Source organism: Barnesiella sp. (assembly GCF_022723415.1).
In the GTDB taxonomy this organism is placed as follows: Bacteria; Bacteroidota; Bacteroidia; order Bacteroidales; family Barnesiellaceae; genus Barnesiella; species Barnesiella intestinihominis.
The window spans coordinates 1-47,845 of sequence record NZ_JAIJHU010000019.1 but is presented as its reverse complement, the minus strand read 5'-3'; the positions used below and the strand labels follow the sequence as shown (position 1 = coordinate 47,845).

Annotated in this window: 33 protein-coding genes and 2 tRNA genes; 15 read left to right on the top strand and 20 right to left on the bottom strand. The window is 43.5% G+C overall.

All coding sequences use genetic code 11. The annotated features are described in order from the left end of the window. Positions 1-44: 44 nt before the first annotated feature. Positions 45-392 (bottom strand): 50S ribosomal protein L19, encoded by a 348-nt coding sequence (rplS, locus tag QVD32_RS05660; protein ID WP_008862602.1) that lies wholly within the window; start codon positions 390-392, stop codon positions 45-47. A gap of 251 nt (positions 393-643) precedes the next feature. On the opposite strand from rplS, the gene QVD32_RS05655 reads away from it, so the two are divergent. From QVD32_RS05655 to QVD32_RS05645, 3 genes are read left to right on the top strand one after another with little or no spacing between them, the layout of a single operon-like run. Then, positions 644-1,519, top strand: coding sequence for a bifunctional metallophosphatase/5'-nucleotidase (locus QVD32_RS05655; protein WP_118686926.1), 876 nt, complete (start codon positions 644-646; stop codon positions 1,517-1,519). Positions 1,520-1,532: 13 nt separating this feature from the next. Continuing rightward, on the top strand, positions 1,533-2,306 hold the full coding sequence (locus QVD32_RS05650) for a 5'-nucleotidase C-terminal domain-containing protein (RefSeq protein ID WP_021891148.1): 774 nt from the start codon (positions 1,533-1,535) through the stop codon (positions 2,304-2,306). Between the two features lie 6 nt (positions 2,307-2,312). After that, positions 2,313-5,291 (top strand): serine hydrolase domain-containing protein, encoded by a 2,979-nt coding sequence (locus QVD32_RS05645; RefSeq protein WP_021891149.1) that lies wholly within the window; start codon positions 2,313-2,315, stop codon positions 5,289-5,291. Here QVD32_RS05645 and porT read toward each other — a convergent pair. Next, entirely contained in the window at positions 5,279-6,046 is a 768-nt protein-coding gene (gene porT, locus QVD32_RS05640; protein WP_229033608.1) for a type IX secretion/gliding motility protein PorT/SprT, read from the bottom strand. The two genes, QVD32_RS05645 and porT, sit on opposite strands and share 13 nt — an antisense overlap. A 163-nt stretch (positions 6,047-6,209) precedes the next feature. Between porT and fdxA the strand changes: the two genes are divergently transcribed. Next, on the top strand, positions 6,210-6,377 hold the full coding sequence (fdxA, locus tag QVD32_RS05635) for a 4Fe-4S ferredoxin (RefSeq protein WP_008862607.1): 168 nt from the start codon (positions 6,210-6,212) through the stop codon (positions 6,375-6,377). Positions 6,378-6,935: 558 nt separating this feature from the next. On the opposite strand, the gene rpmA is transcribed toward fdxA, so the two are convergent. From rpmA to QVD32_RS05615, 4 genes are all read right to left on the bottom strand, one after another. After that, positions 6,936-7,199 (bottom strand): 50S ribosomal protein L27, encoded by a 264-nt coding sequence (gene rpmA / locus QVD32_RS05630; RefSeq protein WP_008862608.1) that lies wholly within the window; start codon positions 7,197-7,199, stop codon positions 6,936-6,938. Between the two features lie 21 nt (positions 7,200-7,220). Further along, a complete protein-coding gene (rplU, locus tag QVD32_RS05625) occupies positions 7,221-7,556 on the bottom strand; it encodes a 50S ribosomal protein L21 (protein WP_008862609.1) in 336 nt (111 codons plus the stop codon). Positions 7,557-7,721: 165 nt separating this feature from the next. Further along, positions 7,722-8,603, bottom strand: a complete 882-nt coding sequence (locus QVD32_RS05620; protein WP_021891151.1) for an AraC family transcriptional regulator — start codon at positions 8,601-8,603, stop codon at positions 7,722-7,724. A 351-nt stretch (positions 8,604-8,954) separates the two neighbouring features. Continuing rightward, a tRNA-Pro gene (locus QVD32_RS05615) sits at positions 8,955-9,028 on the bottom strand. A gap of 163 nt (positions 9,029-9,191) precedes the next feature. On the opposite strand from QVD32_RS05615, the gene QVD32_RS05610 reads away from it, so the two are divergent. Further along, positions 9,192-9,264 (top strand) — tRNA-Phe (locus QVD32_RS05610). A gap of 135 nt (positions 9,265-9,399) precedes the next feature. Here the strand turns inward: QVD32_RS05610 and QVD32_RS05605 are convergent. The 3 genes from QVD32_RS05605 to QVD32_RS05595 are packed head-to-tail and all read right to left on the bottom strand — an operon-like array spanning position 9,400 to position 15,032. Further along, the gene (locus tag QVD32_RS05605; RefSeq protein WP_021891152.1) at positions 9,400-10,929 is read right to left on the bottom strand and encodes a DUF6850 family outer membrane beta-barrel protein; all 1,530 of its coding nucleotides are present in this window, start codon (positions 10,927-10,929) and stop codon (positions 9,400-9,402) included. Positions 10,930-10,943: 14 nt separating this feature from the next. Then, positions 10,944-12,233: a DUF4876 domain-containing protein gene (locus QVD32_RS05600; RefSeq protein WP_021891153.1), complete on the bottom strand. Its 1,290-nt coding sequence runs from the start codon at positions 12,231-12,233 to the stop codon at positions 10,944-10,946. An 18-nt stretch (positions 12,234-12,251) separates the two neighbouring features. Continuing rightward, positions 12,252-15,032 (bottom strand): TonB-dependent receptor, encoded by a 2,781-nt coding sequence (locus tag QVD32_RS05595; RefSeq protein ID WP_118687105.1) that lies wholly within the window; start codon positions 15,030-15,032, stop codon positions 12,252-12,254. Positions 15,033-15,224: 192 nt separating this feature from the next. Between QVD32_RS05595 and QVD32_RS05590 the strand changes: the two genes are divergently transcribed. Then, positions 15,225-17,009: a T9SS type A sorting domain-containing protein gene (locus QVD32_RS05590; RefSeq protein ID WP_021891155.1), complete on the top strand. Its 1,785-nt coding sequence runs from the start codon at positions 15,225-15,227 to the stop codon at positions 17,007-17,009. Positions 17,010-17,151: 142 nt separating this feature from the next. On the opposite strand, the gene QVD32_RS05585 is transcribed toward QVD32_RS05590, so the two are convergent. The 5 genes from QVD32_RS05585 to QVD32_RS05565 all read right to left on the bottom strand — a co-directional run bounded on the left by QVD32_RS05585 (position 17,152) and on the right by QVD32_RS05565 (position 24,768). Further along, entirely contained in the window at positions 17,152-18,354 is a 1,203-nt protein-coding gene (locus tag QVD32_RS05585; protein WP_021891156.1) for a glycoside hydrolase family 76 protein, read from the bottom strand. Between the two features lie 121 nt (positions 18,355-18,475). Continuing rightward, entirely contained in the window at positions 18,476-19,840 is a 1,365-nt protein-coding gene (locus tag QVD32_RS05580) for a T9SS type A sorting domain-containing protein (protein WP_021891158.1), read from the bottom strand. A 36-nt stretch (positions 19,841-19,876) separates the two neighbouring features. Next, entirely contained in the window at positions 19,877-22,375 is a 2,499-nt protein-coding gene (locus QVD32_RS05575) for a glycoside hydrolase family 97 N-terminal domain-containing protein (protein WP_021891159.1), read from the bottom strand. Positions 22,376-22,408: 33 nt separating this feature from the next. Further along, on the bottom strand, positions 22,409-23,992 hold the full coding sequence (locus QVD32_RS05570; protein ID WP_118686928.1) for a T9SS type A sorting domain-containing protein: 1,584 nt from the start codon (positions 23,990-23,992) through the stop codon (positions 22,409-22,411). Between the two features lie 224 nt (positions 23,993-24,216). Continuing rightward, positions 24,217-24,768 (bottom strand): RNA polymerase sigma-70 factor, encoded by a 552-nt coding sequence (locus tag QVD32_RS05565; RefSeq protein ID WP_118686929.1) that lies wholly within the window; start codon positions 24,766-24,768, stop codon positions 24,217-24,219. Between the two features lie 235 nt (positions 24,769-25,003). Here QVD32_RS05565 and QVD32_RS05560 point away from each other — a divergent pair, with 235 nt between their 5' ends. From QVD32_RS05560 to QVD32_RS05525, 8 genes are all read left to right on the top strand, one after another. Continuing rightward, positions 25,004-26,029, top strand: coding sequence for a FecR family protein (locus QVD32_RS05560; RefSeq protein ID WP_021891437.1), 1,026 nt, complete (start codon positions 25,004-25,006; stop codon positions 26,027-26,029). A 136-nt stretch (positions 26,030-26,165) separates the two neighbouring features. Then, entirely contained in the window at positions 26,166-29,498 is a 3,333-nt protein-coding gene (locus QVD32_RS05555; RefSeq protein ID WP_021891438.1) for a TonB-dependent receptor, read from the top strand. Between the two features lie 19 nt (positions 29,499-29,517). Then, positions 29,518-31,470, top strand: a complete 1,953-nt coding sequence (locus QVD32_RS05550) for a RagB/SusD family nutrient uptake outer membrane protein (protein ID WP_021891439.1) — start codon at positions 29,518-29,520, stop codon at positions 31,468-31,470. A 31-nt stretch (positions 31,471-31,501) separates the two neighbouring features. Then, the gene (locus QVD32_RS05545) at positions 31,502-32,602 is read left to right on the top strand and encodes a SusE domain-containing protein (protein WP_021891440.1); all 1,101 of its coding nucleotides are present in this window, start codon (positions 31,502-31,504) and stop codon (positions 32,600-32,602) included. Positions 32,603-32,691: 89 nt separating this feature from the next. Beyond that, positions 32,692-33,894, top strand: a complete 1,203-nt coding sequence (locus QVD32_RS05540; protein WP_021891441.1) for a glycoside hydrolase family 76 protein — start codon at positions 32,692-32,694, stop codon at positions 33,892-33,894. Between the two features lie 18 nt (positions 33,895-33,912). Continuing rightward, positions 33,913-36,072, top strand: a complete 2,160-nt coding sequence (locus QVD32_RS05535; protein ID WP_021891442.1) for a TIM-barrel domain-containing protein — start codon at positions 33,913-33,915, stop codon at positions 36,070-36,072. A 56-nt stretch (positions 36,073-36,128) separates the two neighbouring features. Beyond that, positions 36,129-38,192, top strand: a complete 2,064-nt coding sequence (locus tag QVD32_RS05530) for a T9SS type A sorting domain-containing protein (protein ID WP_021891443.1) — start codon at positions 36,129-36,131, stop codon at positions 38,190-38,192. Positions 38,193-38,202: 10 nt separating this feature from the next. After that, positions 38,203-40,935 (top strand): glycoside hydrolase family 3 C-terminal domain-containing protein, encoded by a 2,733-nt coding sequence (locus QVD32_RS05525; protein WP_021891444.1) that lies wholly within the window; start codon positions 38,203-38,205, stop codon positions 40,933-40,935. Positions 40,936-41,043: 108 nt separating this feature from the next. Here QVD32_RS05525 and purT read toward each other — a convergent pair whose 3' ends face one another. The 5 genes from purT to rpsA all read right to left on the bottom strand — a co-directional run bounded on the left by purT (position 41,044) and on the right by rpsA (position 45,998). After that, positions 41,044-42,234, bottom strand: coding sequence for a formate-dependent phosphoribosylglycinamide formyltransferase (purT, locus tag QVD32_RS05520; protein ID WP_008862628.1), 1,191 nt, complete (start codon positions 42,232-42,234; stop codon positions 41,044-41,046). Between the two features lie 219 nt (positions 42,235-42,453). Then, the gene (locus QVD32_RS05515) at positions 42,454-42,648 is read right to left on the bottom strand and encodes a CDGSH iron-sulfur domain-containing protein (RefSeq protein ID WP_021891445.1); all 195 of its coding nucleotides are present in this window, start codon (positions 42,646-42,648) and stop codon (positions 42,454-42,456) included. Positions 42,649-42,778: 130 nt separating this feature from the next. Continuing rightward, on the bottom strand, positions 42,779-42,979 hold the full coding sequence (locus QVD32_RS05510) for a winged helix-turn-helix domain-containing protein (protein WP_008862630.1): 201 nt from the start codon (positions 42,977-42,979) through the stop codon (positions 42,779-42,781). Between the two features lie 180 nt (positions 42,980-43,159). Further along, positions 43,160-44,080 (bottom strand): ribonuclease Z, encoded by a 921-nt coding sequence (locus QVD32_RS05505; protein ID WP_008862631.1) that lies wholly within the window; start codon positions 44,078-44,080, stop codon positions 43,160-43,162. A gap of 124 nt (positions 44,081-44,204) precedes the next feature. Further along, on the bottom strand, positions 44,205-45,998 hold the full coding sequence (gene rpsA / locus QVD32_RS05500; protein WP_008862632.1) for a 30S ribosomal protein S1: 1,794 nt from the start codon (positions 45,996-45,998) through the stop codon (positions 44,205-44,207). 221 nt (positions 45,999-46,219) lie between these two features. On the opposite strand from rpsA, the gene QVD32_RS05495 reads away from it, so the two are divergent. Next, positions 46,220-47,203, top strand: coding sequence for an acyltransferase family protein (locus QVD32_RS05495; protein ID WP_021891446.1), 984 nt, complete (start codon positions 46,220-46,222; stop codon positions 47,201-47,203). Positions 47,204-47,205: 2 nt separating this feature from the next. On the opposite strand, the gene QVD32_RS05490 is transcribed toward QVD32_RS05495, so the two are convergent. Then, a complete protein-coding gene (locus tag QVD32_RS05490; RefSeq protein WP_046411613.1) occupies positions 47,206-47,649 on the bottom strand; it encodes a nucleoside deaminase in 444 nt (147 codons plus the stop codon). Positions 47,650-47,845: the final 196 nt, after the last annotated feature.

The window sequence follows — 47,845 nt, the reverse complement described above, 5'->3', positions numbered from 1 at the left end:
GCACCGAATATTCGGTGCGGTTTTTATATGCCTTGTAAGAAAGATTAAACTCTTCTTTCTTTAATACGGGCTTTTTTACCGGTCAACGCACGCAGATAATAAAGTTTAGCGCGACGTACTTTACCGCGACGGTTCACTACAATCTCTTCGATGAAAGGCGACTCGATGGGGAAAATTCTTTCCACACCTACATTACCCGACATTTTACGAACCGTGAAACGCTTTTTGTTACCGTGACCCGAGATACGGATAACATCTCCGCGGAATTGCTGGATACGCTCTTTGTTACCCTCTTTGATACGGTAAGATACGGTAACGGTGTCACCACTACGAAACTCGGGGTGCTCTTTACCGCATGCGAATGCTTCTTCTGCAATCTTTACTAAATCCATTTTTAATAGCTATTTAAAATGTTCATACTGAAACGTAATTTAACAGGCCACTTCTCCTGCCAGAGATTACGAAAAGCGGGGCAAAGTAACGACTTTTTCGCCACATAAACAAATATGCCGTCGATTTTTTCGGACAAACCGCTCTTGCAAGGTTAACAAAATTCAATCTTGGGAGCAATTTTTTGATATATTATCTTCAAATTTGTAATTTCGTCCAAGAGAAAAAACGACATACTAACATTCTTCACATCATGATAAGAAAACTCATAGGAATAACGGCCATATATTTGTCCGTTTCTTTGTGCGGACTGGCACAAACCGAACGCATCGTCATTCTGCACACCAACGACACCCACAGCCAAATGGAACCTTTCGCAGCCACCCACAAAAAATACGGAGGTTTGGGAGGGGCAACGCGACGCATGGCTATCATAGACAGTATCCGCAATGCCGAACCTAACGTATTATTAGTCGATGCCGGCGACGCTATCCAAGGGACACCCTATTTCAACCTTTTCAAAGGCGATGCCGAATTCGAAGCGATGAACGCCATGCGTTACGATATTCGCACTATCGGGAACCATGAATTCGATGCGGGTATGACCAAACTGGCTCAACTGATAAAAAACTCGACAGCCGATTTTATCTCTTCCAACTACGACGTATCCCACACACCTTTGCACGGAACCTTGCAACCGTGGGTCATTAAAAAAGTCGGGAAATATAAAATAGGATTTTTAGCCTTGAACGTCAATCCCGATAATCTCATTCCTTCGGAATCGTGTAAAGGGGTGATATTCCACGATCCTATCCAAGCAGCCAATGAAACCGCTGCTTTGCTTAAACAAAAAGGTGCGGATATCGTCGTGGCCGTATCGCATTTAGGATACACGGCACAAGACAAAAAAGACGTTACCGACCCACAAATAGCAGCAGCAAGCAGCGACATAGACATCATCATCGGGGGACATTCACATACGGTCATCAACCCCGACAGTATAGACAATAATCCTCTCTCTACCCTACAATACCAAGTTAAAAACAAAGATGGGAAAAACGTACTCATCACTCAAACCGGAATGAGCGGAGCTTACTTAGGCTGCATTACCATAGAACCTCGAAACTAACTACTAAACCGTTATGAAGAAATTAAATACATACTGTTCTATCGGCTGTCTTTCGGTCGTTTTGTCAATCCTCTCGTCCTGCTCCACGTCCCGACAGGAATTCGACATTTCTTACAAACTCATTCCCGTCGATGCCCGTTGGGACAAGACTCCCGAACCGCTAATGGAACAAATAGTCGATAAATACAAGACAAGTGTCGACAGCATAATGAGTATCGTCATCGGGAAATCGAGCCAATACATGGCTCCGGGCAGACCTGAAACCTCATTGACCAATCTTTCGGCCGACATCATAAAAACCGAAGTTCAACGAGATTTCGGTCAACCGGTCGATTTTGCGATTATCAATACAGGGGGGATACGCAATCCACTCATGCAGGGAGATATTACATTGGGCGAAATATATTCTATCTTCCCTTTCGATAATACATTATGTCTCATAAAACTAAAAGGTTCCGATGTACGCGAGTTACTCAATATCGTAGCTTCCCGGAACGGAGAGGCCGTGAGCAAAGATGTACACATGACCATTGCCGACGAAAAAGCCATCGAACCGACCGTCAACGGCAGACCTATCGACGACGATCGTATCTATTCCATCGCCACGATAGACTATGTAGCCAATGGCGGAGATCACATGACCCCGTTCCTGAATGCAATAGAACGGAAAAACAGCAACACTTTCATGAGAGATGCCGTTATAAATTTCATCGAGAGAGAAAACCGGGAGGGACACACCATCGCACCTCCCAAAGGGGGACGCATAATCTCATCGAATAACAAGTAACCGGACATGAAAAAGATAATTGCCTGTATCGGGACGTTTTTTGCTTTGGTAGCCCTATCTACGCAAGCTAAAAACCCGTATCTACTTCAAACGGCCGATCAGTCGGCTATGGAACACTGGGTCGACTCGGTGTTCGAATCGCTTTCTCCCAAAGAGCGAATTGCACAACTGTTAGTTATTACAGTGCGCAACAGCGATACCCCGCAAAACCGTAAAACGTTACAAAGACTCATACAAGGACAAAAAATCGGTGGACTGCTTTTCGACTCAGGAACAGCAAAAGACCAAGCCAACTTAACAAACTACTGTCAGTCCTTATCCAAAGTTCCCCTGATGATCACTCTTGACGGAGAATGGGGGCTCGCCATGCGTTTGTCCGATACTCCGCGCTTTCCGGTCAACATGATGTTAGGAGCCGTTCAAAACGATTCTCTCCTCTACGAATACGGCCGTGCCGTAGGGAAGCAATGCAGGCGCATGGGCATACATGTCAATTTCGCTCCGGTTCTCGACATCAACAGCAACCCGCGTAATCCGGTAATCGGCAAACGTTCTTTCGGAGAGTCTTTAAAAAATGTCTCGTCCAAAGCTATTGCATACGCCAAAGGATTAGAATCCGTAGGAGTCATGGCCGTTGCCAAACATTTCCCGGGACACGGAGATACCTCGGAAGACTCGCATAAGACACTCCCCCTTGTTCCTCATAGCAAGGAAAGGCTCATGAGTACCGAAATACCTCCATTCAAAGCATATATCGACAGCGGACTATCGGGCATAATGGTGGGGCATCTGAATATTCCTGCATGGGATGCCACCAATACCCCCTCTTCCTTATCGCCGATTATCACCCGCGAACTTTTATGCGACTCCTTAAATTTCGAGGGGTTAATATTCACCGATGCTTTAAAAATGAAGGGAGCATCGAAATTCGGCAATACGGCACTACAAGCCATACTCGCCGGGAACGACATCGCTCTGAACCCATCGAAACCCGAAGAACAGTTGAACAGCATTTTATCGGCTATCGAGCAAGGAAAGATAACTCAACAGGCCATCGATGAAAAATGTAAAAAAGTGCTACGCTACAAATACGTTTTCGGATTAGCGAACTATACACCCATAAAAACCAAAAACCTTATCGAAGATTTGAACGCTCCCGAATACGATGCCCTTAACCGAAAGCTCAACAGCGAGGCCATGACCTTGCTACGTAACAGTCAAAATCTAATTCCTATCACACATTTGAACAAGGGCAGAATCGCCGTTGTATCCGTGGGGAACGACACGGAATCGGTTTTCCAGAAAACAATAACGCTATACGCCGACAACGTAGGCCGCTTCGACGACAGCAATCCTCTGCCTTCACTGCTGGACACACTGAAACATTATGATAAAATCATACTGGCTGTACATAGCGGCAATGCCGAACATAGGGCCAGAATCGGCCGTATATGCCAAACCGGGAAAGCAATAGTCGCATGCTTTCTCTCCCCTTATCAGATGAATCGATTAAGTCACGAATTGACTCATTGCAAAACGCTTTTATTAGCCTACGAAAATACCTCGTTGGCACAAGAATATGCAGCACAAGCCCTATTCGGAGGATATGCCATAAAGGGAAAATTACCCGTAAGTTTAGAAGGTTCGTTCAAACTGGAAGAAGGCATATATATTCCAAAGTGCCGATTGGGATATGCGATTCCCGAATCGGTCGACATGGACAGCCGGATATTGTCTGCTGTCGATTCCATTATAGCACAAGGGATTAAAGAAGAAGCATTCCCGGGCTGTCAATTATTGGTTGCCCGACAAGGAACAGTAGTCTGGAACAAGGCTTACGGATACTTCGACTACGAAACTCACCGCCATGCAGTCGCCACAAACGACCTCTATGACTTGGCATCCGTCTCGAAAGCGACTGGGACTTTACCGGCTATCATGAAGGCTTATGACAACGGACGTATAGATTTGAACAAACCGATGAGCAAATACTTTGCTCCACTGCGAAATACCGATAAAAAAAGTCTGACGATCAAGGAAGCTCTTTTACATGAAACCGGTATGCCTGCCTCATTGCAAATGACTTCGGTCATTATCGACCCCAACAGCTTCACGAAACCATTAATCAAGCGTAGGAAAAGTAGCATCTACTCCATACAAATAGGGAATAACACTTTTGCTAACCGCAATGCCCAACTACGCAAAGACCTATTATCCTCTCGGAAATCGGATCGATTTCCCATGAGAATCGCCCAGAATTTATATGGTTCGAAATCTTTGCCCGACACCCTTATCAACCGTATCATCGAGTGCAAATTACGCCCCTCCAAACGATACTTATATAGCTGCCTGAATTTCGTCTTATTGAAAGAGACTGTCGAAAGCGCCACCGGCATTGCGATGGACAAATATTTGCAGCAAAACATCTACGGACCCTTAGGCATGCAAACGACCGGATATCGCCCTCTCGACCGATTTCCAACCGAAAGAATCGCACCGACAGAATGCGACAACTTTTACCGGAAGCAACAACTGATAGGGTATGTCCATGACGAAACAGCATGTTTTTTCGGAGGCGTACAAGGCAATGCCGGACTCTTTTCCAACGCCAACGATTTGGCTAAACTATGCCAAATGTGGCTAAACAAAGGGACATATGGAAACGAAAGAATTTTATCCCCGAAAACCGTAGAACTGTTTCTGACAGAAAAAAGCTCGACCAGCCGCAGGGGGCTAGGATTCGACAAGCCCGATATGGACAACCCGGAAAAGAGCCCTACGGCCATCGAAGCATCGGCCTCGACCATCGGTCATTTAGGCTTCACCGGCACTTGCTTTTGGATAGATCCCGGACAAGAACTCATCTATATATTTTTATGCAACCGGGTATATCCCTCCCGCACGCATGGCGCGTTATCTCAATTGAATATACGTCCCGAATTATTCTCGACCATTTACAGGTCCATAAAAAATCATTCGAAATAGAATGACAATATCACCATATTCGATGTCGCTTTCTTCAAGGACTGAGTAAATTTAATATCGGCCGGATCCCTCAAATCATTTCGTTTCCGGTTAATGACGTCTGTAAGTCCGAAACAGAATTTCAATTCGGGAATCAATTTAAAATATGGTAAATAAAAGTCACAACCGAGGCCGATAGTCAAATAACCGTCGAATGTATTCAGTTTAAGCAAATCGTTTCTCTTTTTCGATACGTCGGCCGTTCCCATGACTCCCCCGATCAGGTATGGACGAAAATTATTACAACGCAAAGCACTGAATTTCAATTCGAGAGGAACGACGATATAATTCGATTTAATGTCTTGTGTCCGATATTCCTGCGTCGCCGTCTCTCTAAACTTCACCACTTTATTCCCGAAAAATATACCCGGCGAAAATCTCAAATTCAAATGGGGGCACAAATAAAGGTCGGCCATCAAATTCACATTGAACCCGGGTGAAAAATCGGGAATATCCATGTACCAACTTTCTCCACCATCGGTAACGAAACCCGAATGTACAAACTTCATATCTTGCACATGCGTACCAATAGAAAATCCCAAATGCAAGAGTTTATGATCTACATACGGTAAATTCTGTACTTTACGAGGTTGAGCACATACACATACCGGCCACAACAACGCTATGCACGCCACGAAAACGTACAATCGCCCCACGTATCTACGGACCGTAAATCCATGTAATACTTTCCCTTGTATATCACTACCTCTATTCATAGTACGATAACTATTTATCAAACGGAAAAACAAGCGGTATATTGTTCCACAGGAATTGTATTTGACACACAAATTCCTACTCCTTTTCTTTTGCAATAGAGAGAAAAATGCTACTTTTGTGTCGCAATTAGATCTAATTATTTCAAACTAAAAACTAAAAACAATGGCTTACGTAATTAATGACAACTGTGTAGCTTGCGGTTCTTGCATTAGCGAGTGTCCGGTAGAAGCGATTTCGGAAGGTGATATCTACAAAATCGATGCAGACAAATGTTTGAGCTGCGGTACTTGCGCTGAGGTTTGTCCTAACGACGCTATCCACGAAGCATAAGCACACCGGTAAAAAAATTAAAGAAAAGGCTACTTGGTTTTATCCCAAGTAGCTTTTTTGATTCAGTATAAAATTCGTAGGGGTAGACTTGAATTTTAGAGATGAATCTCTTGCCGACAGCCTCATTCCGAATCTTCTTCGGAGAGGGGTTGGGAAAGACAACATAGGAGTTTTCGATTGTAGGACTTAACCCCTCCGTCACTTCGTGACACCTCCCCTATATTTTGCGTCGCAAAACACAGGGGAGGAGTTTTAAACACACCGTAAGGACACGAGAGATGACAAGGGAGGAGGTTTAATATCCTTCTAACGCATTTTTTAGCGAATAAGTGGATTGTGTTTGTCCTCCTCCTTGCATTGCAGTGCAATAAAGGGAAGATACCGAGAAACATCAGTTTCTGAGGAGAGGGGCTGGAATATACAAGGACGCTCTCCACTGATTACCTATTGAGCTTATTTTTTTATTATCACGAAACTCCAATTCACAAAACAGAAAATAAAAAACGTGACAACTCATATCCGAGAAGTCACGCTTTCTATAAATAGTTATAACTCTTATCAGTTATTATCCGCCGGTTTCACCGATACATACGAACGGTTTTCTTTACATTTACGGAACACTACCGTACCGTTTACCAATGCGAACAACGTATGGTCTTTTCCAATACCCACGTTTTCTCCGGGATGATGAACAGTACCTCTCTGACGAACCAAAATATTACCGGCCTTAGCATATTGTCCACCGAATATTTTGATACCCAATCGTTTGCTTTCCGATTCACGACCGTTCTTCGAACTACCAACACCTTTCTTATGTGCCATTTTCTTAGAAGTTTAATAGGGTTAAGCAACAATTTCTTTAACTAACACTTCGGTGAAATATTGACGGTGACCGTTCAATCTACGGTAACCTTTTCTTCTTTTCTTCTTGAAAACAAGAATTCTTTCACCTTTCACGAGGCCTTTTTTACCGAAACCGTCGTTCGAAACAACCTCACACACGACTTTCGCACCTTCCACGGTGGGAGTGCCCACGGTTACAGCTCCGTCTTTATCGACGAGCAATACTTTGTCAAATTCGAGAACAGCTCCATGCTCTGCTCCCAGATAGTGGACAAACAATTTCTTTCCATTTTCTACCTTGAATTGTTGTCCTTGAATCTCAACAATAACGTACATTGTATTTTTATTTTTACGTTCTCTCTGCCGGGCGGGGTCAACCGAGACACCTCTTTTTGAGCCCATATCAGAATCAGCCCACAAAAGTACTATAAAAAATCATTCCGCACAAACATTCCGCCGATTTTCTCTGAAAAAGAAAATCAATACCTCCACAATCAATTCCTAAACAAAAATCTTTTTCTTGTAATATATTTCTCGGAACTCTTTGGGCGAGCACCCTTTTTTCTTCTTAAATATGCGATTGAAATTCGACAGGTTATTAAATCCGCATTCATAGCATATTTCGGCAACCGTTTTCGTCGAATCGACCAACTGTCTTGTCGCATGTCCCAAACGTATATCGATAATATAATCCGACAGACTTTTTCCTGTTCTTAATTTGAAAAATCGGCTGAAAGAGACCGGCGTCATATCGGTAAGCTCCGCTAATTGCGACAATCTGATTTCTTCCGTATAATGTAAATTGATATACTCCTCCACTTTTTGTACCCGACGACTATCCGACGCAGTCTTGGATCTCGCGAAAGAACTGCTCGACAACGTGCGGGCATCATCACAAATCGACAATTCATACAGGATTGTCAAAAATTTTACGAACTGATAAAATCCCGGTTCTCCTTTTAACAAAGAATCTATTGTCGAATAGACTTTCATCACCGCATGCAGAGGGAACGACAATCCCTTTTGCGCCCTATCGAGCATTTTACGGATAGACGTGAATTGCTTCTTGTCAATAAAATTATTGGAAAATAAATCCGGAGAAAACTGTATAGTAATTTCCCGAATCTGCTTGGATTGACAGTTTCCTTGTTCCCATACATGCTCCAAATTATCCCCGCAAAGCAAGACCAAATCATAATCGCCGATCTCTTCTACCGAATCTCCGACAATCCGCCTTACTCCTGCTCCATTCTCGACGAAATTCAGCTCGTATTCCTTATGATTGTGCAAAGGATACGTAAACTCCGTTTTGTATCGTTCCACAATAAACAAGCAATCTTTTTCCGACAATGGAGATATTTCTGTAATGATATGCTTATTCATGCTATAACCATATAAATGAGGGTATAAAGATACATATTCCGTTCAGCATTCAAAATTATAAGTACAATTTTTATACCTCATCTCCAAAGAATTAACACCCATTCGGAATTGATTAAAAACCCAAATGCAAAAAAAACTCTCTTGACCCAATAAGCTGATTCAGTAGAAAATTAGTGGGGATAGACTTGAATTTTAGAGATGAGTCTCTTGTCTATAATCCACTCTGAGTACCTATTGAATCGATATACCCTTTAATTATCGACTAAGTCAATAATCTCCCGTATTTCTCCCGGTCGCATTTAAACGAACAAGCCCAACTTATTGAACTACAATAAATTGGGCTAAAATCAGTCGGGGTGAGACGACTCGAACGTCCGACCTCCACGTCCCGAACGTGGCGCACTAACCAACTGTGCTACACCCCGCACTTAGCTTTGCGGGGACAAAGATACACAAAGTTTGGGAAAAGTAAAACGAATCTTTCAAAAATCTATATTTAAAATAGAAATATCTTCTTTTTTCATTTTTACGGTAAAAAATTAGGAAGATAATCAAAAATAATTCTATCTTTGCACACGCAAAAACGATGGTGCCATAGCTCAGTTGGTAGAGCAAAGGACTGAAAATCCTTGTGTCACTGGTTCGATTCCCGTTGGCACCACAAAAAAGGACTCGTAAAGACGAGTCTTTTTTTGTATTCGAACATTACTCACGACCAAGACACTCGGCGACATACAAAATATAGAGGAGCAAGCGAAGACATTTCGACGAGAGTGAATATAATGCTTCCCTCTTCTCAAAATAAAAACGATAATCCGGCACAAACATCAGTCGCTACGATATCCGTGTTATAACGGTATTGTCCCCCTTTCAAATCAAGTTGCAACAGGTACTTCTTTCCTACTTGTCGAGAGCAGGTAAAAACGGCATAATAACCGACGTAATCGGAAGAAAGATTCTTGTAATTATAACACCATGCGGATAGAAGGGCGGCATCGTCAATCGAGGAAGGAGTATGAAATAACCGACTATCAAAAATCATAGCATAATTTCCACCTATTTCCAGTCGTAAAAACCAATCTTTCGACATGCGGGAAACAGACAGCGCTACCTCTGGCGTAACTTCTCTCACACTCATTTTCCGCAACGGATAGACGTACTCAGCTTTTACTCGCCCATAATTTACTCGTGGCTGTACAGAATAATTCCACCCTTTTCTACGAACCGCTTCATAAAATCCCGAAAGGGTGAGTCTGTATGCATGACTACTATACTGTTCGGCTTCTCCAATTTTCGGATAAATCTGGTTCGCCGCATCACCGAAAATATTTTCGGTCCCCAATTTCAATTCATAATTCCCAGTCAATTTTATACCCCAGCTCTCAATACCCGACAAACTTTTCCGATACAACCACTCTCCGGCGAAAGTATGCCGCCCAATCCGAGCCATTGGCAATTCGTTCAAGGAAGATATAATCTTTTCACACGAGAAATAACGATACGCCACATTCCCCACGAAACCGATCGAACGCGAAGTGTGCACACCCAAACTTCCTCCCCATTCGTATCCGTTATAATACGTGGAATAATTATTTCCGGCAAATCGGTTATAATGCATTCCCAACCCGGTGAGATGATAGACTTTCGAAACACCCAGCTCACTATAAAATTTAATTCCGTTGGTTTGCTTGTACTTTCGTCCTGAGACCGAAATATCGAACAAATAGGAAGGAGATACCGGTATCGACAAACCTAAGGAAAGCGACAAATCCGACGTGGTGTTTTTAGGTCTCGGATCTATTCCTCGATAAGCGACGGAGGCCTCGTACGAAAAATTACCGCCCCATGTTATCGATTCATAACGAGCGGCATACCCCCCGGTAAAGCTATAAATCTCTTTCGACAAGTCTCCGCCCACCGAATCGGCCAACAAATAGGGATACAACAGCTCCCAATCGGAGGTCTCGTTCCACTTCAAATTTTTCACACGTCCATTTCTATACAACGCATTTCCCCACAAACAATAATTCTTTTTTCGTATGTACGAATCGGCTTGAAAACCTATCGATTTTTCACCGTTTCCCGATTGTAACAACACAGGCTCGCTCTCCGAAGTATATTGTCCGCCGACGGTTGCCCGCGTAAGAGACGAAGAATACCGGTCATAGCGTACCGCAGGATTACGATACGACAATTCGACAAAAGATGCAACTACCGATCGATGTTCCCACAGACGATCCCATATAGAAACCCGAACCGTATCTCCGGCTCGTAACTCACAGAGACACACCAAGCATAATACGCAAAAGACACACAACTTTTTCATATCCCTCTAATCTATCAACTCTTGACCTCTACTCCGTCATAGGTTTCCGTTTCGGCCTTCGTACCATTTGCATCTATCGCAGTATGCTGTTGCTCTATCAAAGAGGGCACACACTCGGTATTGAAATCGGCAGACGAATCGTTGGTATCCTTCAATACCCGACGACCGTCACGGGTGAGATAAAGCATTTTTCGACGCACACTTTTGAAATAGCGAGTCTTATCGTGGTCTATCGTACCACAGTGTGTCCACCCCCGGTCCAACGAAGGGGCCGTGACATTCCACACATACTCCGATTGTACACTGGTATTCACTGCATCGATAATCCATTCGTTCGGTACTTTATAGGCGGTTTGCTCCATCGGGAAAGTCCCGGCCGGTAAAACCATAACATAGGAATAGGTATATAAATTTTCGGTCAAGAATTTTTCTTTCTCAATGGGAATTCTCGCTATGGCAAATCCCCTGAATCCCCGATTGTGGAGAACCCAAAAACTTTTCGTGTAACAATACCACTTATCGAGATTAGGAACGGTCGGACTGTCTATATCCAAATGAGCGGGAACCGAGGATTCGTCATACCACTCATAATCCGCCCGACTCAAATCAAATGAATTGGGATTCGCGATACGATGGTCTATACCCGTATCACAAAGAATAAACGACTCTCCGGGAGCGACCGGATGGTCTGTCCCGCTACCGGGGATTACATACACAGCCTGTACAGTCATGTGAGTGCTCATAATATCGGGTGTATAATCGAATTTTTGAGTCGTAACAAATTTCGACTCCATCAAAGCGACCCCATCGGCATATAGCATGTGATCGGTATTGTTATAGATTTTCACATAACCATCTCCATAGTATTGTTTTCCAGAAGACTGCAATGTCCCGGTAAAAAATATTTCCTCTATAATGAAGTCGTCTTTATTCTCTACCTGATAACTACCGATAGAAACACTTCCTTGTGCTCCCATAAGCTCCAATGACCTAGCATACCCGGATAACGAAGTATGAATTGTGCTATCGGCAGTCTGATAAGTTATCGCAGCTTCATAAGAACAATCGTATAATCCCTCGGGCAATGTAATTCCTTTACGGGTCGTAAAACTGGTAACCATACCCGACGTAATATTTCGAAATTCAAAGGTTTCACTTTCCACAGAAATCCCCGACAAATCCGACGGATACCGGACAACGATTTCGACAGTCGTCCAACGTATATCCCGTTCCTCGTCACAACTACAAAACAAAGCCAGCATGCATAAGGAAACACAAAGTGTAATTCTATTCATATATTTCATAATCAAAAATTTAATCTATCATAACGTAAAATTAAGTTCCATACCGAAATAAGGATCCACATTGCGCCGTATGAGCAGACCATTCATCTTATATGAAGGAAGATAATCTAGAATACGATTAGCGAACAATGACAATCTCAACCATTTGCCTATCGTTTTGGTCGCTTTCAGGTTTACATAAACAGCCGTGGGTATTGTCTGTTTTTTATACAAATCGTCGTTATATGTCTTTATAAGAAACTGCAATTTAGGATCGGCAGCCGACACCTCGGTATAGGGATATAACTTTCCGTCGCTTGCTGCCATATAACTCACCGGGACTCCATTTTTCCACATTACCCGAGTCGAAACAAACCACATGCACTGTACCGATGTGGAAAAAATCAACCCCCATTCGGGTATTTGAGTGTCTAACTGAAAATTAGTATTAAACTGTTCGTTTACTCGACCGTCGTTCCAATCGTACAAACCCACGTATTCTTCCGAAACCGGACGATTGTCCACTACATCGGCCACAGTCTCGAACATAGGACGACTATTCGTATATACCGAACGGAACCAAGCTCCGTTTATAACGACGGCAGTCCTCAGTGCCGATATACGTTGTGAAGTAAATTGAAACTCGATACCCTGTTTATCGATGCGGCTCCCATTGGCCGACTGTCTATAACCGTTCAACGCCTTCATATCGGTATAAGGAATGTCTTCCAAAGCAGGAGGCCCTTGTAACCCAGAGGCATCGACTGCCGAATGGTCATACTTCCGATAACTGAACGGAGCATAAAAAGAGGAAGTCCGAAATCCCGATGTAAGATTTTCATGAAAATAAGTTACCGACAACCGGTTTCCCTCAAATGAAATATCGCCTCGTACTTCCCACTTATGATTACGAGCCGGTTTCAAATCATAATTGGTTATATCTTCGATATAAGTAATTATATTTACCCGACTATATTCGAGCGGTTTATTCACATCGTAATAATTGAGTTGCACTATGTCGTTATACCACAAATCGGGATAAAGATAGTCGAGCGTAGGCATCTTGGTCGTCACACCATAACCTCCCGAAATCGAAATGTGCAAGTCTTTCCCAGCGACAGGAATCGCAGGGAAGCTCCATTGTGCATTCGCACGAGGATCTATATAAGGCTTTCCTTGTAACAAATATCGCTCGCTCATTCCTATCTGTGTCACAGAACGAGCTCCTACTTGCAGTTCCAATTTATTCTTCCCCAGCAAGAACAATGTATTTCCTTCCAAGAAGAACGACAGATTCTGCAAGGCCGGAATATCGCTATAAGCCCGAGGGCGAGCCCCCCAGCTCGTCGAAATAGGGTGGGATAAATCATAAACTTGCCCCTTCCCGAAATTTTTGGAATAATTCCATTCGCCACCGGCTTTGGCGTTCAACCGATATTTTGCGCCTTCCCAGCCGAACTCCCCTTTGGCTTTCAGAAAAGCATTCACCGGTTTCCCATCGCATAAATAATCAGCCACATACTCCGAAAAAAGATAAGTACCGTCATGAACCCCGGGCTCTTTACCGGTAGGTGCAACCGTCGCTCGCTGAGGACTAATAAGCTTCGTCCTTTTCAACTGATCGGACTGAGCGCTCACCGACGCATCGAGATTTACCGTTTTTATCCATTTTAACCGAGGAAACGTCCATTTGAAATTGTTTGTCAAAGAAGCTCTGTTATACGACGATTTATATTTGTCTATTTTTTGATAGCTCAAATCGGGATCTGTCTTCACGTTATCAAAAGATCCCGTATAATCCGCACTCGGTGTCCATGTCATCTCCCACTTATCCCGCCTCCATAATTTCGAAATGCGAACAGAAAAATTCACTCGCTTATAATTTTCAAGATTATTCCGGGGATCTACTTTCGAGTCCAAAAAACCGCCGTCGACATTCAATGTGAAATCATGGTTGGGAACTGTAAAACCTTTCCCCACCGAAAACAATTTGCTATATTCATCGGCTTTAAAACGAGCTGTAAGGGGTGTCGCCTTTCTCACTCTCTTTATATTTACCATACCACTGGTAAGATTTCCGTATTCGGCCGAAGGTATGCCCCGCACAATCTCGACACTTTCTATATCGTCTGTTGTCAGCGTGCGCATATCTACCCCTTTGTTCGTCATATTTCTGAGCGATTCCGGCGAGGTCCCGTCCGAAGAAGTTCCCCCGGGAATATATTGCAGATTCGCATCGCCGTTAAGAGGAGCCCCATCTACTAAAAAAAGAGTACCCAACGATGTAATGGCATAATCGGGATTGGAATATTGTTCTCCCGATGAATTCAGCGTTCCCGTTTCTCTCAACTGTATGGAATTGACCTGTCCCATCGAAGGGGTCTTGGATATATTCCCCGGAAGTAGCTCCAATAAATCGCTAAAACTGGTAGGCTGCAAATGGGTCATCATTTCGCGATTTATTTTCGACGAGCTCACCAGCCCCTGCGACTCCCGCGCCGTCACGACAATTTCGTTCAACGAATTTCCCGAAGGGACCATTTTTACGGTCAGCTTCGTATCCCGTTTCAGTGTAACCCGTTTTTCATAACGATCGTATCCCACATAAGTAATACGCAGTATATAGTCGCCCGGATGCACAGAGGGAAAAGAAAATACTCCGTTATCTTTGGACAATACCGAATGAACCTCATCTCCATGCAGTAATTGTACCGTTGCAAACGATAACGGGTCTTTCGAACCTATATCCGAAATTACCCCCTCGAAAGAAACCGTAGCTACTTGCGATACATTCACAGAGTACATAGTCTCTATTCCCACATAACTTATTAATATAATGAAAAATAATCGAAGTCGCATGTCTTAATTTTTGTGGACAAAAATACAAAATGCATAAATCTCGCACCCTCACCAAAAATGGCTATTCTATGTCTAAAAAATACCTATATATCATTATTGTAGCCCAATTATGCAGAAAATAACTTTGCGGTGTCGAATTAAAAAAAATTTGTTATGAAAAAATTCTTACTTTCTACACTCCTCTTTATCGGAGGAATTTTAGGATCGATACAGGCAGAGGGTCCTGTATTTCAATGGGCGAAATCCTTAGATGGAAATCCCGGGAACGGAGGTGACAATGCTCACAGTTTGATAAAGAGCAGCGACGGAAAAATTCTGGCGCTCGCACAATTCGGGTCGATGAAAGACAACGATCCTGTTTACTATGGAGATGACATTGTCGGCTACGGTTGTGCTACTCAGGCAAACTCCGACAATTGTAATATCGTTCTTCTCAAATTAGATTCGGACGGGTCTAAAATATGGAGCCTATATAGCTTCTCCGGCGATGTAAGCATCTCTTCGAGTTCCATTGCCGCCACTTCTGACGGAGGTGCTGTCTTAGCATTAAAAATGAGATATGCATCCGGTATGACCGATAAAACCCCAGCATTCAAAGATGCCAAAAACAACACTGTGACCATACAAAACTGGAATACCGGTTACCGTACATACTATGCGGTTCTACTAAAAGTCAGCTCGGAAGGAGTTATCGAATGGAACAAATACATCGAAATAGACAACAGCCCCGAAGCCTCCGCTACTCATTACACAGAAGGTACACCAGACGGCATTTACCCTTATGCTACCGCCACCGACGAGAACGGGAACATCTATTTAGCCGGGAATTATCGTAAAACCATGACTTTTTACACGGCAGAAAATTCGCCTGTACAACTAATCCCTCACAACACCGTAAACTGGAACGGTGACTCTCAAAAGACAGTAGGAGACTTGTTTATCGTAAAACTCGACGACAAAGGGAATTATTTGGGCCACTTTACAACCACAGTCTCCGGCACAATCGAAAGAGAACAAATAACCCATCTCATCTACGACAACGGTAAACTCTATTTCTACGGAACTGTAAAAAACAGTAACGAAGGCTCGATCAATTTAGGCTCGATCAACCTCGTGCCTTCGTCGTTCGACGACATTCTCATCGGGGAAATCGATACCAACTTAGACGTGAAATGGGCAAAATTAATAACAGCATTCGGAGCCAGCGACAGCAAGCACACTACCCAAACCAAGAACATGGACTATATAAACGGAAGTCTTTACCTTTCGGGAATGATGAAAGGAGGGTTCGCCCCTTATGGAGAAGAGGAAGCCCGAATAGCCTCTAAATCTACTCCGCTCAATGGGTTTGTAATCAAATGCGATGCTTCAAACGGAGAATGGTTAGGAGGTGTCTCTGCCGACGAACAAGGTATCGGTGGTTATTTCGGAGTAGCCAAAGGGAAAGAAAACAATCTCTATGCCTACGGGTATAGCTGGGCAACCCCTAATAAAGGTATTTGCCTAACCACGATAGATGAATCCAGTTGGAAAAAAACAGAAAAGATAGCCCTCATAACCGAAACCGGTATGGGTACAGCTTGGAGCTGTTTGGCAGACGGTACAAATTTCTACTCCTTTTCAAGAGGTAATAAAGCCGTCAATTTCTATAATTCCGAATTTACCTTACCTGCACCCACAGGTTGGGGAATGTTCATATCGAGCTGGAAACTCGACGATATAGCCACAGGGATAGAAACTCCAAATTTAGCCGGAAACGATACACGAATATACGGAGTGCAAGGAGGAGTAGTCGTCAATACCGAAGAACCTATCGATGTGTATATCTACAACATCACCGGCGCACTGGTTAAACAAATAAAAGTAACCGGCAACGAAACAATAGAACTTCCCAAAGGTATATATATCGCCAATAAGCAAAAAGTCATGGTTTACTAAATCATGGTTTATGAAATGTTTATATTTATAGAACGGTGGCGCATGCCACCGTTCTTTTTGCATCAATCGAACAAACCAAAAATCCCGAACAGAGGAAACCTCTGCCCGGGATTGGGATCGCATATCCTACCTATCTAATAACTTATCGATTATTCTCTTTATCGATTGCGGCTAACCGTGCATACATTTCTACCATAGCGAACTGTGTCAACAGCCACTTCGAATCGTTTTTCGTTTTTCCGCTCCAATCATCGTTAAACAATCCGTTTTTCTCACGCATTTCCGTCCAAGCGAAATCCAGATTTTCCCTAAAAGCATCGATATACAAACTATTATGATCTATACCATACAGCTCAACGAATCCCCTAAACATAATAGCGGTAAACCAAACATCACCCCGATTCAGTACTTTATATTTACGACCCGACTGCAAATCGTGGCTAAAAAACCGATTGTAACAAGCGGCAGCCAGCCGTTGGGCATCCTGCAAATATTTTTTTTCACCTGTAATTCGATACAAAAGCGCTGCCGATTGCATCATTTGTCCACTGTTATAAGCAAACTTCGCCCTACCGATTTCTCCGTTCAAACTCTTATTATCGAAATATAAACCGTCTGCGGGATCTTGCAGATTTTCTTTCGTCCACTCATACAATCGAATTCCTGCTTGCAAATAAGAACTATCGCCAGTCGCTAAAAAGAGTTTCGAAGCATACACCGAACCCGGAGCATTGGAACAGGTATTTTTCCCGTTCTTTTTCTGCTCGCACCAATATATGCCATATCCCAATTTATCATCGGTTCCACTTTCTATAAACCGCCAAACCATCTTGGCTTGTGAGAGATATTCTTTTTTCCCGGTCAACAAATACAAGTCGGTGAAATCGAGCCCTATCCAAATATTATCGTCATAGAATCTATCGGAAACCGGAGCCGTGTTTATATACGAAGCATACGCTGTCGGAGTCCTCCGCGTGTCGAGATACATTTCCAGTCCGGGACGAACCGTTTTAGTCAACACCTTTCGGAAATCGGACTTCGGTTTTACTTCTAGAAGAGCCGTAACGGCCGACAGGCTCCCCGAAAAAGGCCACAGATAGGAATAAAGTTTCTGTTGCTCGGCCTGTTCTTGATTAGAAAGATAGGAGACTTTCAAATGGTTGTCAAAGGGATAAGTCTCCCTGAATAAAGGAACATCTTCAACTCCATAAAGTTTTTCAATGGCCTTGAACGTATCGGCCGCACGAGTATAGTTATCGTTCTCTGCAAAGCTTTTTCCTGAAAAGAACAAAAGAAAAGCGAGCGCAAAGCAACGACCAAGCATAATTGAGAATAATTTCTTCATACGATTTTACAATTTTTTTCGGGAAATTTCCGTTTCCCGGCTTTTTCCATCGATATAAAAACGAACAAAAAAAATCACCGAGCAGAGGAGAATCCCCAGCCCGGTGAAAAACATAAAGATATTATTTAACTATTACTTTATTGGAATATACAGCGTTACCACAATTTATCCGAACAACATAAACACCGCCATGAGCCATATCGAAAGAACAATCGGAATCCGCTGCTGTCGAGGCAACACAATTGCCCAACAAATCGAACACCATAACGTCATCGACAACAGCGCCATTGGTCAGAACCTGAATAGTCGACCCACTGACTGTCACAACCGGCTTGACAGCTGCCGAAACTTCCTCAATAGCAGTGGGATCGCCTTGTTCTACCAACAGAGTCAATGCATTGAGATCGACCGTCAACTTGTAATAGCCATCAGACGGAACGGTAAACTTATTGTCATGGTTACCGGCAGTAAAATAGGAAATGGTATACGTTTCACCTAACGTAATGAGCTGATTTCCCTCTTGTGTTTGATCGAATACAAAACAGTTTTCCCAATTTCCGGCAATAAGTTGATTGATAAATTTGAATTCCGTATCACCCCCTTCGGTGTTCTTGGCATACAAAAATCCATTCCATGTAAACACACCTTCGCTTACTCTTGTCATTTCAACTCCGTCCTCGGTTTTCCAAGCTCCCGGTTCTCCTTTCATGGCACTACCGATCAGATATAAATGATCATAGTCGATTTTTGTAACCTCCATTTTCACGGTATTCAAATCGATCGTAATCGTATAAGTAGCCGTAGAAGCAATTTGGTACTCCGCAGTGGCGACTTCATCGGCACTGAAAACCGGTGCATAAGAACCAGATTTGACTTCAGATGCATTCGCCGGATTCAAGGATTGGCTATTGTCGTTGCTTACGATATAGAAACCGGTCACGGGATCTTCGACTTCAAGTTTTCCTTTCCATTTATAGACACCGTCCGATTCTTTCGTCATAGCAACTCTTTCGGGGAATGCGCTACCGGCTAAATAGGCCTGTCCGAATTTCTCGACATCAAGAACGTCCAAAGAGCCTTCTGTCAAAGTCATCGTTTCTGCATCCAAATCGATCGTAATCGTGTACACCCCGGTTTTTTCTACTTGGAAAGAGGTGTCATAGCCACCGTGTTCGCCTTTGTCATACAACTTTGCAGGAACACCCGGAGTAACAACTTCGTGATCGGGCACATCGGGATTAGGTGCAAGACAAGGATCCCAGCCTCTTCCTACCAAGAATTTGAATCGACGGTCTCCCGTTTTATCCAACAACTCTCCCGTCCACGTAAATTGACCGTCTCCGACCTTCGTCATTTCAAGAGCATCGTCAGGACTCCAACCTGCTGCACAAGCATCTCCGACAACATACAAATTGTCATAATGATTGATAGCCGACATACCGAATACGGCCAACAAACACGCGATTAAAAATGTAATCTTTTTCATAAGTTTTTATTATTAAGTTTAACAAAAGAATCTACTTTACTGACCTATCAATACCTTTTTGGTAAATACCTTATCCTCTGTATGAACCTTTACGAGATAAACACCTTTCTCATCTACCGACAAAGAAGCCCGACCGCCGTCGAAACTGCCTTCTTTAAGAATTTGTCCAAGTGAATTATAGACCCAATAATCGGTAGAAGAAGACTGCTCGATAACGATGTGTTTGTCAAGAGCATAAACCTTTCCCACAGGCTCGGTACTTTCAGGGGTCTCGATATCGGTAGTACCATCGGCATATTTCGACAAAGTAATGCGGTCTATATTAGGACCATACTCCGAATTATTCCCGATTTCTACCGTATTGCTTATCGTATGATCGAGGTCTACCCATATAGTTTTATGAGCCAAATTACCGCCGCTCGTTCCTCCTGTGCCGACAAATGAGACCTCTTGCCAAGAATCCATATTACCGTTCATCTTTACATAGGCCGTACAGGGAGAATCGGACATATAGTAAACAGTCATCGCATAAGTGCCCGATTCAGGGACTTTTACATCGTTAAACGTAATGGAGCGTCCATTACCTATCGAAGCCACATATTTCCCACCCGAACATAAACTATCTGTATCGGTCTTAACCGGTACACCGAACGGAATCGTATTGCCATCGGCCTCAGCCTCATATTTCATCAAAATAGGTTTAGGAAGTTGCGAAGACGTAGAGAACAAAACAGCCGTTCCCCCATGTTTTAACAAATCGATCGAGACCGTATCTTTCGATGTCAAATTTTCCTTCCATTCGAATTGAATTTCCGACGGACATTCCCCATCTTTATAAATGTACGCATTGTATCGTTCACCGGAGGATAAAAACGAAAGAGGCACGGACACGGTACGAGCATCGTGTGTCAGCGAAGCGAAATACCACTCATTGCCTTTGCAGCGTACCATACTTACATATTCGTCGGGAACAGCTTCAAGGCAGCGGGTGTCGTCCCATGCAGCCGGCACAGTCTTTAAAAAATCCCGAGCAATGTTATATTCGATATTTTCGGGAGCATCGCCGATATGTTGTACTCCCGATTCAAAAACTACCGATAAAGCCAACTGGTGCGCTGCTGTCGTCTTTTGATGGATACACCCGTTTTTATCGGCAAAATCTACCGGGACATAATCGGTCGACCCGATAGCCCCTCGGATAATCGCCGAGTTTATATTATGGATATCGGGAAAAGTCGTAAAAACCGTATTCTCCAACACGGCCTCAGATGTCAGCAAATGCGGCCATGTTCTCCTCAAACCGGTCGGTTTAGTACAGGCATGTAAATTAAGCAACAACTGCTTTTCGGCCGTTACCTTCAAAAGCAAATCGTATTTCTTCATCATAGCCTGATCGTCACTTTCCCAAAAATCGACTTTCAACCCTTTAACTCCTTGCGCCTTCCAATTCTGTACCATAGAAGCCATCGCCGACTCATCGGAAGGAAGCGAGTTTTGATTCACCCATACGAACACTCCCACCGATTTAGAGGATGCATAATCCACTACCTCTTTCAACGAAACACCGTTCTGCTCCCAGCATTTGTCCAATGTGAAATATTCCCAACCTTGCTGTTTAGCCCAATCTATATATTTCTTAATGTTACTCATGCTAAGATAATCGGAGTGGAAGTCTTCTCCGCCGAAATTCCATACAGCACGTCCGGGTTTTACCCACGACAGATTAGTCAAGGCCGTTTTATCGTTCAAATTTTCCAATATAACCGACTCTGCTATCGATTCTAAGGAACCCACCATGAGAACTCTCCACGGCGTATACAAGGGAAGAGTAGCAGCGACATTCCCAACCAGCCGGTAACCGTAGGCTTTCGTCTCTTCATTCACAAACAACGAGCTTCCACAATAATTCCCATTGACCATCGCTTCGGTCAGCAACAGATAATCGCTTCCCGTATGAACCAGCAATGGCAACGGGGTATATAGTTCACATGCCATAAATTCTGTATCGTTCTCTTCATAAAGAGCCTGATTATTTTTGGTATATTGCTGTGAATAAACTTTTTCCTGTCTTACCGGCAAACATTCGCTATTTTCGGCATAAACCGAAATGTCTCCGCTACCGAGAATCGCATAGCGGTAAGCCACGCCATCGTCATACACCCGAAAAATAAATTGTACGGTATGTCCGTCTTTATTACATGAAACTGTCGCCTCTTTATATGTATTATCATATCGACTGCGCTTTCCCGACGGTAAGCTATACGAATCGTCCACCAAACGTTCGGTAAAAGAGGGTTCGCTCAATCCCGTTGAAAAATCGCCTACCGAAGTGGTAATTCCCAAAGCCGATTTTTCCACAATAGAGGTAACCCCTTTCACAACCTTATAATACAAAGCATCGTTATCGCTCACGACAACAAGTTTTATAGAATCGGAGGGAGAGACGGTTTCTCCGACGACAGTCTCTCCCCATACCGGGCAGGCTCCTGCCATCATCGCGCCGACCAAAAGACCATATATACATTTATTTTTCATTGTCAATATTTACTTCCTGTTTCTACAATAAAGCTACTTCACGATTACTTTTTGCACGACTCGTTCTTGCTGTACAATTACCCCCACCAGATAAGCACCGGGCGGAACAGGTATTCTATTCACACGACCTGCTATTTCACTCTCGTACACAATTTGGCCGGACAAGTTCACTACTTTACAAAATCCATCGGAATCCATAGTAATTACAATTTCGCGATTCTGCGTAGCGACATCGATTCCTTCGGCTACCGGTTTTGTAACAGAAGACGGTTTGTCACTGCCGAACAGTTGCCATTTCAAAAGCTGAAAAGAATCGGCTCCGTTATTTTCGATCGTCCTCAAACGATAGCCTTTATATAATTTAGTACCATTTACTGCAAATTTCATAGTTGCATACCGGCAAGGGAATACAAATCCATTGACTTCGCTTACGGCTTCCCAGTCTTTGTCAAAGCCTTCGACAACCCAACTCTTAGGGTCTCTCTCGGGATAATCCTGACACGAAGTCAACGTATAATAGTCCAATCGATACGGTTTATCTAGTTCTACCTCGACATTGAATACCGGGCTTTCGTCACTATAATACTTCCGTTCCATATCCCGGTCGAAAAGATTAAAATATCTTTCATCGGCAATCGTAAAGGCTCCGAGCGGAGAACCTATCACATTGGAAAAGACATCGACATTTTCGGTAATATCTGCCGGAAAATTTTTATGATCGGCCGATTCATAATAAGGTATCCCGAACAATTGTATTTCCCCGACATTCCGCCCTTTCGTATCGATACGATAATATCGGGCTGCCTTGCCTGCATCTGCATGAGGTTGACGGTTTATCGTAAACAAGGTAGCCGCACTATAACGGGTAGAGGCCCCGGAAGTCAATTGCGAGTAATTTCTCCCGTCAACCGAATATTCAAGGCTCCATGAATCGACATTTTGAGATGTAACTTCTCCCTCGGAAAATAGATAACCCGTAACCAGACAAGGGTCTGTACAGGTAACATATATGTAATCCGAAGCAGCCTGTAAATCATAAACCGTGTATTCATCGTTATCATTCAGGGCAGACCCGGAAATATCTTTTCCACCAATCGTGATTGCAGCATTGTCGGTAAGGTCGTAAGCGTAAGCTGCTTTCATCTTTTCGGGCTTCGGCATTTTAACCTCGGTCTCCCAGATTTCAAATTTATCTATATTAGGGCCACCGCCATTGTAAGGAGTGATTTTTATCGTATTATCGCCCTTATCGAGATAAATATACGAAAGCATCATACCGACCGGAGGGCGGTTCCAATCTTCTGTCGTCTCCGTCATACCTATCACCACCGGTGCATAAAATCCCGTTTGGACGGCTATGGAACGTATGAACATGCTCGTGTAATAGGTACGGAACTCATAAGTGCCCTCCTTATCGACATAGACATTCCTAAACAAAATCTCGGATCCATTGTCGTTGTCCCCCACATAGGCATCTCCCGAATATCCATTCACATATTTGACCTTTACCGGAGGTGTGAGAACCGCATCCTCTGCTTCCAAGACTAAAAGCGGATTTTGAGCGCACAAGCCGGCAGCAGGCAACAAAGAGAGTAATAAAATCTTAAATTTTTTCATTCCTTCGCAAACTACAATTAAGCATAAGAACCACTTAGAATCTTTCCTAAGCCAAAGATTCCAACAGGGATATTTCACAGTCGAAAAGGATAGAGAAACAACCGTTGTCCGAACGATATTTGTACTTACAAAAGTTTTTCATGTTGGTAACATTCTAAGGGTTTCACATATCTATGACACAAAAAACATCATACACCCTTATACCAAATGAAAAAAATTTTTTACTACCACAAATAGCTGTACTGATCTCCTAAAAATTTCTTGATTTTTTTCAAGGCCTTGGTTATCTGGCCTTCAACGGTTTTTACCGAGATATTCAACTTCCGGGCTATTTCCTGATTCGTAAGGTTCTCCCTTCGGCTAAGCAAAAAAATGTTCCGGCATTTGTCCGGCAAAGAAAAAACAGCCTCCTGAATCAAACGGTATAACTCCTCGGTTTCGAGCGCAGACACGCTGGTATTGATCGTAGAAACTTCCACTCCGTCGAGACCTACCGTCTCTTTCTTTTTTCTCAATTCATTCAAGCACTTATTTTTCGCCGCTTGGAACAAATAGGCTTTGAGCGAAAGCTGGATCTGAAATGTCTCTCTGTTTTCCCATAAATAAATAAAAATATCCATCGCCAACTCTTCTGCCACATTCTTATCGTCCAAGTGGAGATATATGAAACGGCACAAAGGAGTAAAATATGTTTCAAATAAAGATTTGAACGCATCCTCATTTCCTTCACGAATCTGCCTAAGCAATGATATGTCATTAGTGATATTCGCTACCATTATTACAAGAAAACTATGCAAAGAAAATAATATTATTCAAGATAAAAAAATAATGTTCGCGGCAAAAATAAAAAAATATAAAAGCCTCGAAAGATTCCTACTTATTGATTACAAAGTAATTATAAAATGGATACCTATACCAATCAGACATTTTTTCTTTTTTATTATCTACACATATAAGGGTCAAGCCCGATTTTTGTGTCTAAGTAATTGAAATCTTAAAATTCCATCAAACATGAATAATAATCTTCCGTGGGATATAATCATTGCTAAATTCGAAGGAATCTCCCTATCAGAAGAAGAGCAATCGCAGCTACAAAACTGGTTAGCGGCCGATGACAAAAACAAACTTCTTTTCGATGAACTGAAAACCCTTTGGGATAGCATCCAAGCAAAATCTGCCAACTACAATCCCGATGTAGATTATTATTGGAAAAAATTCCAAGCCTATATTCACAAAGATACTATACAGAAAGAACCTATAAAGGTAAAAAAGATTGTTCCCCGGTTACATTTCGGCAAGAAACTAAACCGCATTGCCGCAGCTATCAGTTTATTATTAATCGTTTCGGGGATAGGGTATTATTTCTTTTCCAGCAACAAATCTTTGAACAGAGAGACAATTGTCCAAACTTATTCGACAATTACAGGAAAATCGAAATTCATACTTCCCGATGGCAGTGAAGTATGGTTAAATTCACATTCGAAGCTGGAATACAAAAATCTTCATGCCGACATGCGAGAAGTCGAATTGAAAGGCGAGGCTTTTTTTAAAGTTCAGCACGATGAAAGGCCGTTCATTGTCAAGACCAGCGACATAGCGGTAAAAGTGCATGGTACGCAATTCAACGTAAGCGCCTACCATGCTGACGAAAAATCGGTAGTGAGCCTATACGAAGGTTCGGTATCGATGCATGTATTGGGCGACGATAGCTCGAATTGTTACCTGAAACCGGGGGAAGAAGGCTCTCTCGACAAGAAAGACAAAACGATTCGGGTTGAAAAAGGAGACGTAGAATTTGCAAAAATGTGGACTAACGAAAAAGTCAAACTGGAAAACAAAAACCTTCATGAAGTTTGCAAATATCTTTCCAAATGGTATAACGTGAAAATCATCATCGACCCGGCTTTGTCCGACGATCAATCTTACACGTTTACCCTCCATGACCAAAGTCTCGAAGATATTATTCGTATCATGTCGAACATATCTTCGATAAACTACCACTTTACAGAAGACAACACATTAATGATAACCCTTTAAACACATGATTGCCTATGACGATACATTAAAGACAAAGCACCTATGTAGAATGAATGATTAAAAATTTTTATTCTTAAACTCAAAAATTAAAAAAAAGAAAGAGAACTTATTAAGTTAACTTTAATATACCCATGATATGAATCTAAAGAAAAAATTGGCTGTATTTCTAGCCATTTTATTCTCCTTGAACTTGTTTGCTCAAGCACCGGGAGAAACCATAACAATTTCTTTTCAAAACATTCCATTATCCGAGGCTATCAAAAAAATAGAAAGTGTAAGTAAATACACGTTCTTTTACGATGCCTTAAAATTGAATGTCGATCAAAAAGTATCGCTGAACGCCCAAAAGACACCTATTCAACAAGCAATATCCCAAATGCTTGGAAATTCGGGTATTAAATTTGAAATTAAACAGTCTCAAATCATCTTATATAACAAAAACGTATCCTCTGATGAAAAAAAGATTTCCATACGAGGAAACGTTACAGATGTCAACGGCGAGCCGCTTATCGGTGTAACCGTCTCGGTAAAGGACAATCCCTCTATCGTGACTATCACCAATGTAGATGGTATCTATGACATAAAAGTGCCCGATAAAAGTGCCATACTACAATTCAAATACATCGGGTTCGCTTCTCGTGAAGAAGCTGTGAATAGCCGGAAAATTATCAATGTGGTGTTACAAGACGCAGCGACCCAACTCGAAGATGTCGTAGTCGTTGGATACGGTGTACAGAAGAAAGCATCGGTAGTCGCAGCTATCACCAGTGTGAAACCTCAACAATTACAAGTAGGGACGACTCGTTCGTTGAGCAACGACCTCGCCGGTAACATCGGGGGTATCATCGCCGTTCAACGTTCCGGTGAACCGGGTTACGACAACTCCGAATTCTGGATTCGCGGTATGAGCTCTTTCAAGGGCAGCAACTCCCCGCTCGTACTTGTCGATGGTGTAGAACGCTCCTTGAACAACCTCGATATTTCGGAAATAGAATCGTTCTCGGTACTGAAAGATGCTTCGGCAAGTGCCGTGTACGGTGTACGTGGTGCGAATGGTGTAATCCTTATTACAACCAAACGAGGACATTCCGGTAAGACGAACATCAACGTATCGGTGGAACACTCTATCACTCGTCCGGCCAAATTACCCTCGTTCCTCAATGCGGCAGATTACCTTACGCTCTTGAACAATATCAATATCCAAGAGACGGGGACAGAACTTTATTCGCCGGAACTAATAGATAAATACCGCAGCGGATACGATACCGAACTATATCCCGATATAGATTGGATAGATGCAATTACAAAAGACGTCGCTCACAACACGAGGGCCTCGTTCGACCTTTCGGGAGGTAACGAGAAATTGCGTTACTCTTTCGTCGGCGCATACTATAACGAAGCAGGTATTACCGAGAGCGACAAAACTCAAAACTGGAACTCCAATATCTCGGTGAATCGATTCAACTTGCGTACCAACGTAGACATGAACGTCACCTCCTCTACATTATTGACATTCAACATCGGCGGATACCTTCAACAGAGAAACGCACCGAAAGATGGTATCGACGATATTTTCGGCGCTGCATTCAAAGCTACGCCGTACATGGTTCCGCTGATTTATGAAAACGGGGCCCTTCCCAAACCTCGTGAAAATGAAAACCCGTGGGCCAAACTGACACAATCGGGTTTCAAACGTGAGGCAGAAAGTAAACTGGAAACCTTGTTCGCCGTGGAACAAGACTTAAAATGTATCTTACCCGGTTTGAAAATAAAAGGTATATTCTCTTACGACTACTATTCACGAAACGGAGTAAACCGGGGCAAAGCTCCCCGTTACTATTCGCCGGCCACGCAACGCGACCCGGTGACCGGAGAGTTAATACTGACGGTTCTGAGCGAAGGAGACGAATTCTTGGGCTACGAAAGATGGGAAGACTATGGCAATTATAGCACCTACTTAGAAGGAAATATCACCTACGACCAACGATTCGGAAATCACTCGGTAAGCGCATTGTTGTTGTACAACCAACGCAACTACGACGACGGTGACCAAGTGCCCTATCGTACACAAGGTTTCGCAGGTCGTGCGGCATATACATACGCCGACCGCTATATCGCAGAGTTCAACTTCGGTTATAACGGTTCCGAGAACTTTGCAAAAGGCAACCGTTTCGGTTTCTTCCCGTCTATCGCTGCGGGCTGGATTGTTTCGGAGGAAGAATTCATGCGTCCGGTACAAAACTACATCAATAAATTAAAACTGAGAGCTTCTTACGGTTTGGCCGGAAACGACCGCTTTTATAACGACGACGGTTCTCAAAAACGTTTTGCCTACATCACTACTATCGGTTCGACCGACGGCTACAAATGGGGTAACTCCAATGCTTTCTACGAAAAAGGAGGTTTGCGCGAAGGTGATCCCGGTGTTGAGTCCCTGACTTGGGAAACCGTGAAAAAGGCCAACGTCGGAATCGAACTGGGCTTGTTCAAAATGGCCGAATTGCAAGTAGACTTCTTCCATGAAAGAAGAGAAGACATCTTCATGCAACGAAAGAACATACCGTCATCGGCCGGCTTCCCCTCCGCTCCGTGGGCGAACTACGGTATCGTGACAAACAAAGGCTTCGATATTTCATTGGATTTGAACAAACAAATCAACAAAGACTGGTTTATTTCGGCTCGGGCAAGTGTTACCTACGCCAAGAACAAAATCATAGAACAAGACGAAGATTTAGGTGTACTCGGCACTTACCGTTCGAGCACCGGCAAACCGGTAGGCCAGATTTTCGGTTTGGTTAACGACGGCTTATATACCGAAGCCGATTTCGAAGACGTAACGACCGGTAAGTTGAAACCGGGACTGCCGGTTCCAAAATTTTCGGATAGAGTTTATCCCGGAGATATAAAGTATTTGGATCTCAACGGTGACAATGAAATCACAGAAACCGATAAAACCGCCATCGGAGGTACGGTCAATCCCGAACTCGTATATGGTTTCGGTATTAACCTGAGCTATAAAAATATCGATTTCGGAGCTTTCTTCCAGGGAAACGGCCGCACCTATCGTATCATCGGAGAAAACCAAAAGAACTTCTTACCCGGTTCTACCATCGGAGCCGAAGGTAACATATTCACCAATGCATCGGATGCATGGACAGTCGACAACCCCAGTCAGGACGTATTCTATCCGAGACTCCACATGGGTTACAACGCCAACAACGCCCAAGTATCGGATTGGTGGTTGAAAGATATGAGTATGTTGCGGTTGAAAAATGTAGAATTGGGATATTCATTCTCAAAAAATCTTATCAAAAAAGCTGCAATGGAGTATGCCCGTATATTCGTTCGCGGAACAAATCTTTTGCAGTTCTCCAAGTTCGACCTGTGGGACCCCGAACTGAATACCAGCAACGGTTTGAAATACCCCATCATGGCCACTTATTCTATCGGACTACAAGTAAGATTCTAAACCTATTAATATAAAAATTATGAAACATACAATCGTTAGATATACATTAGCTATCATCGGTCTGTTTTCGGTCACTTCCTGTACCGATTATCTGGACAATGCTCCCGACGATATTTTAACATTGGATATGGTATTCAACAGTAAGAACCGTACCGAGGAATGGTTGGCCGGTATCTATGACGGAATCCCCGACCCCTACACGCCCATGATGCGTAATTACGATGCCTATGCCGATGATTTCTCGCCTTCGCAAGACTGGCGGGCATTCTCCGACTGGGATTGTATCGACAAAATCTTAGGCAACTGGACTCCCCAAAGCGAGTGGAAGGGGAATTTTTGGAGCGACTTTCCGGTGAGAATACGCGAGGCTTACATTTTCTTAGACAACGTCAAGGCTCTGCCCGAGCAAGAGGTCTATCAAGCCGATGTGGACAACATGAAGGCCGAGGCACGTTTCTTAATTGCCTACTACTATTATCTGTTGGTGAATACCTACGGAGCCATACCGTTCCAAACTTCACTGGTCGACATGAACGACCCCATCGACAAGATATTGATAGGGCAAACACCTTACGACCAAATAATCGATTGGCTCGATAAAGAGTTCAAAGCCGTATCGGAACTGTTACCACCCTCTTATACCGAAGAACGTAAATACGGACGAGCAACCTCGGTGATGGCGTTGGCTATCCGTGCCCGTATGCTTCTTTTCGCTGCAAGTCCGTTGGTAAACGGGAACGATGATCCCGATTATGCCGCTTATACGAACAATAAAGGTGAAGCAATCTTCAACTCTACCTACGACCCCAAGAAATGGGAACGTGCGGTAAACGCTTGCAAAGATCTTTTGACCGAGGCCGAAGGCAACGGTTATGCCTTGTACAAAGAGTATAACGGAGATGGTTCGATCGACCCTTTCATGTCCTATTCCAATATGTGTTACAAAGAATTCAATCAAGGTAACAAGGAAATTCTGTTCGCCCGTCCCGATGTAAGTTACGACCTTTACTCTCAACACTCGGTTCCCCGCGGATCCCGTGGACAAGGCGGTTTGGGAGTTACTCAGGAATTGGTCGATGCGTTCTTCATGAGCAACGGTCTGCCCGCTATCACAGGGTATGAGCCCAACGGCGAGCCTATCATCAACAAAGCCTCGGGATACAATGAAAGCGGATTCTCTACCCAGCCCGATGTCAGAAAGACCAAATGGATCGAAGGAGACAAAGATGCCAAAGAATCCAACGCCGAAAATACAATCGCTCCGGCCGGAACATTCAACATGTATGTCAATCGCGAGCCTCGTTTCTATGTATCGGTGCTTTACAACGGTGCTTGGTATCGTCAATCGAGCCGTTATGTGGATTTCTATTACGCAGGAGAAGACGGCCGGCCCGCGTCCGGTTCTTTATGGGATGCTCCGCAAACAGGTTATCTGTTGAGAAAACGCGTACACCCCGAAACGAATATCCTCAACTACTCCATTCCCTATCGTCCCGGTATTATCTGCCGGTTGGCAGAAGCCTATCTGAACTATGCCGAAGCTCTCAACGAATGGGCTCCCGAGCAAACCGACGAGATACTGAAATACGTGAACCTCGTAAGAGAGCGCGCAGGTATCCCCCAATATGGAACAGGGAAAGACAGCAACGGATTAGACAAAATCCCCGCACCGGCCGATCAGACCGCTATGCGTGAAGCGATTCGTCGCGAACGTCGGGTTGAGTTCAACTGCGAATATGCGATCCGTTTCGATGATATCCGCCGTTGGAAACAAATCGATATTCTGCGCGGTGACTTCTACGGCATGAACAAGTTCGGGACAGAAAAAAGCTGCGACAAGAACAACGAGAATGCCTACTTCAAACGTCGCGTCGAAATCACACGCGCTTTCAGCGAAAAGAACTATTGGTTCCCCATTCATCAAAATCAATTGGACAAGAACCCCAACCTCAGACAATTACCCAAATGGTAAATTCAATTTTGAAATCTAAAAGTATAAATGTATGAAAACGATATATCATATATTATTCTCGCTTCTGTTCGTACTGGCTTTTGTCGGCTGCGACGATGACGACGATAAAGTCATAGAGCGGAATCAATTGAAATTGACAGCCTCCGCCCAGTCGGTGACCCTTACTCCGGATGCGACAGATGACGAGATTATTTCGTTCTCTTGGAACGAAGCGACCAGTTTAGGGGCAGACTACACTTTCTCCTATCTGTTTCAAATAGATATAGCAGACAACAACTTTCAGTCGGCAACCGATGTCCGCACATTCGGACCCAATGAATCGATCAGCTACTCATCGGCCGAACTGTACGACCTTATTGTAGAAAAATGGGGAAAGACAGCCGGAGAAGCAGTCTATGTGGAGGCTCGGGTAGCCGCCAAAGTGGAAGGTCCCAAATTCAAATATCCCGAAATAGCGACCACGAAAGTGCAAATAACCACTTATAAGCCTACATCGCAACCGCTCTATATTACGGGTACGGCTACGACCGGCGGCACGGATCTGAATGCCGCTGAGAAAATAACCGAACTATCCAACGGTCGTCTGTATAATTGGAGAGGCCAGTTGAAACAAGGCGGATTCAAATTCATCACCACGCTGGGGCAAGCCTTGCCTTCTTACAACAAAGGAGCGGACAACAGCTCTGTCGTAAAACGTACGAGCGAAACGGAAGCAGACGACCTCTTCCAGATAAACGAGGCTGGATTGTATTACATCTACCTATCGCTTAAAGATATGACTATCTCATACAAGAAACTTCTATATGAAAACTTATATCTTGTAGGTAATGCGACTGCTGCCGGTTGGGATATAGAAAAGATTATCGCCATGACTCCCGATAACTTGAATCCTAACATCTTTACTTACCAGGGGGCTTTGCAAGAGGGAGAATTAAAAATCCTCGCCCAAAGGAAGTTCGACGGAACCACGTTCAAACCACTTGTCGAAAACGGGTCTATCGAAAGTACCGATGTACAAGTGACCCCGGGAGAACAGCCCGACTACAAGTGGAAAATAACCGCCGAGCAAGCAGGTCTTTACAAGATCACGCTCGATACGGAAAAAATGGAAATCAAATTTGAAAAGCAGTAATCATGATCGCGCTACTATTCGGAAAATTCCGAATAGTAGCGTCGACCAATGAGTCTCGTCAAATTCGTTAAAACATCACACAACTCATCATGAAAAAAAATTTATTAGCACTCGCTTTCCTTGTCGGACTACTGACTTGCTGTAAAAGCGAAGATGCTCCCATCAAACCCGTGAAACCCACTGATCCGGGAAGTATCAATAAGGAGTACATGTCGCGAGCCGAAACGACTTTTGCCAATATTTTCAAATATTATTGGAGCGACAAAGTGCGAATGATGTTCGGCTCATATCCCAATACATTGGGAACTCCCCAAGAACCTTCCAGCCCCGACTACGACAGTCACGCTTACTTATGGGGATTGGGTAGCGTCGTTTCGGCCTTCAACGCTATCGTACAAAATACCGATAACGTAGATTTCCGAATGACCTACGAAAGCCGGTTGAAAGAGACACTGCTCAAATACTACAATACGACAAAAGAACCCATGTGTTTCGGCTGTTTTGTCAACCCTCACGATCAACGTCTATACGATGACGCTATTTGGGTGGGTATAGATTTAGCGGATCTTTACAGTAAAACCAAAGATAGCTGGTATCTCGACTATGCAAAAAGCGTATGGAATTTCGTACTTTCCGGGAAAGACGATGAACTCGGAGGCGGAGTTTATTGGGACGAAAATGCCAAAGACTCCAAAAACACTTGTTCCAACGCTCCGGCCGTGGTTCTCGCTTTGAAACTCTATCAAATCACCAACGATGCAGCGTACTTGGAGAACGGTAAAGATATTTACAAATGGACAAAATCGAAATTACAAGACCCCTCCGACTACCTCTACTGGGATTGCATCAAAACGAGCGGTAAAATCGAAACCAGCAAGTTCTCTTACAACTCGGGACAAATGTTGCAAGCAGCCGTGTTGCTCTACAATGCGACAGGCGAGGAACAATATCTCACCGATGCCAAATTGCTCGCAGAGGCTTGCTATAATTATTTCTTCGAAAACTTCATATCCAACTCGTCGGGAGAGCAATTCCGCATTCTCAAAGACGGAAGTCGCTGGTTCAATGCGATCATGGTCCGCGGATTCCTCGAACTGAACAAAGTCGAGAGTAATGGAACTTATATGATCGCCATACGCAAATCGGTCGACCACGCATGGAAATACACCCGGGATGCCGAGACCGGACTTTTCTTCAAACAATTCAGCGGGAACGACATAACGGACAACCCGGGAGATATTCTTGCACAAGGTGCTATGGTTGAATTATTCGCAAAATTAGCAGTTAACTAATAATTAAAATTTTTATCCATGAAATTAAACGGAATTATAGTCGCTTTATGCTCGGTCGGAATCCTCAATGCACATGCCGAAAACGTAGCTATCGCCAAATCTTCTCTCGTGGGAGACGGGATAGTAGAATTCGTTCCGCAAGGATTCGACCAAACGAAAACCCCCTCTTTAATTCTTAAAGAAGAACCCACGGCAAAAGGGTCTGTACCCTCCGATTGGGAATTATATCCACAATTCACCGTCATGGACGGAAAGGCCAATGCCTCATTGGGCCTGACCGGTGAAATAAGTCTGTATGGCGGTGGCGAGGTTACCGGTCCTCTATTGAGAAACGGCCAATACATAAAACTCTGGAACACCGATACGGGAGCCTACGGCGTCGATGGCGGCAAACGGCTGTATCAATCACATCCGTGGGTATTGGGCGTGAGAAGGGACGGTAGCGCTTTCGGTATTTTGTTCGACAGCAGCTGGAAATCGGAACTGCATACCAATTCCGACAAAATCGAATTTAACACAGAGGGAGCTCTATTCCGCATTTACATCATCGACAGAGAATCCCCCAAAGATGTCCTCAAAGGCCTTGCCGAACTGACCGGGACCATCACGATGCCCGCCCGTTGGACTTTGGGATACCATCAATGTCGTTTCTCCTACGGCAGCGAGCAGAAAGTACGGGAAATCGCAGACAACTTCCGTAGCAGGAATATCCCTTGCGATGCTATCTGGATGGACATCGACTACATGGACGGATACCGTATTTTCACATTCAACGAAACGACTTTCCCCGACCCCAAAGCCTTGAATGAGGAACTTCATCAAAAAGGATTCAAAGCCGTATATATGATCGATCCCGGAGCCAAAGTGGACAAAAACTACCACGTTTACCAATCGGGAACAGAAAACGATGTGTGGGTAAAACGCCCCAACGGTGAAATTTACGAAGGTAAAGTATGGCCGGGATATTGCGCATTCCCCGACTTTACCATGCCCAAAGCCCGTGAATGGTGGTCCAATTTGTATAAAGATTTCTTGGCATTGGGAATCGACGGCGTATGGAACGACATGAATGAGCCGGCCGTTACCGACGACGATATTCCCGAAGAAAACCGCATTGGAACCATGCCTTACGATACTCCTCACCGAGGAGGCGGCAATTTACCCGCCGGCCCTCACCTGCTCTACCACAACGCCTACGGTCGTCTTATGGTCGAAGCCTCGTATGAAGGGATTATGAAAGTCAACCCCGAAAAACGCCCCTTCCTTCTTACGCGTGCCGGTTTACTGGGTTATCAACGATATGCAGCAACTTGGACAGGTGACAACTGGGCTGGCTGGGATCACTTGAAACTTTCCGTACCTATGTCCATTACATTAGGCCTTTCAGGTCAAGCATTCAACGGTCCCGATATCGGAGGATTCTTAAATAATACGGATGCCGATTTATGGGCTCATTGGTTGGGATTCGGAGTATTTTTACCTTTTGCCAGAGGTCATGCTTGTGCAGGAACCAACGACAAAGAACCGTGGGCTTTCGGCGAGGCCATAGAAAACACCTCTCGTATTGCCCTCGAACGTCGTTACCGATTGCTTCCCTATTTCTACACGTTGTTCTACGAAGCTCACAAGACAGGTGTTCCGGTTATGGAACCTGTATTTTTCGCCGACCCCAAAGACCTGAGATTGCGCAGCGAGCAACAGGCTTTCCTATTGGGAGACAATGTCCTTGTTATTCCCGCTTTCGCCGAGAATCCCGTATTGCCTTACGGAATTTGGGAAAATATGACACTGATCGATGGAGAATACAGCGATAAGTACCAAGCCAAATTGAAAATCAAAGGCGGAAGCATCGTTCCGGTCGGAAAGGTTATACAAAGCACCACCGAAAATTCGTTCGAACCTCTTACTCTTTTTGTATGCCTCGATGAGAACGGAAAAGCTCACGGTCAACTCTATTGGGATGCCGGAGACGGCTGGAATTTCCAATGCGGAGATTATAGCTTGATGACATTCTCTGCCGAGAAGAAAAACAATCAAGTAAAAGTCTCTCTCGCTTCCAAAGAGGGTAAACGTAAAATAGAGAAAGAAATCAAAGCTCTGAATGTAGAATTAATGATGAACGGGAAAGTATATAAAGGTTCCGGTTCGTTGAAAAAAGGTGTAACAATAAATCTTTAAAAAATGAAGAGAGTGCATCGGTCGATGCACTCTCTCTTTACTAAAACTTTTTTATCATGAAAAACAGATATTCCATCTGGCGACTAATGTCGTTAGGAGCTGCTTTAATGACGGCTCCGTGGCTACAAGCCCAAGACGTGCTTGTAACGCTCGAAGCAGAAAAGGGAATAATCACACTGCCTGCAAAAGTAAAACCTGTCGACGGTAGTACCGTAGAAGGAATCTCGGGCGGTAAATATGTAGGTGATAACGACCCCGGTAGCTCCATAGTTTTTAACGATGTTGAAGTGCCCGAAGCCGGGACTTATGAATTCAAAACTTATTACATGAGTATGCAGAATAGGTCTATTGCCGTTAAAGTCAATAACTATTCCGAATACATATCGACGGTCTCCAATACGACACCGGGTTGGGACGTACCTCCCACAAACGAAATGAGTACCTATATCTACATGGATAAAGGGAAAAATACGATAAAAATTACTCCTATGGGAAGCGGTGGCCCTAATATGGATAAATTCGAAATCATTACAACCGATGTAGAGCTTCCGAAACCGGGAGAGTTTCCTATCGTTCTCGAAGCCGAAACCGCTCAATTATTCGGAAACCTGAAAGTAAAACCTACCGACGGTTCTTCCGTTGTCGGTCTATCGGGAGGCAAATATATCGGAGACTTCGACTTAGCCGCTAACTCCTATTTACGGTTCAACAACGTCGAGATACCCGAAGCCGGGACTTACGAATTGAAAGTCTATTCGATGGGGTCGAGCCGAGCTCTCACCATCAAGGTCAACCACTATCAAAAAAGTATCATTCGTACGAAAGACTCCCCCAACTGGGACAATGCCCCTACCTCAATGGTATCTACCTTGATATATCTCGATAAGGGAACAAACACCCTGACTTTCGGACTACACGAGGACAATGGCCCCAATATCGATAAATTCGAGATATGTACAACGACCGAAGAAATAGACAAACCAGAAGTCGAGAAAATCGCTTACTCGTATGATTTTACCGACGAGGCCGAAATTTCTTCTACACAAGAAAATTCTACGCTGAGCTTGTTGACCGATAATGATGAATACACTTATTATGTTCCCGAGACATCGAATGTAGAAATCGTAGCCAAATGCCAGCAACCGGTACTCTTGACGGGATTCTTACTCTCAGCAGGTATCGACAGTGAAATCGACGTTGACACTTGGAAATTATATGCTTCGGCCAATGGCTCTACATGGAAAGAAATTTCTTACGATAAAGTAACCGATCTCGACGGAGCCCACCTATATGAAATAACCCGATATCCGGGAACCGCAGCAGCAGACGCCGCACAATATTACAAATTAGCGGCAACCCACGAAAATCTCGAAATTGCAGAATGGCAATTGTTCGGTCTGCCCTATGTCGCTTCGGGAGACAAAAATTTTCCGACCGACCTGACTGAAAATATCGATGTCCGCTCCAATGTATCGGCATATCCTATCGGAGAATCGGGTGATAATTTCTCCGAAGAATTTTACAATCTGTTCGACCGGAACATGAGCACCAAATATTATGCACATGAGGCAACGAGTTTTTATGTAGAAATAGATTTGGAAAAGCCCTATACGATCGAATCTTATGCCCTTACAAACGCTCATGATTATCCCGACCGGGATCCTCGCAAATGGATTTTAAATGCTTATAACGAAGAATTGGGCTGGGTAGAACTCGACCGTCAGACAGACACATACTTCCCCACCCGGTATTCTACTTTGAAATATAACGTAAACTCGTCCACGGGATTCACCAAAGTCATGCTCGACGTAGAAGCTAATAATGGAGCAAAAGACATTCAACTCCTTAAATTCCAAATCTTCGGTAAAGAATTTAACGGAGCCGGCATCAACGCCGCCCAGGACAAAACACTTTCCATCATTGCGGATCAAGGGAAAATCATTATTTCTCAAACAGAGGGCAAACCGGTAAACTACACGGTATATAACCTGTCGGGAACAGTGATCGAACAAGGTACGACTGATGTTTCATACCGAGAAATCGTACTGAATGCCGGAGCATACATTGTATCGGCTAATGACGGAAGTAAAAATAAAATAGAAAAACTAATTGTTAAATAAACATTGAACCATGAAATCCAGAAGATATAAACTACCCTTGATAGCCTTATCGCTATCATTAGCATTACCGGCTTTCTCCCAATCGTGGTTTACTCCCGAAGTAGAAAAAAGAGCCGAGGATATTTTAAAAAATATGACAGTAAAAGAACGCCTGACCTATATCGGTGGTATAGATTGGATGTACACCCGCGCTATTCCCCGATTAAATGTTCCGGCTATAAAAATGTCCGACGGACCGCAGGGCGTAGGTACATGGGGAGCTTCCACGGCTTATCCTTGCGATCTTTTACTGGCAGCCACATGGAATCCGGATATGGCCTATGCGTTCGGCGCAGCTTTGGCACAAGACTGCAAGGCTCGTGGTGTAAATATTCTATTAGGTCCTGCCGTAAACATCGCAAGAGCTCCTTTCTGTGGTCGGAACTTCGAATATATGGGAGAAGACCCTTTCTTGACGGCAACGACTTCTACCGGATATATCAAGGGATTACAAGAAAACGGAGTGATGGGAGTAATCAAACACTTCACGGCCAACTTCCAAGAATATGACCGTAATTATGTGAGTTCCAACATTGACGAGCGAACCTTACATGAAATCTATTTCCCGGCATTTAAATCGGCCGTCCAGAATGCAGAAGTCGGTGCTGTCATGAGCAGTTATAACTTGCTCAACGGCGTATGGACAACCGAGAATCCCTGGTTGCTCAAAGAAGTGCTACGGGAACAATGGGGATTCAACGGGCTCGTGATGTCCGACTGGGGCTCCACTCATAACTGTGTTCCGGCGGTTAAAAATGGACTCGATTTGGAAATGGCAGGAAATGAAATCGAAAACGAGGAAGCTCTGCGCCATTATCTCGAAACCGGAGAAATAAATATGAGCGAAATCGATTTGAAAGTCAAACATATCTTACAAACGATGATCGGATTCGGATTCTTCGACAAAGAACAATTAGATCCGAGCATTCCCCTCGACAACCCCGAAACGGCAAAAGCCGCATTGGAAATTTCGAGAGAAGGAATCGTGTTGTTGAAAAACGAATCGAACATTCTGCCGTTGAACGCCAATACGATTAAAAACATTGCCGTAATCGGTAATAACGCTACAATTTATGCGGCCGGTGGCGGAAGCGGACTGGTAAGACCTTTCCATTATGTGTCTTACTTCGACGGATTGAAAAAGCTGGCAAATGAAAAAGGCATCAACGTTACACTTGTCGATCTCTATGATCACATGGAAGATGTTCTGTATACAGCTGCCGGCTCGAACGAACATGGTCTCAAAGCCGAATTTTACAACAACGAGAATCTATCAGGAACTCCTGTAACTACCCGCATAGACAGTCGTATCAACTTTGAATGGACCTCGGGACCCGATGCTGCCAATGTCGAGAAAAACTATTTCTCGGTCAAATGGACCGGTGAAATTCGTCCCGAAGAAACATCGAACTATACTTTCATCGTGAAAGGAGATGACGGTTTCCGTTTAATTCTCGATGGAAAAACGGTCATCGATGAATTCAAATCGGGTTCCACTCGTGAAAAACGTTATACCATGAAAATGGAAGCAGGGAAAGCCTACAAAATTCAACTGGATTATTTTCAGGGAGGAGGCGGAGCCTGTATCGATTTGGCATGGCTCAAAGACGGAGATGAAAACCGGTTCCAAAACGAATTGGACAAAGCCGACATAATCGTCGCATTCATCGGTCACAATTCAAGTAGCGAAGCCGAAGCCGGAGAACGGTCCTTCGGATTGCCCCAAGATGTAAAGGACCTCGTCCTAGCCGCCCAAAAGAGCTCCAAACCGATGATCGGAGTCGTCAATGCCGGCGGAAACGTAGAAATGCAAGACTGGGAACCTAAAATGAAAGGTCTCCTTTGGGGTTGGTACGGCGGACAAGAAGCCGGAACCGCGATGGCCGAAGTGTTATTCGGAGAGTACAACCCTTCGGGAAAACTCCCTGTAACATTTGAAAAAAGATGGGAAGATAATCCCTGTTACAACAGCTATTACGATAATGGGACCAAACAAGTGAATTTTACCGAAGGTATTATGATGGGATATCGTGGATACGACAAAGCCGGTACAGAGGTCCAATATCCGTTCGGTTTCGGATTGTCCTATACGACATTCAATCTTTCCGATATGCAAATCACGGAATCTTCCGACGACAAATATTTAGTCGAAGTTTCTTGCAAAATAAAGAATACCGGAAAGGTTGCCGGTGCAGAAGTCATTCAACTGTATGTAGGCAAGAACGGCAGCAGCCCTGTCGAACGCCCGATAAGGGAACTCAAAGGCTACCAAAAAGTATATCTTGAACCCGAAGAAGAAAAATTCGTGACTTTGTACCTTTCTAAAGATGCGTTTTCTTATTACGATGTCAATCGGAAAAATTTCGTTGTCGATAACGGGGAATACAACATCGAACTTGGATTTTCATCTCGCGATATAAAATTGAAAGACCAAACTCAAATCAATGTTGTTTCGGCTATTGACGAAGCCCGCCAAGATACCGAAAAAGGTAACTTAATTCCCTCGGTGGTTAAACAAGGTGAAATTATCAGAATTGCACAAGGCTGTGCTTCCGAATTAAACATTTTCGACCTTACGGGTCAAATGTTACTCAAACAAATTGATAAATGTACAATCGATACCTCTTATCTAAAAAAGGGAGCCTATCTTGCTTTGTATAAAATAGATGAAAAATTTCATACGGGTAAATTCATCGTTGAATAGCTTTTAAAACTTCCAGACAACAAAGAGGCCCGGAAATTAAATTTCCGGGCCTCTTCATTTTAATTCGTTCGTTATTCAACCGCCCAAAGCAGTTTCTCAAACTGGCATTTATCTGGGCAATAATTTTACTTTCAATTTCTTGTATGCACGATCGGCCTTCGCTCGCGCCTCCTCCACCGTATCGGCTGTCGCCAAAATCACACCTAATCGACGGTGTCCGACAACTTCCGGCTTCCCAAAAATTCGCATTTGTACTCCTTCTTCCGAAAGAACCTCATCGAGGTTACCAAATACAACTTTATCCGTATCTCCTTCTACAACGATAGCACGAGATGCCGATGGGCCATAGAAACGAACTCCGGGAACAGGTAACCCTAAAACAGCACGGGCATGCAAGGCGAATTGTGACATGTCTTGCGAAATCATAGTCACCATTCCCGTATCGTGCGGGCGAGGAGAGACTTCGCTGAAAAGGACATCGTCCCCTTTAATAAAAAGTTCTACTCCAAAAATACCATATCCACCCAAAGCATCCGTAACTTTCCGGGCTATATCCTGAGCTTTTTGCAATGCTTTCTCCGACATAACCTGTGGTTGCCAAGATTCCCGGTAATCACCATCTACTTGTACGTGGCCTACCGGTTTTAGAAAAGTCGTCCCGGCAGAATGACGAACAGTAAGTTGAGTAATTTCATAATCGAACTGCACGAATCCTTCCACAATAACCCGACCGGCTCCGGCTCGTCCCCCTTCCTGAGCGTAGTGCCACGACTTATCGATATCATCGGCCGTACGCACGACACTCTGTCCGTGTCCCGAAGAACTCATGATAGGTTTCACCACACATGGCATGCCTATTTCTTTCACGGCCTCCTCGAACTCTTCTCGTGTAGAGGCAAATTTATAAGGCGACGTAGGCAATCCCAGTTGCTCTGCGGCCAAACGACGTATGCCCTCCCGGTTCATAGTCAGGTAGGCGGCCGTCGCAGTAGGTGTAACCGAATACCCCTCTTTTTCGAGAGCCACCAACGTATCTGTCGCGATAGCTTCTACTTCGGGAATGATGTAATCTGGACGTTCCGTTTCTATCACTTCTCTCAACTTTTTGCCATCGAGCATAGACAAAACATGACTGCGATGAGCGACCTGCATAGCCGGGGCATTGGCATACTTATCCAAAGCAACCACCTCCACACCATAACGTTGCAGTTCTATTGCTACTTCTTTACCCAATTCTCCACTTCCGCAAAGCAAAGCTTTCTTACCGACAGGAGTTAGTACCGTTCCAATTTCTACCATATATACTTGATTTTGTATGTGTTATTCATTTATACAAATGTCTTATGCTAACCGAAAAAATGCAGGCTGTCCTCAACTATATACCGAGACATAACCTTTCTTTACATCTTATGCAAAGATACAGGAAAAATGAATGGAGTACAAATGAATAAACAGACTTCCTACCAACAAAAAACGGGCTTTCGTTTTCGAAGTCCGTTTCAATTCTTTGGAACACCTTTAATCTTCGACATGGGAACCGTCGCAAAAGGGCTGATTCGACGATTTTCCACAACGGCAGATAAACGCCCGTTGTTTAATAACCATACTCCCATCGGAGAACATAATTCTTACATGCCCACCAATACGCAATGGACCGCATTCGATAACCTTTACGACCACCTCGGGTTTTATCGGCACAATAGATCCTTTCATAGCTGTTTCTTTTTTAGTTTTATATTCACTTAAACAGCAAATCCGGTTCTTTTGTTTATTGTACCGTTAAACGATCGAGGCGTAGAAAATAATTTCTACGCCTCGATCTATAAACCTACGTATCACTTTATTAAAGCAATACTACCTCTATGTCTGCATCTACTTCATACATGCTCACTTTACCTTCGCGAGCCAACCAGCCAAGGGCTGCATACAATTCTTTTTCTTTCAGTTTCGTTGCTTTTTTCAACCCTTTTACAGTTAATTTTCCGGACTCATTTAAAGCATTCCAAACCTGTCCTGCCCATGTTCCAATAACTTCTGCATTCATTCTTTTTTACGTTTAAATTAAACAACTTGAAAACACATTGTTTTAATCTGGCACAAAGTTAATACATTTTTCTTTAATTTTAATGCTTCAATGTGTTTTTTCATATTATCTACCCCCTCTACAAAAGAAAAATAGACATTATAAAAACACTCTACGGGTGATTTTGTTTGCCCCAATCATCTATCTCCCCAATATAATTTTCAATTCTTCTCTTGCCAAAAAAGAAGGAGCAAATTCTTCACGCGCTTGCTCCAATAACTGTTGCTCATTCTCATATCGAGCCGAGAAATGCCCCAATAACAATTGCTTTACACCTGCTTTACGAGCTATAATAGCCGCTTGCCGAGCCGTCGAATGGCAGGTTTCCTTCGCAAGAGCTTCGGCATCGTCCCCGAATGTAGCCTCGTGATACAACAAATCTACACCTTCTATGATCGGTAACAAAGCCTCGTTATAAGCCGTATCGGAACAATAGGCATAACGTAACGGAGGGTCTGCCGGCGTCGTCAAATATGAGTTGGGAATAATTCGACCATCGGAAGTAACAAAATCTTCTCCCGCCTTTATCGCAGCTCTACGGTAAACCGGAACGTTATAAAAATTCATCATATCTCCCAATAAATGTCGCATTCCTACTTTCTCTTCAAAAAGGAAACCCGAACACGGAACCCTGTGTATCATCGGTAAGGAACGAACTCTAATAGATTTGTCTTCATAAATCACCTCCGTTCTATTCGGCAATACAGGTTCGAAACGAACAGTAAAAGGCAAGTCCCGACAGAAAAAATCGAGTTGAGGCCGAAACACCTGCTCTGCCTGAGGATGGGCATGAATCACCAGTTCTCCGGTCCTACCTACTAACGCAAAAGTCGAAATCATTCCGATCAAACCGAAACAATGGTCTCCATGAAGATGACTCAAAAAGATATGCCCCAATCTCGTAAACTTCAATCGCATGCGACGAAACTGTATCTGAGCCCCTTCTCCGCAATCAATCATAAACAAATTGTCGCGAATATTCAAAATCTGCGTACTCGGATAGTGACGTGCGGTGGGCAAAGCCGACCCACACCCCAAAATATTTACCTCAAACTTTCCCATTTCAAAGTTCCTTTGACATTTACAAAGATACGCATTTCCACACTTTAACCTGCACTTTTCATAATGAAACAAAAAGACCGGCAATCTTGCCGGTCTTTTCTTTATAATACGCTTTTAACGCGCCTTATTTTTTCTCTGCGTCGAGTTTCTCTTTCAAAGCTGCCAGTGCATCGATATCGCCCAAAGTAGTTTTTTCCATTTGAGGAGTTACGATAGCATCGTCTGCCTTAGCTGCTTTTTTAGCGGCTTTCTTAGCAGCATTTTCTTTCTTAGCCTCGGCCTTAGCTTCATCTTCGAAAATACGACTGTGAGACAAGATGATACGTTTAGCATCTTTGTTAAACTCTATAACCTTGAACGGAAGTTTCTCTTCCAATTGAGCCTGAGTTCCGTCTTGTTTTACCAAGTGTTTGGGAGTAGCGAATCCTTCAACTCCATAAGGCAAAGCAATTACAGCACCCTTATCGAGCATTTCGATGATAGTACCTTCATGGATAGAATCAACGGTAAAGATACCCTCGAATACGTCCCACGGATTCTCTTCGAGTTGTTTGTGACCCAAGCTCAAACGACGATTTTCCTTGTCGATTTCCAATACTTGAACTTCGATGTCGGCTCCGATTTGAGTAAATTCAGACGGGTGTTTGATTTTCTTCGTCCAAGAAAGGTCTGAGATATGAATCAAACCATCTACGCCCTCTTCGATTTCAACGAATACACCGAAGTTTGTAAAGTTACGAACTTTGGCATGATGACGAGAACCGACAGCATATTTGGTTTCGATATCTTCCCACGGATCCGGTTTGAGTTGTTTGATACCGAGAGACATTTTACGTTCTTCACGGTCAAGTGTCAAGATAACGGCTTCTACCTCATCGCCTACTTTCATGAAGTCTTGTGCACTACGCAAGTGTTGCGACCAAGACATTTCGGAAACGTGGATAAGACCTTCGACACCCGGAGCTATTTCGATGAATGCGCCGTAGTCGGCCATTACGACAACTTTACCTTTCACTTTGTCACCCACTTTCAAATCGGGATCCAAAGCATCCCATGGATGGGGTTGCAATTGTTTCAAGCCCAACGCAATGCGTTTTTTCTCATCATCGAAATCGAGGATAACTACATTGAGTTTTTGATCGAGAGAAACTACTTCTTCGGGGTGAGATACACGTCCCCAAGAAAGGTCGGTGATGTGAATCAATCCATCTACGCCGCCCAAATCGATGAATACACCATAGGAAGTGATATTCTTGACAGTTCCTTCGAGTACTTGTCCTTTTTCGAGTTTGGCGATAATTTCTTTCTTCTGTTGTTCAAGCTCGGCTTCGATAAGAGCTTTGTGCGAGACAACCACATTCTTGAATTCTTGATTGATTTTAACAACTTTGAATTCCATAGTTTTACCTACGAATACATCATAGTCACGGATAGGCTTAACGTCGATTTGAGAACCGGGCAAGAATGCTTCGATACCGAATACATCGACAATCATACCGCCCTTCGTGCGACATTTGATATATCCTTTGATGATTTCGTCGTTTTCAAGAGCCGAGTTAACACGATCCCAAGAGCGGGTAGCGCGAGCTTTCTTGTGCGACAAAACCAACTGTCCTTTTTTATCTTCCTGATTCTCGATATAAACCTCTACTTTATCCCCTATTTTCAAATCGGGATTGTAGCGGAATTCGCTCATCGGAATGATACCGTCCGATTTGTAACCGATGTTTACGACCACTTCACGTTTGTTCAATGCGATTACCGTACCTTCGATTACTTCTTTGTCTTTTACCGTATTCAAAGACTGGTCATAAGTATTTACCAATTCATCATGGCTCTTATCACCATACACTTCGCCTTTTTCAAAGGCATCCCAGTCAAAATTTTCTACCGGGCTGTTTTTTAGTTCTTCACTCATGTTAATTAAATAATTGATTTTTTGATTAATAAGTTAGACATTATATGGTCTTGTTAAAATCGGTGCGAAGATACAAAATCTTTTCCTCTCTGCAAATTATTTCAGGAATATAATCTCCTAACACCCTTTGACATAAACATATATTCATCTCTACAAAAGATTCCGCCATACAATAAACAGAGTATAATTTTGTTTTATTTAAAGAGAATATATACCCACCCATGAACAGACAAAAGATAACATGGTTGCAAATACTCCAAGGTTGGAGTATGTTATTGGTCGTAATAGGACATGTTACCTTAACCGGTATTTTCGAGAACCCTCAAACTCCGGTGAGCGCGACGATAGAGCGTGTCATATACAGTTTTCACATGCCTCTTTTCATGTTTATCTCCGGTTTCCTTTTTTATTTCACAAAAATCAGCCGAAACTTAGCCTATAAAGAAGTTGTGTTCGATAAGCTCAAACGGTTGGGAATCCCCTATTTGTTCTTCACCTTTTTCACCTTCGCCGTCAAGTTTATATTCTCACCATTCATGAAACGCCCGGTAGAATTGTCTTTACGACAATTTACCGACAGTTTTCTATATCCCGGCTCCAACCCGTTGAGCGAAATGTGGTTCGTCGCCACACTCTTTATCATCATGCTATCTTATCCTTTGCTGAAATATATGATAACGGGGCATTTCAAAATTGCGGTATTAATTATCGGAAGTGTCGTACTCAACTTATTTTTCCCTCCCGATATATTCTTGCTTTGCCTTTCCAATGTGGCATATATGTTCCTTTTTTTCTGCTTAGGCATACTTTTCTGCAAATTCGATATACAACGTTTTTTGAGTCATTCCGGGAGTCTCCTACTTTCGCTCCTTCTTTTCATCGCACTGAATCTGATTCCCGACTGCCCGATTTTGCTGTTAAACCTCACCGGAATAATCTTTTCCGTCTCATTGTGTCTGAACTTAACCCCGATAGTATCGGGACTATTCTCCTCCTTCCGAGACTATACGTTTCAAATTTTTCTATTAGGAATTTTTCCACAAATAGCCATCAGAATACTCTACTCCAAGATTCCACAAAACGAATTGTCCTATTGGAGTCTCTATATCATTAGTATTCTATTAGGGATTTACCTGCCTGTTTTCATAGCAAAAATCGTAGAGAAGATTCCCAACAAACTTATCCGCTGTTGTTTCGGTCTCTGATTCTATCGTTTTTTCGCAAAAAAATCTTTCATCAAAGCGATACACTCCCCGGCCAAAACACCACACTCGACCTCTGTTTTAGGATGCAATACCTGAGGAGCGAAACGCCGGTAACCTCGTTTCTCATCGCCGGCTCCAAATACGACCCGAGCGAGCTGAGCCCACCCTATCGCACCGGCACACATCACACACGGCTCCAATGTCACATACAGGGTACAGTCGGTCAAATACTTACCGCCGAGCGAAGCCGCAGCCGAAGTAATCGCTTGCATTTCGGCATGAGCCGTCACATCGCCCAGACATTCGGTCAAATTATGTGCCCGAGCCACAACCCTATCTTTACAAACGATGACAGCTCCCACCGGTATCTCATCGGCATCGAATGCCTCTTTTGCCTCCTGCAAGGCCATTCTCATAAACCGTTCGTCCTTTGCTCTATCGACCATATCTTCTCATAAGCCTTGTGGGAAACACTATCATTTCTCATACGATCCTGACAATATTCCCCACATAGTAGCTCTTGTCCTTTTTCTTAGAAGCTGTTTTTAATTTATTCCGAGACAGATTGAGACCTATGTTGAAGCAGATTGGAGTCCGAGATATGCAGTCAATAGCGGGCTATTGACAAAAATCAAGGGATTC

Excerpts from the sequence above, each read along its gene's own strand:
- rpmA (WP_008862608.1), bottom strand. The coding sequence starts at position 7,199 with ATGGCACATAAGAAAGGTGTTGGTAGTTCGAAGAACGGTCGTGAATCG.
- QVD32_RS05620 (WP_021891151.1), bottom strand. The coding sequence starts at position 8,603 with ATGAATAAGCATATCATTACAGAAATATCTCCATTGTCGGAAAAAGAT.
- QVD32_RS05655 (WP_118686926.1), top strand. The coding sequence starts at position 644 with ATGATAAGAAAACTCATAGGAATAACGGCCATATATTTGTCCGTTTCT.
- QVD32_RS05550 (WP_021891439.1), top strand. The coding sequence starts at position 29,518 with ATGAAACATACAATCGTTAGATATACATTAGCTATCATCGGTCTGTTT.
- QVD32_RS05565 (WP_118686929.1), bottom strand. The coding sequence starts at position 24,768 with ATGGTAGCGAATATCACTAATGACATATCATTGCTTAGGCAGATTCGT.
- QVD32_RS05560 (WP_021891437.1), top strand. The coding sequence starts at position 25,004 with ATGAATAATAATCTTCCGTGGGATATAATCATTGCTAAATTCGAAGGA.
- fdxA (WP_008862607.1), top strand. The coding sequence starts at position 6,210 with ATGGCTTACGTAATTAATGACAACTGTGTAGCTTGCGGTTCTTGCATT.
- QVD32_RS05515 (WP_021891445.1), bottom strand. The coding sequence starts at position 42,648 with ATGAAAGGATCTATTGTGCCGATAAAACCCGAGGTGGTCGTAAAGGTT.
- QVD32_RS05585 (WP_021891156.1), bottom strand. The coding sequence starts at position 18,354 with ATGAAGAAATTATTCTCAATTATGCTTGGTCGTTGCTTTGCGCTCGCT.
- QVD32_RS05535 (WP_021891442.1), top strand. The coding sequence starts at position 33,913 with ATGAAATTAAACGGAATTATAGTCGCTTTATGCTCGGTCGGAATCCTC.
- QVD32_RS05530 (WP_021891443.1), top strand. The coding sequence starts at position 36,129 with ATGAAAAACAGATATTCCATCTGGCGACTAATGTCGTTAGGAGCTGCT.
- QVD32_RS05650 (WP_021891148.1), top strand. The coding sequence starts at position 1,533 with ATGAAGAAATTAAATACATACTGTTCTATCGGCTGTCTTTCGGTCGTT.
- QVD32_RS05510 (WP_008862630.1), bottom strand. The coding sequence starts at position 42,979 with ATGAATGCAGAAGTTATTGGAACATGGGCAGGACAGGTTTGGAATGCT.
- QVD32_RS05580 (WP_021891158.1), bottom strand. The coding sequence starts at position 19,840 with ATGAAAAAGATTACATTTTTAATCGCGTGTTTGTTGGCCGTATTCGGT.
- QVD32_RS05505 (WP_008862631.1), bottom strand. The coding sequence starts at position 44,080 with ATGGGAAAGTTTGAGGTAAATATTTTGGGGTGTGGGTCGGCTTTGCCC.
- QVD32_RS05600 (WP_021891153.1), bottom strand. The coding sequence starts at position 12,233 with ATGAAATATATGAATAGAATTACACTTTGTGTTTCCTTATGCATGCTG.
- QVD32_RS05540 (WP_021891441.1), top strand. The coding sequence starts at position 32,692 with ATGAAAAAAAATTTATTAGCACTCGCTTTCCTTGTCGGACTACTGACT.
- QVD32_RS05575 (WP_021891159.1), bottom strand. The coding sequence starts at position 22,375 with ATGAAAAATAAATGTATATATGGTCTTTTGGTCGGCGCGATGATGGCA.
- porT (WP_229033608.1), bottom strand. The coding sequence starts at position 6,046 with ATGAATAGAGGTAGTGATATACAAGGGAAAGTATTACATGGATTTACG.
- QVD32_RS05545 (WP_021891440.1), top strand. The coding sequence starts at position 31,502 with ATGAAAACGATATATCATATATTATTCTCGCTTCTGTTCGTACTGGCT.
- QVD32_RS05495 (WP_021891446.1), top strand. The coding sequence starts at position 46,220 with ATGAACAGACAAAAGATAACATGGTTGCAAATACTCCAAGGTTGGAGT.
- QVD32_RS05555 (WP_021891438.1), top strand. The coding sequence starts at position 26,166 with ATGAATCTAAAGAAAAAATTGGCTGTATTTCTAGCCATTTTATTCTCC.
- QVD32_RS05490 (WP_046411613.1), bottom strand. The coding sequence starts at position 47,649 with ATGGTCGATAGAGCAAAGGACGAACGGTTTATGAGAATGGCCTTGCAG.
- QVD32_RS05570 (WP_118686928.1), bottom strand. The coding sequence starts at position 23,992 with ATGAAAAAATTTAAGATTTTATTACTCTCTTTGTTGCCTGCTGCCGGC.
- rplS (WP_008862602.1), bottom strand. The coding sequence starts at position 392 with ATGGATTTAGTAAAGATTGCAGAAGAAGCATTCGCATGCGGTAAAGAG.
- QVD32_RS05605 (WP_021891152.1), bottom strand. The coding sequence starts at position 10,929 with ATGAAAAAGTTGTGTGTCTTTTGCGTATTATGCTTGGTGTGTCTCTGT.
- purT (WP_008862628.1), bottom strand. The coding sequence starts at position 42,234 with ATGGTAGAAATTGGAACGGTACTAACTCCTGTCGGTAAGAAAGCTTTG.
- rpsA (WP_008862632.1), bottom strand. The coding sequence starts at position 45,998 with ATGAGTGAAGAACTAAAAAACAGCCCGGTAGAAAATTTTGACTGGGAT.
- QVD32_RS05590 (WP_021891155.1), top strand. The coding sequence starts at position 15,225 with ATGAAAAAATTCTTACTTTCTACACTCCTCTTTATCGGAGGAATTTTA.
- QVD32_RS05645 (WP_021891149.1), top strand. The coding sequence starts at position 2,313 with ATGAAAAAGATAATTGCCTGTATCGGGACGTTTTTTGCTTTGGTAGCC.
- QVD32_RS05525 (WP_021891444.1), top strand. The coding sequence starts at position 38,203 with ATGAAATCCAGAAGATATAAACTACCCTTGATAGCCTTATCGCTATCA.
- rplU (WP_008862609.1), bottom strand. The coding sequence starts at position 7,556 with ATGTACGTTATTGTTGAGATTCAAGGACAACAATTCAAGGTAGAAAAT.